The following is a 57,671-nucleotide window of genomic DNA, read 5'->3' as shown; positions in this document are numbered from 1 at the left end:
AAGATACGTACGGTCAAAATTTTACTTATAAAGATTTTGCCAACGAATTTAAAGCTGAGTTATTCAATCCAGATGAGTGGTCAGAATTATTCAAAAAGGCAGGAGCAAAATATGTAATGTTGGTAACAAAACACCACGATGGATATGCCTTATGGCCAAGTAAATACAATAGAAATTGGAATAGTGTAGACACAGGACCAAAAAGAGATATTGTAGGTGAATTAACGGAATCGGTTAGAAACGCAGGTCTTAAAATGGGATTGTATTATTCGTTGTCGGAGTGGAATCACCCTTTGCACAAATGGTATACAGATCCTCACGATCAAATTGGGCCTTATGTAGAGCAATATATGATTCCTCAATTTAAGGAATTGGTGAGTACCTACAGACCATCGCTTATTTTTGCCGATGGTGAATGGTTTAATACTGCCAAGCAATGGCATTCAGCCGAGTTAATAGATTGGTATTATAATTTAGTAGGAGAAGATGCTCTTGTAAACAACAGATGGGGGCATGGAATTGACACTGGATTTTTAACTCCTGAATACAGCGCTGGAATTAAAGTTACCGACAGACCTTGGGCAGAAGTTAGAGGAATTGGGCGATCTTTCGGACTGAATAGAAATGAAGATTTAGAAGCTTATGGCACTCCTCAAGAATTAATTCATCGATTTGTTCAAACAGTTGCCAATGGTGGTGGAATGATTTTAAATGTTGGACCTGGTGCAGATGGACAGATTCCCCTTATTCAACAAGAACGCTTGGTGCAACTAGGAGATTGGCTGAAATTAAACGATGAAGCCATTTATGGAAGTACCACTTATAAAGTAAAGGAAGAAGAAAAGATAGTTTCTATTCAAAGAGTTGATGCCGAAATCAATTTCAATTGGGTTCGCAATTCTCCAATGAAAGGGATTAAAGAAGACAACTTTGATATAGAATGGAACGGGTATATAACAGTTCCGAACTCAGATACCTATACTTTTGAAACAAAGGCAGATGATGAAGTTGTTGTTTTTATAGACAACAAAACAATAATTAATCAAAATTATACAGCAACAGGAACGCAATCTGAAGTGATGGGTGCTAAAACAACTGCATCGACTAACGGAACCATAAAACTAGATAAAGGCAAAGTATATCCAATTACAATTAAATACAGAGAAAAGAAACAAAACGCTTCCGTTGCCTTGTTTTGGAAAACTAAGAAAACAGAACAACAAATTGTACCAGGAGCGTATTTATTCCAAGATAAGGATACAACCAAAAATGGTCTAATTGGAGATTATTCTTCCCTTCAAACCTATTTGTGTTATACGCAAAACAATGGAAATATTTATGCCATAAGTTTTGAATGGCCCGAAGATGAACTTGTTCTTTCTATTGAAGACCTGGGTGCAAATGCTACCATTAAAATGGTTGGTCTAGATCGAAAGTTAGATTGGGAGTTCAAAGATGGAAAAGTGGTTGTAAATACTGCCAATATAAAATATAATGAAATACCATCTCATGATGCATGGGCTTTTGAAATATCAAAAAAATAAATTCATGATTAAAAAATATCAATTCATAACAATTACTATACTCCTATTTATAGGGTTAAACAATTTTGCTCAAAAAAAATACGAGGCGACATGGGAATCATTAGACTCCCGCCCAATTCCAAATTGGTTTGAAGGTGCAAAATTCGGAATCTTCATTCATTGGGGACCTTATTCCGTACCTGCATATACACCAAAAGGAACGTATTCTGAATGGTATCAATATTGGTTACAGAGCAAATCTCTTTTTGGAAATGGAAAATTTAAGGGTGATGAAGTTGTAAATTATCATGAAGCGACATACGGCGAAGACTTCTCTTATTACGATTTCGGAGAAAATTTCAAAGCGGATTTATTCGACCCTGTAGAGTGGGCTACTTTATTCGAAAAAGCAGGAGCAAAATATATTGTTTTAACATCTAAACATCATGACGGATATACCCTTTGGCCTAATAAACAAGCAAATGATAGAGGTTTTGCTTGGAACAGTATGGAAGTTGGTTCCAAACGAGATTTGGTCGGTGAACTATCAACAGCAGTTAAAAACACAAATGTAAAAATGGGCTTGTATTATTCATTGTATGAATGGTATCACCCATGGTGGAAAAATGATAGAGAACGTTTTGTTGATGAGCATTTTTTACCTCAAATAAAAGATTTGGTTACAAAATACAATCCTGATGTTTTATGGGCTGATGGAGAATGGGACATGGAAGATAGTAAGTGGAAATCGAAAGATTTTTTAGCATGGTTGTTCAACGAATCTCAAGTAAAAAATTCGATTGTTATAAACGATCGTTGGGGTAAAGGCATTCGAAAAAAACATGGTGGATATTTTACTACCGAATATGAGGCTGAGGCTCCAGAATTTACACGTCCATGGGAGGAATGTAGAGGAATGGGCTTTTCTTTTGGGTACAACCAAAATGAAGACGCCCAAGATTACAATTCGCCAAAAGCATTGGTATTAATGTTAACAAATGTAGTAAGTGCAGGTGGAAATTTATTGTTAGATATTGGCCCAGATAGTAGAGGAAATATCCCTCCAATTATGCAAGAAAGACTACTTCAAATTGGAGAATGGCTAGAAACAAATGGTGAAGCAATTTATGGTACAAAGTCTTGGAAATCGTCATTTCAATGGTCTAAAGGTGAACAAAACTACAAACCAAAACAACATTATTTAGGTGGAGATTTTATTCTTAAACAGACCGTCGATCCAGAGCCAGGATATGCTGTAAAGGAATTGTTTTTTACACAAAATGAAGATGCCTATTTTGCTATTGCTCCGAAATGGCCAGAAGAGGAAATGGTTATCAACGATTTTGAATTAGCAGATAATGCCACTGTTACTTTATTGGCGACCGGAGAAGTTTTAAAGTCAAAACAAATGGGTAAAAACGTACATATTTCTATGCCTGTTTACAACCCTAACAATATGAAATCTACGGACGCATATGCCTATGCTTTTAAAATAACAAAGGAATAACTGAATGAAAAAACTGTGTTATATCTTTATTTTGATGTATATCTTCGTTTCTGAAGTACATAGCCAGTCGCATAAAATTTATGCAAGCTCAAAAGGAAACTTGGATTATTCAGAAACTAAAAATGAACCTATAAACAATATTCATCGTGCCCTAGATCAAGTTCAAGTACTCAGAAAAGAAAATCCTGCAATTCCAATTGAAGAGAATAGTGTTCTTTCGAATTCTCCAATACTAATTGGAGACGCTATTATATCGGGTGAAGGACAAGAAATAAATTCAATTCCAGATTTAATGAATGTATATGAAGGTCATAATTGGAAAGGAAAAATCAATCTTGTTATTTTCAGAAATCAACAAGAGAAAACATTAATATTAAAGACAAGATGAGCATAAAAAAAATATTTGTTTTTGGTTTTATTTCGCTTTTAGTTCTTTCATGTAAAAAAGAAAGTACATCGGAAAAACTTCCAAACATCATTTATATTCTTACAGATGATTTAGGTTATGGAGATATTTCGGCATTTAATCCGAATGGTAAAATTGAAACACCACATATTGACAACTTAGCGAAAGCTGGGATGAAATTTACCGATGCTCACACCTCATCAGCCGTCTGCACGCCAACACGCTATGGAATTTTAACTGGAAGATATAATTGGAGATCCCAATTAAAAAATGGCGTATTAACAGGAACTTCAAAAGCCTTAATTCCAAATAGCAGAACAACTATTGCTAGTTTATTAAAAAATAAAAACTACAATACGGCTTATATTGGCAAATGGCATTTAGGTTGGGATTGGGCTAAAAAGGATCAAGATTCTACCTTAGGAACAGGTTGGAACGCTACTGATTATAAAAACATTGATTTTAGCAAACCTATAACTAACGGCCCAAAAGATCTAGGATTTGATTATTCATTTGGGCATAGCGGATCTCTAGATATGGCGCCTTATGTCTATGTAGAAAACGGCTTACCAACTTCTGTTCCTACTAAAATTACAGTTGACAAAGGGAAATATACTTGGTGGAGAGAAGGCCCTACTGGTGATGATTTTATTCATGATGATGTAACTCCTAATTTTTTCAGAAAATCGATTTCATATATCAAAGACAAAGCGAAAGATGATAACCCTTTTTTCTTGTATTTACCATTACCCTCGCCACATACGCCAATTCTTCCAACCGTAAAATGGCAAGGAAAAAGCAACTTAAATCCTTATGCAGATTTTGTGGTGATGATAGATCACTATATTGGGCAATTAACAAGCACATTAGAGGAATTAGGTATTCAAGAGAATACGCTAATCGTTTTTACAAGTGATAACGGTTGTTCACCACAAGCTGATTTTATGATATTAAAAGAAAAAGGACACAATCCAAGTGCTATTTATAGAGGTCACAAAGCGGATATTTACGAAGGAGGACATCGTGTTCCATTTATTGTAAAATGGCCTTTAAAAGTAAAGCCCAATACCGTTTCAGAAAACACAATTTGCACTACAGATTTCTTTGCAACAGTTGCTGATATTGCGAACATAAACTTAGAAGATTCAGAAGGAGAAGACAGTTATTCTATGCTCAAATCTATGAGTATACCTTCAAATAATACCGAAGAAAGAACTAGTACAATACATCATTCTATCAACGGTAGTTTTGCCATAAGAAAAGGAGATTATAAATTAATTCTCTGCCCGGATTCTGGTGGCTGGAGTTTTCCTAGACCTAATAACAAAAAGGCTTTAGAGGGGCTTCCAAAAGTGCAACTTTATAATTTAAAAAATGATCCAGGAGAACAATATAACATTGCAAATGATAATGAGAAAATGGTCTCAGATTTAACCGCTGATTTAAATGAGATTATAGAGAACGGAAGATCAACAAAAGGAACAAAACAATTAAATGATACTGGAAACCATTGGAAAGAACTTTGGTGGAAAGAAAAAACTTTAAATTAATAAAAGATGAAATTAATACGATTTGGTGCCGAAGGACAAGAAAAACCTGGAGTACAATTAAATGATGGAACGAGAATTGACGTAAGCGCATTTGGGCAAGATTATACGGAGGCATTTTTTGGAGGTGATGGTGTTGAAAGGCTTTCAAACTGGTTAAAAGAAAACCAAGCAAGTTGTCCAACTGTAAGTGATACGATTAGATTAGGCGCTCCTTTATGTAGGCCTTCTAAGATTGTTTGTGTAGGATTAAACTATGCCAAGCATGCAGAAGAAAGCGGCATGGCAATTCCAACAGAACCTGTATTATTCTTTAAAGCCACAAGCGCAATTGTAGGCCCAAATGACGATGTAATAATTCCAAAAAACAGCACAAAAACAGATTGGGAAGTGGAATTAGCGGTAGTAATTGGTAAAAAAGCAAGTTATGTTTCAGAAGAAAACGCACTAGATCACGTTGCAGGATATGTTTTGCACAATGATTATAGCGAGCGCGAATTTCAGTTAGAAAAAGAAGGTCAATGGGTAAAGGGCAAAAGTTGTGACACCTTTGCTCCTATAGGCCCTTTTATTGTGACTACTGATGAAATTAAAAACCCGAATAACTTAGACTTGTGGTTAAGTTTAAACGGCGAAAAAATTCAGAACAGTAATACTTCAGATTTCGTTTTCAACATCCAAGAAGTGGTGAGTTATATTTCTCAATATATGACCTTATTACCAGGTGATATCATTTCTACTGGGACGCCATTTGGGGTTGGATTAGGGTTCAACCCTCCTAAATACTTAAAGCCTGGAGACGTTGTTGAGTTGGGAATTGAAGGTTTGGGAACTTCTAAGCAAACAGCATTAGCTTATAAAGGATAATTACAATGATAGGTCTATCAATACAAAAATTTGTAAATGAATTAATCAAATCAATAACCAACAAGTTATTGATAGGCCTTTCTATTTTAATTTTTTATTCTACCACTCTCATTGCCTCAAATAAAACTGAAATTCTTATAAATCCAACAATAAAAATAGCTTGCGTTGGAAATAGTATTACCTATGGAATGGGCGTTTTTAACAGAGAACAAAATGCCTATCCTAAGCAATTACAAAATATGCTTGGTTCTGACTATAAAGTACAAAACTTTGGAGTAAGTGGAGTTACGTTACTTAAAAATGGTGGGCAACCCTATTGGGAGACACAAGCTTATAAAGACGCGCTCAAATTTAAACCAGATATCGTGTACATAAAACTTGGCACGAACGATAGCAAAAAAGTGAACAGTCTTTTTTATAACGAGTTCAAATCTGATTATAAGGAACTAATTCAATCTTTTAAGGATGTTAACTCCAAAGCACGAATTATCCTATTACTTCCTATCCCCGCTTTTACTGATACACCCAACGATATTTGGAATAAAACAATTACAAATAAAATCATTCCGTTAACAAAAGAGGTTGCTTTTGAAACGAATACTGAGTTAATTGATTTATATCAATTATTTATAAATCATCCAGAATTGGTTCCAGACAAGATTCATCCATCTTCCTTAGGTGCTTCAACAATTGCAAGGCGCGTTTACGAAGATGTGGTATTGAATTCGGATACGAACTTTAATCTATTCAATAATTTACCAACTAAAAAAACAACCAATTTTAATTTTCATGGTTTTGAACAAACCGATTTTAAACTAAATAGAATCGAATGTAAAATTGTTGCACCTAAAAGAGTCAATAAAAATCATAATTGGGTTATTCGTGCTCGTTTTTGGGGCCACGAACCTCAAACCGATATTGCCTTATTAGAAAGAGGTTTTCATATTGTTTATTATGATGTTTCCAATTTATATGGAGGACCCAAAGCCATTGAAAGATGGAATTTTTTATATGATAAACTGACAAATGCAGGTCTTTCAAAAAAAGTCGTTTTAGAAGGTATGAGCAGAGGTGGTCTCATCGTATATAAATGGGCAGTTGCCAATCCTGAAAAAGTGGCTTGTATTTATGCAGACGCTCCTGTTTTAAGTGGAAAAAGTTGGCCAGGAGGTTTTGGAAAAAGTGAAGGTTATCCGCAAGGATGGGAAAAATTTAAACAGGTTTATGGAATTAAATCTGATTTAGAAGTTGAGAATTTTATTGCTGATCCTATTAATCAAATAAAAGAAATTTCGGCCACTAATATTCCTATGCTTCATGTATGTGGAGACAGTGACAAAGTTGTTCCCGTGGAAGAAAACACCCAACTTTTTGAAACTGAATTAAAAAAATTAAATGCCAATATTGAAGTGATTTATAAAAAGGGAATTGGGCATCACCCTCATAGTTTAGAAAACCCAAAACCAATTGTAGATTTTATTTTAAGAAACACCGAAACCAAAATCAACTTTGCAAATATGGCTATTCCGGGCTCGGAATATAGGTCCGCCGCAGGTTGGAAAAAAGGTTATGGTTGGTGGGGACAAAACAATGATATTGATTCCTTAAGTCATGAATTAAAAACCTGCGATTTATTACTTCTCGGAAATTCAATTACCCAAGGTTTTGGAGGTTCTAGAACAAAAACGACGTATGCACCTGGTAAAAAAGCTACAGATAAATATTTCAAAAATTTATATTGGTTAAACGCAGGAATCTCCGGAGATAGAACTGAACATACAGCATATAGATTAAAATATGGCACTTCAGATACATTGAACCCAAAATTTATTTCTTTGGCAATTGGAGTGAACAACTTTCCCTTTAACAATGCTGAAGAAATTGCTGAGGGTATATTATTGAATATTAAAACAATTCAAGAAAAGTTTCCTCAAAGTAAAATTCTTTTAAATGGCCCCTTACCTACAGGAATAAATCACAACTCTGAGAGAAGAAAAAAATATGACCGCATTCATGAAATTATTTCGACTTATGGCAACCTAAACAATGTTTATTATTACAATTTAACTCCTCTTTTTGTTGATGAGAATAATGATTTAGATTTGAAATTATATGGAACAGACGGAATCCATCTGCACTCTGCCGGATATGAAGTTTGGTCACAATTTTTAAGAGAGGAAATTGAAAAATTAAAAAACCTATGAAAATAAATCCTGTAAATCGAACATTTAGAGCAGGTTTTAAAACCTGTATTCTATTATTCATATTTGCGTTTAATTTCAAATCGTATGCCGAGATTTATCTACCCTCTATTATCTCAGACAACATGGTATTGCAACAAAATTCTGAGGCTACAATTTGGGGATGGACTACAGTTGTTAGCGAAAATATTACAGTTATCGGATCTTGGAATAATGAAGAAGTAATGGTGGAAGCACACCAAGGAAAATGGTCTTTAAATTTACCTACAGAAGTTGCTGGCGGTCCATACACCTTGACTATTAAAGGACACGAAACAATTACCATATATAATGTTCTTCTAGGTGAAGTGTGGTTGTGTTCTGGGCAATCTAATATGCAATGGACGCCAAACATGGGTTTACAAAATGCAGAAGAAGAAATAAAAAATGCCAATCACGAACAAATTAGATTCTTTACAATTCCAACTGTTAAAGCTGAAAGTGCGCAAGACAACTCTTATGGAAATTGGGACACTTGTACACCCGAAACCATGCAGAATTTTAGTTCAGTAGCCTATTTTTTCGGAAGAGAACTAAAAACCGAATTAAACGTTCCTGTTGGATTAATTAATTCAAGCTGGGGAGGTACGAATGTAGAAACCTGGATTCCAAAAGAAATTCTTAAAACACAGAAAAAAGAAATTTCTGAAGCCTACAATAACATCGGAGAATTTGCGTGGTGGCCGAGAAACCCAGGGTTAACTTATAATAGTATGATTCATCCAATTACTAACTATGATATTGCAGGCGCCATCTGGTATCAAGGAGAATCTAACCGAGACAATGCCTTTTCTTATTTCGAAACCTTTCCATTAATGATTGAAACATGGAGAGCGAAATGGAATAAAGACTTTCCATTTTATTTCGTTCAAATTGCACCCTTTAATTACAATTCTCATAACAACTTAGCAACAGCAGTTGTACAAGAAGCACAACTATTCACCATGCAAACGGTTCCTAAAACAGGTATGGTGGTTACTAATGATATTGGAAATCTTAAAAACATTCACCCGTTAAAAAAACAAGAGGTTGGACAACGCTTGGCTTTATGGGCATTGGCAAAAACATATGGGGTTAAAGATGTAACGGTTAGCGGGCCTGTTTATAAATCGATGCAAATCGAGAAAAACAAAATTAGACTCTCATTTGATTTTGCTGAAAACGGATTGATTCAAAAAGGTGCTGAATTGACTGAATTTTTAATTGCCGGAGCAGATCAAAAATTTCACAAGGCAACAGCAACGATAAAAGGAAATAAAATTGAAGTTTTTTCCAAAAAAGTAAAAAAACCTGTCGCAGTCAGATTTGCATATTCCGCCATTGCCCTACCGAATTTATTTAACAAAGAAGGTTTACCAGCCTCAGGATTTAGAACAGATATTTGGCCCATAAATTTTAAAACAGAATAAAATGAAAATTTCTAACGTACTTATAATATTAAGTTTATTCATTGTTTCAATTAAGGATTCGAATGCACAAAGAAATAAGTCATTGACAAAACATGTAATCTTAATCGGTTCAGACGGTTTTGGGGGATATGCTTTTGATAAAGCGAAGGTTCCAAACCTTAGAAAATTGATGAAAAATGGTGCTTATTCTTTAGAAGCAAGATCTGTTTTACCTTCATCAAGTGCTGTTAACTGGGCATCTATGATTATGGGTTCTGGACCTGAGTTGCACGGTTATACTGAATGGGGAAGCAAAACACCTGAAGTTCCATCTAGAGTTATTGGAAAAGGTGGTATTTATCCTTCAATTATTAGTTTGATAGATGCGCAAATGCCAAATGCAAAAAAAGGTGTTGCGTATTCTTGGGGTGGTATTCAATATTTGTTTGAACGTGATATGGTTGATTTAGATTTCAACGGTAAATCAGACGAAGAAACCATGAACAAGGCCTTAGAATTCATTACTAAAGAAAAACCAGTTTTTACATTTATTCATTTTGACCAACCAGATGGTGCTGGTCATAATATTGGACATGATACACCTGAATATTACAAAGAAGTTGAAAAAATTGATGATTTGGTTGGTACCATTGTAAAAGCTCTAAAAAAGGAAGGTATATTAGATGACACCATCATAATATTCTCTTCAGATCATGGTGGAATTGATAAAGGTCATGGAGGAAAAACTTTATTAGAAGTAGAAATTCCATGGATAATTTATGGAAAAAACATTCCTGCCCAAGGCAAATTAACTACAAGTATTGTTACCTATGACACTGCTTCGACCATAGCCTATATTTTAGGTTTAGAACAACCTAATTTTTGGAGAGGAGTACCAGTTTTAGATGCATTAAATAAATAATTATGACACCACGATTCCTAATTAATAGTATTTGTTGTTTAACTTTTTTCTACCTAGCCAATCTGGGGCAATTAAATGCACAATCTTTTATTGAATTAGGTAGGTTAGATGTTTCTCAAACTCAACAAGCGTATAGTGCTCCTTCCATTAATAAATCGGTTACAGGAGAGCCTATAATACTCAGTGGAAAAGTATTTAAAGAAGGTGTTGCCATGTATGGAAATGCGCATCTCAAAATTAAACTTCATGGTGCTCACACTTTTAGTGCATTAGTTGGAGTTGGTAAAACCAAAATAGACTACGCATCTGAAAACACAAAAACAATCCCTTTGACTGATGGTAAACGATTGTTTTATCATGTAACAAAAACTCAAAAACAATTTCTAGGATTAGAAGGTGCAGACGGAAAAATTGACCAAGGCAGTGTCATTTTTAAAGTTCTACATAAAGGAAAAGAGGTTTTCAATAGTGGAATAATGCGGACTAAAGATACACCCAAAGAAATAAACCTTAAAGTAAAAGGAGGTGTTTTAGAATTGATCACAGAAAACGCAAATGATGGTTCAAGTGGTGATAATGCTTTATGGGCACATGCTCAATTAGAATATTTTGAAGTAGCTCCAACTGCACTACCTCAAGAATTTTTAGGGGAGGCTCCTGAACAACCTGAAATCGTAAAAAACAACTTACTTTCAAAAGTAGATCGATTATCCCAGATTAATTTGCCAATTGCCCTACCCAATTATGACTGGTTAATAGATAATAGCAAAGCCATTGCTCAAGTTTTAAAAACCAAATCTGGAAAAGATATTATCCTTAGCAACGGGCTTATTTCTAGAACATTTAGAGTTGCTCCAAATTTGGCTACTATAGATTACACTAATTTAATGACGGGTCAGAGTTTATTGAGAGCTGCTTCTAATGAAGGCCTTTTAACAATTGATGGTAAAGTTTATACTATTGGCGGCTTAAGCAATCAACCTGAATATGGTTATACACTTATGAAGTGGATTGATGGTTTAAGTGCTACTCCAAATTCATTTTTATTACAAGATTTTGAAATAAAAGAAATTGAAGATCGGTTAGAATGGAAAAGAGTACGTTGGGCTTTAAATAAAGAAATGCCAAAGGGAAAAGAACTCATTTTCACTTTAGCTCACCAAGATATAATTGTAAAGGTTCATTTTGCTCTGTACAATGGAATCCCAACTTTAAGTAAGTGGATTGAAGTAATCAACAATTCAAACTTATTGGTGCAATTGAATAATTTTAAATTGGAACAATTGGCCATGGTTGAAGGTGAAAGTTTGGTTGACATTCCAGACCATTGGGTAAAACCGAATATACATGTTGAAACCGATTATGCTTTTGGAGCCATGCAACCAAAAACATCTAATAAAACAACGTTTTGGGAAAAAGACCCGAGATACACCTCACAAACTAATTACCCGTTAGCATTACCGTGTGTATTAGAAGTTCGTCCGCCATTAGGTCCAGATACTGGTATACCCGTAGGAGGTTCTCTAACCACATTTAGAGTTTGGGAAACTCCAATGGATAGCAGAGATGAAGAACGTGTAGGTCTTTTTAAGCGTAAATTGTACAGAACTATATCACCTTGGACTACAGAAAACCCAATTTTCTTACACCTTACCTCTACTGATGAAAAAGTAATTAAAAATGCGGTGGATCAATGTGCTGTAACTGGATATGAAATGATTATTCTAAGTTTTGGTAGTGGCTTAAATATGGAAAAGGAAAAAGAAAGTTATTATAACAAGTATAAAGAATTACGCGAATATGCGAACTCAAAAGGAATTGAATTAGGAGGTTACTCGCTATTATCAAGTCGTTGGATTAGTGACGAAGTTGATGTTATTAACCCTGAAACAGGAAAACGAGGTGGAATGATTTTCGGTTCATCACCCTGTTTAAGCAGTGAATGGGGCTATGATTATTTTAGAAAAATTAAAACCTTTTTTGATAAAACCGGTATGCAAGTTTTTGAAAATGATGGATCGTACCCAGGAAATGTATGCGCATCTATAACGCACGCACATCATAACGGATTAGGGGATTCGCAATGGAAACAATATGCTCAAATTCAAGATTTATATATGTGGATGCGCTCCGAGGGTATCTATATGAATGTACCTGATTTTTATATTAATTCAGGAACTAACAAAACAGGAATTGGCTATAGAGAAGTAAATTGGTCTTTACCAAGAGAGCGCCAATTAGTGTTGGGTCGTCAGAATATTTACGATGGCCTTTGGGACAGGATTCCTAGTATGAACTGGACCTTTGTACCGCTTACACAATACCACGGAGGAGGTGCAGCAGCAACTATGGAACCTTTAAAAGATCATTTAAGAGATTATGAAAACCATATGATGCAGAATTACGGTTCTGGGGTTCAGGCCTGCTATAGAGGTCCGCGCTTATACGATAGTGAAGAAACCAAACAAACGGTTATAAAAGTTATAGATTGGTATAAAAAATACCGCGATATCTTAAACAGTGACATTATTCATTTAAGAAGACCTTCGGGTAAAGATTGGGATGGGATTTTACACGCAAACCCAAATCTCGACACAAAAGGATTGGCCATGTTTTACAATCCAACAGATACAGATATGATTCGAGAAATAAAACTTCCGCTATACTACACAGGATTGGAAACTGAAGCAACGATAAGCATTATAGAACAGTCTACAAATACATATAAACTAAACCGAGATTACAGTATTAACTTGAATATTAGCATTCCTGCCAAGTCTTATACTTGGATTACAATTAAATAACTATTATTAAAAATGAAAACTACTTCTAACTCAATTTTATTTATCGCGCTTGCATTATTGATGGCGTGTACACCGGGACCTCCAAGTCCAGTTCACCCAATTCCTACTGAAGATCAACTTAGGTGGCAAGAAATGGAATTCTACGGATTCTTGCATTTTAATATGAATACTTTCACAAATATTGAATGGGGCTATGGAGATAAAAAACCTGAGATATTTAATCCTACTGAACTAGATGCGCGTCAATGGGCAAGAGTTGCAAAAGAAGCAGGAATGACAGGATTAATCATCACTGCCAAACATCATGATGGATTTTGTTTATGGCCATCTGAATACACAGAACATTCTGTAAAAAATTCACCTTGGCGAGATGGAAAAGGTGATGTTATTCGAGAATTGGCAGATGCATGTAAAGAATATGGGTTAAAACTTGGTGTATACCTTTCTCCTTGGGATCGTAATCACGCAGATTATGGAAAGCCTGAATACATCACCTATTTTAGGAATCAACTTACAGAGTTACTGACTGATTACGGCGACATTTTTGAAGTTTGGTTTGATGGCGCTAATGGTGGTGACGGTTATTATGGAGGTGCCAACGAATCTAGAAAAGTAGACAAACTATCCTATTATGGTTGGGAAGAAACCTATAAATTAGTGAAAGAATTACAACCAAACGCTATAATCTTTAGTGATGCTGGGCCTGGAACTAGATGGGTAGGAAATGAGCATGGTCATGCATATGAAACCACTTGGTCTCCTCTACTTAAAGATTCAGTTTACGGGGGTATGCCAGAGTATTCTAAAAAATATTCGATGGGGCAAGAAAATGGAACCCATTGGGTGCCGGCCGAAGCTGATGTATCGATTAGACCAGGATGGTATTATCATCCTTATGAAGATGATAAAGTACATTCTCTTAAAAAACTGTTGGATATCTATTATTATTCCATTGGAAGAAATAGTACTTTTCTATTGAATTTCCCAGTTGACACACGTGGATTAATTCATGAAAATGATGTAGCTCAATTACAAAAACTAACAAATCAACTGAACTTAGATTTTGCCAACAATTTGGCTTTAAATGCTAAAATAGAAACTTCTAATACTAGAAGCGATGCAGCATTTTCTTCTGGAGCTGCTGTTGACGGAGAAGAACATACCTATTGGGCAACTGAAGAGGGAGTTATTGAAAGTTCATTGACTATAGAATTTGAACAACCAACTACATTTAATCGCTTTGTAGTACAAGAATACATTGCTTTAGGACAACGTGTAAAAAAATTCAAATTAGAAGCTGAAGTTAATGGAAAATGGGAAACAATTGACAACCAAACGACTATTGGATATAAGCGAATCTTACGCTTTGATGATGTAACGGCAACTAAATTAAAATTGACTATTGAAGACGCAAAAGCAAGTCCTACTATTTCTAATATAGAAGTATATAATGCGCCATTGGTTGTTGATGCTCCTAAAATAATGAGAGATAAAAATGGAATCGTTAGTTTAAATATTCCTGAAGAAGGGGTTGACATTTATTATACCATAAATGGTGAAACACCAACAACGGAATCATCAAAATATTCGATGCCCTTTGAAGTGCATAAACCTACAACTATAAAAACTTTTGCATTGGATAGTAAAACCAATAGAAAAAGTGAAATTAATTCAAAATCATTTGACATTAGTAAAAGCAAATGGTCAATTGTTAGTGGAGATAAAAAACTCGACGCAAGCATAGACGACAATCCAAATTCTAATGCTCAAATAAACAACGAATTGATTATTGACTTAGGAGAGACACATCGAATAAAGGGCTTTACGTATCTTCCTTCACAAAGTAAATGGTCTAAAAACGAAATAACTCATTATAGTTTTTATGGTAGTCGTAATGGTAAAAATTGGAATTTGCTTAAGAAAGGAGAATTCTCTAATATCATTGCCAATCCGATTGAGCAAAAAATTACATTTGATAAAAAATCAAGAGTGAAATTTGTAAAACTAAGAGCAAATAAGGTCAAAAACAAAGACCATAAAGCCCTTGTTGCAGAAATAGGCATCATCACTAAATAAAAAAATATGGATTTAAATTTAAAAAATAAAGTGATTATTGTTACTGGCGGTTCAAAAGGTATTGGCCTTGGAATTACAGAGGCATTACTAAAAGAAGGTGCAATTCCCGCAGTTATAAGCAGAAATAAAGAAAGTGTAACTTCTCTAATTCAAAAAGTAGAAGAAAATGGTGGTAAAATATTTTCAGCCATTGCCGAATTAACTGACCCGGAACAATGTAAAAATGCGGTAGCATCCGTTCTTAGTGAATTTGGTCGAATAGATGGAGTGGTTAACAATGCAGGTGTAAACGATGGGGTTAGTTTAACCGATGGTAATTATGAAGATTTAATCGCTTCTTTACACAAAAATTTAGTCCATTATTATTTAATCGTTCATCATGCCTTACCCGCTTTAAAAGCAAGCAAAGGTGCCGTTGTAAATATAGGATCTAAAACAGCAGATACAGGCCAAGGTGGCACATCTGGATACGCCGCATCTAATGGTGGCCGAAATGCCTTAACAAGAGAATGGGCTGTAGAATTATTACCGTTTAGTATCCGAGTTAATGCCGTAATAGTTGCCGAATGCTATACCCCATTATATGACAAATGGATTAAAACATTCGATAATCCTAAAGAGAAACTAAACAGTATAACTAAAAATATTCCTTTAGAAAACAGGATGACTACCGCCAATGAAATTGCAAATATGGTATTGATACTGCTGTCAGATAAGTCCAGTCACACTACCGGGCAATTGATATATGTTGATGGAGGCTATACACATCTAGACCGTTCATTATAACATTCGTCGAAAAAATACGTAAATCCTTCATTCGAAAACTAACTTGAAAAACCAAACTATTACTAACAAATTAAGAACATAAGAATGGAAAACAATAAAAAAACACCCATAGTTTCTAAAGAGGTTTTAGTCCCTTTTATTTTAGTAACCTCTCTTTTTGCACTTTGGGGCTTTGCCAACGCAGTAACTGACCCGATGGTTCAGGCATTTAAGAAAGTATTAGAATTATCAAATTCTGAAGCCGCATGGGTTCAAATGGCTTTTTACGGCGGTTACTTTTGTATGGCTTTGCCTGCAGCCATGTTTATGCGTAAATATTCATATAAAGTTGGAATTTTAATCGGTCTAGGTTTATATGCAGTTGGTGCACTGTTATTTTATCCAGCCGCAGTTACGGAACAGTTTTGGTTCTTTTGTTTAGGGCTTTATATCTTAACTTTTGGCTTGGCTTTTCTAGAAACAGCAGCAAATCCATATGCTTTGGCAATGGGTGCAAAAGAAACCGCAACTCAGCGTTTAAATTTAGCCCAAGCATTTAATCCCGTAGGATTAATTGCCGGACTATTTGTAGCCCAGCAATTTGTACTTAAAAATTTACAATCAGATGATATTACCGATTTCAGTGCATTGGATGAAGCGTCTAAAGTTTTAATCAGAACTTCTGACTTATTGGTAATCAGAAACCCATATGTTATTCTTGGATTGGTTTTAATAGGTATTTTTATTCTATTTGTAGTAAGTAAAATGCCGCAATCTAAAGATGAAGGAGGCATGCCAAGTATTGGGCTTACTTTTTCTGTTTTAGCGAAAAACAAAAAGTATGTTTTAGGGGTTTTATCACAAATCCTTTATGTAGGCGCACAAATTATGTGTTGGACTTATATTTATCAGTATGCTGAGGGAATTGGTATGGATAGTGTTACAGCTGGTTATTATCAAATGGCAGCATTTATATTATTTACAGTTGGACGTGCTGTTGGAACTTATATGCTTCGTTTTTTAAGCCCTGGAAAATTACTTGCAAACTTTGCAATATTAGCAATGATTTGCGTTGCTGGAACTATCTGGATTGAAGGAATGGTTGGCTTGTATTGCTTGGTTGCAATTTCATTCTTTATGTCTCTAATGTTCCCAACAATTTATGGAATTGCATTAAATGATTTAACTGAAGAACAATCAAAAGTAGGGTCTGCAGGATTAATTATGGCTATTGTAGGTGGCGCTTTAATGCCTAAACTACAAGGAATGATAATAGATGCTGGGGGAAGTGGTGTTGCTGACACGACGATAATGGGTGTGTCCGAAGTGAATTTCTCATTTATTTTACCGCTACTTTGTTTTGTATACATAGCCTGGTATGGAATGAACGTTTTTAAGAATTATGAAAATTCCTAATACTATGGAGAGACATTGTTTGGCATTGGATTTATTAAACGACAAGGAACTTATCAATTCCTACAAGAAATACCACCAAAATGTTTGGCCTGAAATTGAATTGAGCATTATTGATGCTGGCATAAAAAGGTTGGAGATTTATTTGATTGAAAACAGACTTTTTATGATTTTAGAGGCCGGTGAGGATTTTTCATTTGAAGAAAAAGACGAAATGGATGCCTCAAATTCCAAAGTTCAAGAATGGGAAAAATTAATGTGGAAGTATCAAAAAGCATTACCAACTGCCAATCCCGGAGAAAAGTGGTTGCTCATGGAAAAAATTTACGAATTGAATGTAAACTCAAAAAATTAATTAAACATCCATTTTAATGGCACTCTATTTTAATAAAAAATATCCATCGGTTGAAGATTTACGTAAAAAAGCAAAAAAAAGCATTCCAAAATTTGCTTTCGAATATCTTGATGGCGGTTGTAATGAAGATGTGAATCTAATTAAAAACACCTCTGAAATTAGAGATGTAGAATTACTTCCGTATTACTTAAGCAAACATACAGGTTCTTCCATGAAAACGGAATTATTTGGACATACATATGATGCACCATTCGGGATTGCCCCAGTTGGATTACAAGGATTAATGTGGCCAAATTCCCCCGAGATCCTTGCCAAAGCGGCCTTTGAACACAATATTCCGTTTGTATTAAGTACGGTAAGTACAAGTAGTATTGAACGTATTAGTGAAATTACAGAAGGTAAGGCTTGGTTCCAATTGTATCATCCTGCAGAAAACAGACTTAGAGATGACATTATAAATAGAGCTAAAGAAGCCGAATGTCCTGTATTGGTTATTCTATGCGATGTCCCAACGTTTGGGTTTAGACCTAGAGATATTAGAAACGGTTTAGCCATGCCACCGAGCATGTCCGTTAAGAATATATTACAAGTATTAGGCAAACCTAACTGGGCATTAAACACGCTTAAACACGGACAACCGAATTTTGAAGTATTAAAACCATACATGCCTAAAAATCTAGATATAAAACAATTAGGTAAATTTATGGACGAGACATTTTCTGGTCGATTAAATGAAGAAAAAATCAAGCCTATTAGAGATGTGTGGCCAGGAAAATTGGTTTTAAAAGGTGTCGCGAATGAGGCCGATGCCGAAAGCGCTATTAGACTCGGTTTGGACGGAATTATTGTTTCTAATCATGGTGGTAGACAATTAGATGCTGGAGAATCTACTATTAAACCATTGGCCCGAATTTCGGAAAAATACGGAGATCAAATTACCGTAATGATGGATAGTGGAATAAGATCCGGACCCGATGTAGCAAGAACTTTGGCCAGTGGTGCAAAATTCACCTTTATGGGGCGCTCTTTTATGTATGGAGTTTCAGCACTAGGAAAACAAGGAGGAGATCACACCATTTCATTACTTAAAACAGAATTACAACAAGTAATGGAACAAATATGTTGTGAACGTGTTGAAGATTTTCCGAAACATTTAATTTCGAAATAAATATTACAAGGGGTACCTGATAGTTTATATTGGTGCCGTTGCTTTGTACAAAATAGCGTCACCTTCGGCTTCAATACTATAGTTAGATTCGGCTAATACAACAATTGCTTCTCCTTTTTTAATTTCTATGCTTTTATCCGAATCCTGAACCTTAGCCTTACCATTAACAACAATGTAAATTATTGCTGTTTTTGATTTATTAGTGTACTTGCTTTTCTTTTTTGAAAAGACTAGTTGACTTAACTCAAAATCAGGTGCTGGACTTTTATAAATGCATTCAATACCGTCAGCCTGCAATTCGCCTTGCATTATGTTAGGAATTGTTTCTTGAAACTCAACATGTTTTAAAAGTTCTGGAACATCAACATGCTTAGGAGTTAAACCACCTCGCAATACGTTATCAGAATTTGCCATCAATTCCATGTTTTGCCCTTCTAAATAGGCATGTGGAATTCCGGCATCCTGAAAAACAGCTTCTCCTATATTTGCTTGCACAATATTGAATAAGTAGATTGAATAAATTCCCTTATCTATAATTCCCTCATCACAAAAAGTCTCATAAGCTTTTGCTGCCCAATAATCTGGGGAATTTTTGTCTAATTCGCCTTGTTTATAAAGAGGTAAAACTCGTTTGATCAAAGGCTGCAAAACTGCATCCGTAACTTCTTGCGACTCCTCCATCAGTTTTTTATATAAACCTCGATAACCTTCATTTTTAAAATCAGCAATCAAATGAGATAATTCTGGAGTTGAATTCAGGCAAATAATTAGTTTCTTTTCGGTTAAAAATCCATGCAACAACCAAAATTCACTTAAGGCTACCATTATTTCTGGCTTATGATTGTCATCTTTATAATTCCTATTCGAAGCTCTTAATGGTATTCCTAGTTTATTTTCTTTTTTAAATCCTTTTTCCGCTTCTTTTTTTGAAGGATGTACTTGTATAGATAGCATATCATGTACATCTAGCACCTTGAATAGAAAAGGCAAACAGCCGAATTTCTCAGAAATATTTAATCCTAAATTGGCCTTAATATCTTTAGAAATAAGTGCGTTTAATTTTATTTCATTTCCTCCCTTAAAAACCGTAGATGTTGCATTATTATGAGCTCCCAACCAATACTCGGCGCATTTAATCACATTTGGTTTTGCACCTAATAACTTTGGAATAAACTCGGTTCCACCCCAAGCGTAATTTTGAATAACTCCTTTTAATTTATAAACTCCGGACATTTAGGTAATATTTTATTGTAAAAATAGTTCAATAACAATTATACCTATCGATAATTTAGATGAATGTTACGTTAATAGTTCTTTTCGGAATTCTTTTGCCAAAGAAGAGCATTTTAATAAAGTTCCTTTCACGTCATCTATCGTTGTTCTAGGGTTTATCAAACACATTCTTAATACCACTTGTTTTTGCAAAATAGTAGTTACCAAAACTGCTTCACCACTTCCAGTAATTTCTTGCGAAACCTTTTGGTTGATTTCATCTAATTGTTGTTCTGTGAAATTTTGATCAATTGGATTGTATCTAAAATTGATTACTGCAAGCGTTGCCGGAGAAACAATTTCCCAATTTTTACTTTTTCTAATCAAGTCTTCCGTTCTATCTGCCAAATCGATACTATAAGAGACCGCTTCTCTAAATGACTCCAGTCCAAACGTTTTTATTGACATATAAAATTTCAACGCTCTAAACCTTCTCGTTAACTGCACTCCATGATCATAGAAGTTAATCTCAGATTCATTTCCTTCAATATCTCTTAGATATTCTGGTTTTTCGCTAAACGTATTACTTAACCACTTATGATTTCTTACCAATAAACATCCCATTTCATAAGGTTGAAAAAACCATTTATGAGGGTCTATGGTAACTGAATCTGCTTTTTCTATTCCACGTAATTCTTTTCTTCCTTTTTCAGACAAGATTGCTCCACCTCCATAAGCTGCATCCACATGCATCCACATTTTTTCGGCTTTACATATTTTTGATATCTCTCTTAGATCATCAACAGTTCCGGTGTTCGTAGTTCCAGCATTGGCAATCATACACAAAGGTTGTAATCCTGCCAACTTATCTTTCGCAATTGCATTTTTCAACTTATTGAAAGACATTTTAAACTCTAAATCGGTCGGTATAATTCTTACTTGATTCTTTTTAAAACCAATTGTTCGTATGGCTTTGATATTAGAAGAATGTGTTTGATCAGACATATAAATAACTGCCTTAGAAAAATCATCACCACATTTTTGCCTCCGTGCCGTTACCAATGCGGTAAGGTTGGCCATGGAACCACCACTTGTAAATATTCCCCCACCTTTTTTCACAGGAAACTTAAACAGTTTTAACAACCAATTTACAGTAACAATTTCCAATTCGGCTGCAGCCGCAGAGGCAATCCAACCACCAGAAAAAACATTATATCCAGTAGCCAAACTATCGGCCATGGCACTTATATAATTACTAGGTCCAGGTACAAATGAATAAAACTTCGGGTGCGATGCTATATTAATTTCAGACAGCACATTTTCTTTTACAAAATCTAAAACTTCATGTACATCCATCCCTTTTTCTGGGGCTTCTTCTAAAAACAAGGCATCCATCTCTTTTCTACTGGCGGTAGAAAAAGGTGGTTTCTCATTCATGGTATCGAAATGCTCAACTATGGTATCAACAACGCTGTACCCATATTTTTTCATTTCCTCCTTAGAAAGATCTAAATTTTTATTCGATTTCATCTTATTCCATTTTGTTCTGCAAAAATAAGGCTATTGAAAAGTTTAAAAAAGCGTGATATATCTTATTCACAAAAGAATAATAGGTGGGTCAATTATTGATTAAAACCCTAAGTTTTTATGAATTTTTATACCTATATCGATAAATATTTGTCATTTATCCATAAAACTTATGAAGGTTACAATAAATTTCTACTTTTAAATCATCCTTAATTTAAATGAAGTACAATTTTGCATTGCATTAATAATACAGGTCACCGCAAATTTTGTAGTAGTACTTAATAGCATAAGAAGTTAACTTTGTGAAATCCAACAATTTTTGAATGAAGAAAACACTAATTTTTACTATTTCAGCCTCAATAGTTCTATTCGGACTATTAATTTTCCCTATAAATATTGGAGAAAAAAATAGTGTTGTCTTATTTTTTGGAAACTTCCATCCATTGATTCTTCATTTACCCATTGGATCTTTAATTGGGTTATTTTGTTTGGAATTAATCAACTTTTTTAAGCCAGAATTAAAGTTAGAAAATGCAAATAAACTTTTACTTTGGTTTAGTGCTCTAAGTATACTACCTGCAGTAATATTTGGTTTTTTTCTTGCATCGAGTGGCGGATATAATGATGAAGTCCTCTCCTATCATAAATGGCTTGGTTGGGCCACAGCATTCATTTCAATTTGGTTGCTTACCTTAAGATTATGGGCGTATTCTCAGACTAAAAAACAAGTTAAACTCTATCAATTGGTTTTATTTGTGAATGTATTATTGTTATCCGTAGCAGGTCATTATGGTGGATCATTAACACATGGTTCTAATTACTTGACAAAAGAAATGCCTGACAGTTTAAAAAACCTTTTAGGTGTAGAAAAGTCGGAATCTGAAACAATGCTTTCAGACATTGAAGAACTGAAAGAATCTAGTGAAAGTACGGATGCTGTAATTATGAATAGAGCAATAATGTTTGCCGATAGTATTCATCCTATAATGGACAATAATTGTTTTGAGTGCCATAACGCCAATAAGCAAAAAGGTGATTTACGATTGGACAATATCAATTGGAAAATGGCAAATGCTGCAACAGTTAAAAAGTGGAAATCTGTCTATACTGAAATTAATGAAGGAAATATGCCTCCAGAAGAGGAAGAACCATTATCAAACCATGCCAAAGAAAGTATTTTAAATTGGATTTCAAGTTCTTTAGACAGTGTTAAACCCGAAGTTATTGAGCAAGTAGCCATTATAGAAAAAGAAGAAGCGGCTGTTGAAAAAGAAATGGAAAGACTCGCTGTTTTGACAAAAGAAAAAATGGCCACTAAAAACAATTCAGAAACTTCTTTAAAATACGCAAATGAGATTCAACCTATTCTGAACAAATATTGTTACCAATGTCATGGATCTAAAAAACAAAAAGGAGATATTCGTTTAGACGTTTTAAATGCCGACATGATTCATGGAGGCGATGCAGAAAAATGGCATTCCGCACTTGATGAAATTAACGCAGGAAACATGCCTCCAAAGAAAAAAGAACAATTAACAGAGGAAGAAAGAAAGCTGGTTGTAGATTGGATTACTAACAATTTAGACAAAGCAGCGGATGCCAAAAGCACGACCAACAAAAGTGTTACAAGGCGTTTAACAAAATCGCAATACACCAACAGTTTAAATCAACTTTTAGAACTACCTATTAACTTTGGATATGTGTTGCCCGATGATGGAAAATCAAAAATGGGTTTTTCTAATAACGGAGAAGTACTTCAAATTTCATCTTTACACATAGATTATTATCAAAAAATAGCAAGAGTAGCCTTAGATAAAGCAATAGTACTTGGTCCAAAACCAGTTTCTAAAAAATATAAAATTACATTCGGAAAAGGAATTGGTGAAGGAAAGGTCGCTGCTGAATACGGAGGATATCAATCCGCTGCATTAAAACATGAAGATTTTAAAGTAGACCTATTTGATGGTAACGGAACTAATTTTGATGTAACTGATACTATAAAAGAACGTATAGGAATTGACATGAGAGGTTCTGCCAGCGATAGATATGCAGTTGAAAATGATGGATTAATTTTATATTCTGCATTGCCACATAAAGATGTACCGCCACGTTCTTGGCAAGGTCCATCTCCAAACGCTAAGATGCTAATTAAAAACAATTACCCAAGAGATGGAAACTTTGTTCTTAGAGTAAATGCATCTAAAGGATATGGAATTTCGATGCGTGAAGGACTCATTGATTTAAGAGAACATAAAGCGGCTGAAATTACTCCAAATACAGTTCACCTTTTGGCAACCGACAGTAAAAACACTAAAAACCTTGAACTAAAAGAAAGCATGTTAGTTCCGGAACGTATCGACTCTGCGGCTTCATCAATTTTAGAAATTAAAATTCCATCTGATAGTTTTTATCAAATAGATTTAGTCCATCCTTATGTTTCTCAAGACAATATGCCTTCGTACATGTTAAAAATTGGGAAGTTTAATAAAATTGAAGAAAGACTACAACTACCAACAGAACTTGAAAAACAATCTGAAATCGTAACTCCAGTTACCTTAGCCTATTTAAGAAAAGGTAAATATAAAATTGAAACAGGTGGCGCGTTTTTCGTAGGTTACAAAGAAGTACGATTTACACCTTTACCTGAAACCAGCGAGATTCCGATTGCTTTAAAGAAGGAAGTCCAGAAAAATCAAGAACAATACAAAGATTTAGTTCCATCTTTAAAAGCCTTTATAGCAACAAGAACTGATGATGGAATGGATTACAATACATTTGATGTAAGTAAAGAAGTGACTTCTGAAGTTGGAGACTTTAATACCTATGAATTTACAGGACAGTTAGAAAATTTACCGGTACCAATTTTTGATCCTATAGAAACAGAGCCTTTTTCAAACACGATGATTGTTGGCCTATGGAACAATCATTTGGTAAAAAATAAAGGCGAGAACGGACCAGCCTTATTGGTAGAATCTATGGAGTTAGAAACACCGTATCACCCAATTTGGCCACCAAAAAGTCATAGTACAATTTTTGTAGATTCCCCAAATAAAAACAATCGAGAAGTCTATACAGCCGAAGTAATTAAAGAATTTATGGAGCGCGCTTTTAGACGACCGTTAATTACTGGCGAATTAGATCGCTACTTTAATTTTTGGATGGATATTAAAGATGATTTCCCAGTTTATGAAGATGGTGTAAAAGAAGTATTGGTAGCAATACTGTGTTCTCCAAACTTTTTATACTTGTTAGAGTCAGAAAAATCTACACCAAAAATATTCAATGATGATTATTATTTGGCTTCTAAAATGGCTTATTTCTTATGGAATTCACCACCGGATGAAACATTAAATGAATTGGCTTCAGTTGGAATGTTAGAAAAGGACTTATCGAATCAAATAGACCGAATGATTGAGAGTCCTAAAACGATGAAAATGATCGAGTCATTCGCTTACGAATGGTTAAGAGTAGATCGTCTAAGTAGCATAAATATAGATGTTAATATGTATCCAGACTTTACACGTTTTGTAAAAGAAGATATGGCCGACGAAACCTATAATTTTATCCATTACATTCTTAAAGAAAATAAAAGTATTCTAAACTTTATCGATTCTGATTTTGCAATGCTAAATCAAAATTTAGCGGAATTTTATGGAGTTGACGGTGTTTTTGGAAATGAATTTAGACCTGTTGCAATTCCTAGAGAAGAAAACAGAGGAGGTTTATTATCACAAGGTGCATTTTTAACGGGGCATTCTAATGGAAAACAAGCCCACCCAATTAAAAGAGCGGTTTGGTTAAAAGAAAAAATACTTGGTGATCCACCGCCTCCACCTCCGCCAAATGTGCCAGAATTAGACCCGGAAACTCCTGGCTTTGAGAACTTAACATTAAAAGAACAATTGGAATTACACAGAAATAAAGTATCTTGTATCGATTGTCATTTAAAAATTGATCCTTATGGAGTGGCATTTGAGAACTATGATGCCGTTGGTAGATTTAGAGAAATGTTTAAAGAAACACCTATAGATTCTAAGTCTGTATTACCTGACGGTACTGAAGTTGAGGGGATAAAAGGCATAAAAGAATATCTACTAACACAGAAAAAAGATGAGTTTACCAAGTCTGTTGTTGAACATTTATTCGCATATGCATTGGGTAGAGATGTAAGTTTCTCTGATGAAAAGGAGTTAAATGATATTGTAGAAAAGGTAAAACAAAGTGATTATAAATTTAAATCGGTTTTAGAAGAAATTATAAAAAGTGATTCTTTTTTGAATCATTTTAACAATGCAAAAACCATAAGCAAAATAGATTAGTTATGGCTAGAAAATCATGGCACTTAGATCGCAGAACGTTTATTAAAGGAGTTGGAGCTGCTGTCATGCTTCCGTATATGGAAAGTATGGGAATGAGCACGCTGACTAGTTTTGCAGAATCAAACACACCAAAAAGACTCTGTTTCTTGTATTTTCCTAATGGCGTAGCAATGTCTCCTGGAGCAGATTCTAAACATCGACAATGGAATTGGTTTCCTCATGAAACTGGAACAGATTATGAGTTAACAAATTCTTTAGCACCCCTAGAAAGGCATAGAAATAACATGTCCATACTTGGTGGTTTAAGTCACCCTAATAGTAGAAATGTACTTGGCCATATGGCTGGTGATACGTGGCTTACTGGTGGTGATTTAAGAGGTGATAAATATTTAAACACCATTTCTGTAGATCAAGTTGCAGCGCAAAAACTATCTAGACATACAAGAATTCCATCTTTAACATTATCTACTGATGGTGGGGTGGGTTATAAATCAAGAGCGTCAACATTATCTTTTGATTCTACAGGAAAAGCAATCCCTTCGGAGCATAGACAAAGAGAAATTTTTGAACGTTATTTTTCTCCAAATGGAGGAGGAACTTCTTCTGAAAGACGCAAGAGTTTACAACAGGACCAAAAGATTGTAGATTTAGTTTTAGAAGATAGCAAGCGCTTGAAACGTAATTTAGGATATAATGATAATATAAAATTGGACGAATACATGTCGTCTTTAAATTCTATTGAAGAGCAGGTTAAAAGAAATGAAAAGTGGCTAGATGTTCCGATGAAAGAATTTGATGCATCTTACATCAATTTAAATGTTGATGCCAAAGTAAATCCAGAAGCTTATTTACGTTCTACTATGGATTTAATGATTCTTGGCTTACAAACTGACATAACGCGCGTTATGACTTTTATGATGGGTAGAGAAGACGGTATGGGATTGTTTGATGCCTTTCCTAAACTAACATTAGATTTTACAAGTCATCATGGAATGACACATGATAGAGCTACTGGTTATCAAGAGCGATTAGGTAAATATGACGCATGGCTGTCTAAACAATTTGCCTATTTCTTAGATCGAATGGAGAATACTCACGATGAACATGGGTCATTATTAGACAATACGTTGGTTATGTACGGAAGTGCGTGCTGTTCTACCCATAATGCTAATAATTACCCAACAATCTTGGCAGGTGGGTCTAAACTAGGAATGAATCATGGTTCTTATGAAATCTACGATCCTAAAAAGGTGCATATGGCCGATTTATTTGTAAGCATGTTACACAAAATTGGAGTAGAAACTGAGGTTTTTGCCGATAGTACAGGTAACCTACCAACTTTATAAAACAATCCAAAACCCAGCGAACCAAATTTTATGACCAACCTCAAAAGCACCCCCATAGTAAGCAAGAAATTGTTATTCCCATTTATTATAATAACTTCCTTATTTGCTTTATGGGGCATTGCAAATGACTTAACCAATCCGATGGTTTCGGCATTTAAAAAAGTGATGCCAGAATTGTCAAATTTACAAGCCTCTTTGGTGCAATCGGCTTTCTATTTTGGCTATTTTTTCATGGCTTTACCTGCCGCATTATTTATAAGAAAATTCAGCTATAAATCGGGAATTATTCTAGGATTAACTCTGTATGCTATAGGTGCGTTTATGTTTTATCCTGCAGCTGCCTTTGAAAATTTTAATTTCTTTCTAATCTCACTATGGGTTATAACTTGTGGACTTTCATTTTTAGAAACTACGGCAAATCCTTTAATACTTTCTTTAGGAGATAAAAGAACAGCAACCCAACGTTTAAATCTTGCACAAGCCTTTAACCCAGTTGGTTCTTTAACAGGAATGATCATTGCACAAGTTTTTGTTATCGGAGCGATTCAATCTGATAATTATACAACTGAAGCATATGCTGCATTATCATCAGATGAACTAGCGGTAATTCGAGAAAATGACTTAGGTGTCATCAGCGTACCATACATCAGTTTAGGAGTGCTGGTTTTAGCAATTATGGCAATCATCATTTTTACTAAAATTCCGAAGACGATACACGACGATAAAATAAGCCTGTCAGCATCGTTTTCTAAACTATTTAAGAACAAAAATTATTTAGGCGGAGTTGTTGCTCAAGCAGCATGCGTTGGTTCACAGATTATGTGTTGGACTTTTATTTTTCAATATGTAGACAATCTAAATGAGACACATGATTTGAATATAACCGCCACTAATTTTAATATAGCTGCCATGATATTATTCCTTTCCGGAAGATGGATTGGAACAGGAATTATGCGTCGCGTAAATCCATCAAAAGTACTTGCTGTATTTGGTTTTTCTGGAGCAATATGCGCATTGGGAGCAGTGTTATTACCCGGAATTCCAGGCTTAATTTCACTAGTTGCAATTTCTATATTTATGTCTATTATGTTTCCGACTATTTATGGAATCGCTTTAAAGGATATGGGAGATGAAGCAAAAATAGGATCTGCTGGTTTGGTGATGGCCATTGTTGGTGGTGCGTTTATGCCTCCAATTCAAGCAGCGATTTTAGACATGGGAGGGGACGGTTTTAACGACATCACGTTTTTAGGCTATATTCCTGAAGTGAACTTTTCATTTATACTTCCAATGCTTTGCCTTTCTGTTGTTGGCTTCTACGGATATAAAACCATTCAACGATTGAAATCTGAATAATATGAATCTTCAACATAAGGTTCTTTTAAGTCTCTTTTGGTTTTTACCTTTTTTAGTTAACGGTCAATCAACTTCTAAAGCAGAGAGTTTAAGAAAAGTATTACAACCTTATTTTGTTCCTGTTTCTCACGACTATGAAGAACTAAACACTAATAAAAGTAAGATTGACTTAGGGAGGCGTTTATTTTATGACGAACGCCTATCAAACAAAAAATCAGTTTCATGCAATAGTTGCCACGACTTAAAAAAATACGGAACCAACGGCTCATATTTTATTGGGTCGAAAGGAAAAGGGAATTCATCTAGAGATGTTCCTTCCTTGTACAATTTAGGTTCATTAGATATGTTCAACGCTGATGGCGCACTTACTTCATTAAATGACAAATTAAAACAAGCATTTACAGACTCTAATGAAATGAATGTTCAGAATATAAATCAAATTCTGAAGCAATTAGAAAATGATGCAAAGTATCAATCACTATTCAAGGCTGCATATCCAAATCATTCAAAATCCATTTCTTTTGAACAGGTTATTGAAGCACTCGAAGCGTTCATCATAGGACTCAAAACACCTGCACCAATTGATTCCTTTTTAAAAGGTGATGATACTGCTTTAACTAGTGAACAAGTAGAAGGCGGACATGTATTTAATTCCAAAAGTTGTTATTCTTGTCATACCGGATCAAACTTTGGTGGACAAATGATTCAGAAATTAGGTATTGCTGAAAAATGGCCAAATCAAAAAGACTTAGGTTATTATCACGTAAAAAAATTATCAGCGTATAAGATGTTTTTTAGAGTAGCACCCCTAAGAAACGTGGAAAAAACTGCGCCTTATTTTCATGATGGCTCATCAGATGATTTAGGTAGCGCAATAAAACTTATGGGGCGTCATGAACGCGGAATGGAAATTAGCGAAGCGGACATTTCTAAAATTATTCAATTTCTAAATTCCTTAACAGGTGAAATTCCTACAGGTTACATAATTAATCCTTTTAACTAATCAGAACTTCATTCTCCATTTAGATTTTCTATATTTATAAAAAATCAATTCATGGAAAAAACCGTTAGTGAAGCTATAGCCTATAGACGTTCTTGTAGAGTATATAAAAACACACCCATTGAAACTGAAAAAGTAAAGCAATGTATTGAGCAGGCGGTCTTGGCTCCTACAAGTTCTAATCTGCAATTGTGGGAGTTTTATCATGTAACAGATTCGAAGAAAATCCAAGAAATGAGTTCCGCTTGTTTCAACCAAAATACGGCTAAAACGGCAAAACAATTAGTAGTCGTTGTTGCAAGAAAGGATTTATGGAAGCAACGAGCATCAGCAAATATTAAGTATATAAATGAGGCTTTTAGTAAACCAGATTTGGAAGCGCATCTTTTAAAGAGAAAAGCAATTGCTACAAATTATTACAAAAAGCTAATCCCGACTGTTTATGCTGATGTTTTGGGAATTCTTGGATATATAAAATATCTTCTATTTCAAATTATCGGTTTATTCAAACCCGTATATAGGCAAGTTAGACAAAGTGATATGCGAATTGTGGCACATAAAAGCGCTGGATTAGCTGCGCAAAATTTTATGATAAGCATGGCTGCAATTGGATATGATACCTGCCCTATGGAAGGAAGTGATACCGTTAGAGTTAAGAAGATTCTGAATATACCTTCTAGTGCTGAAATTAACATGGTAATCAGTTGTGGTATTAGAGACGATAAAGGCATTTATGGCTCAAGATTCAGAATCCCTTTTGAAGAAGTATATCATGCCGTATAAATTTAAATTATGAATACTAGACTCTTCGTTTTCCTCTTTTCTGTTGTAATCTTTTCGATGCAAGCACAGCATCAATCCGAATCAAATCTTAAAGAATTGAATCTTGTATGGTCAAAATTTTATATGGCATTTGATTCTTTGGACTACTCAAAAATGGCAGAAATTCATTCTAAAAAATTAATTCGAATATCAGGCGAGCAAAAAATAACGGATTATGAAAATTATATCAGTAATTATAAAAAACGGTTCAAAAAAGCCAGAGAGGAACAAGTCACCAATAAAATTGCACTTCGATTTTTTGAACGCATCCAAAATGATTCAGTAGCCAGTGAAAGAGGAATTTATAAACTAGTTAGAACTGATAAAAATCAAAATTCGAAGGCCTATTATGGGCAATTCCATGTGCTCTTTATTAAAGAGCATAAAGAATGGAAAATATTAATGGATTATGATAGTAATGAAAAAAACACGATTGGAGAAGCCTCTTTTCAAAACGCAAAAAGCATAGAAGATTTTAAATCATTTATAAAATAGGCTATGAATAAATAAAAAAACCTCTTAAGTCGTCAAGAGGTTTTTATCGTTGGTTATTTGATATAGATTGAACTAGCGAACTGATTTTATTATTTGTAATGCATTTCTACAATCTTGTTCTAATTTCTTATAGTCTTGATTGGCAATAATCTCTTTACTAATAAGTTTAGACCCCATTCCTACACAGGTAACTCCTGCATCAAACCAGCCTTTTAAGTTTTCTTCTGTTGGTTTAACCCCACCAGTTGGCATAATACTAGTCCATGGTTGTGGTCCTTTAACACCTTTTACAAACTGTGGACCATAAATATCTCCTGGGAACAGTTTTACAATTTCGCATCCTAACTCTTCCGCTCTTGTAATTTCCGTTAAAGTTCCACAGCCTGGAGACCATAATACTTTTCTACGATTACAAACCATTGCAATATCTTCTCTCAACACAGGTGTTACAATAAAATTAGCACCTAAAGACATGTATAAACTAGCCGCTGCTGCATCTGTTACTGATCCAACCCCCATAATCATACCTGGTAAATTTTCTATTGCATACTTAGTAAGTTCACCAAAAACCTCGTGCGCAAAATCTCCTCTTGCAGTGAATTCTAACAAGCGTGCACCTCCATCGTAACATGCTTTTAATACTTTTTTACTTAACTCTAAATCATTATTAAAAAACAAAGGAATCATACCAGTTTCCTTCATTGCATTTGCAACTTCTATTCTTGTAAATTGTGCCATTATCTAATTATTTGTTGAAAGACAATGGCTTTAAAAATAAAGCCACCAACCAACAACGTTACTTAATTAATTTTCTTTTTATCGTTCTACTCTTCCTGAAGCATCTCCACCCATCAACTTTTCAACTTCTGGAACTGTAACTAAGTTTGCATCACCTTTAATTGTGTGCTTTAAACATGAAGCCGCTACTGCAAAATCCAACGCATTTTGGTCATCTTCTGGATATTTTAACAATCCATAAATCAATCCACCCATAAACGAATCTCCTCCTCCTACTCTATCAACAATATCTGTGATTTGATATTGACGTGTTTGGAACAAAGTAGTTCCATCATATAATACTCCGGCCCAAGTATTGTGAGATGCCGAAATTGAACCTCTTAAAGTTGTAATAACTTTTTTGGCTCTTGGGAACTTTTTCATCATTTGTTCACAAACAGATAAAAAGGCTTCTGCTTTTACGTTATGCCCTTCAGTTTGTACACTGATTCCTTTTGGCTTGATACCGAAATGCATCTCTGCATCTTCTTCATTTCCTAATACGATATCGCAATAAGAAGTTAATTCTGTCATCACGGCTTCTCTATGAGCAGCATCACAATATTTCCAAAGTTTTGCTCTATAATTTAAATCTGTAGAAATAATAACACCCATTTCGCTCGCAACCTTAACAGCCTCTGAACAAACATCTGCTGCGCCTTGAGAAATTGCTGGTGTAATTCCAGTCCAATGAAACCATTCTACACCATCAAAAACTTCTTTCCAATCAATCATCCCTGATTCAATTTCTGCAATGGCAGAATGTGCTCTATCGTAAACCACTTTAGATCCACGAGAAACTGCGCCAGTTTCTAAAAAGTAAATTCCTAAACGATCTCCACCATATACAATTTTATCTACTCCAACACCTCTTTTTCTCATTTCCATCATGGCACAAGCTCCAATATCATTCTTCGGCAGTCTTGTTACAAAATCTACATCTACTCCATAATTTGCCAATGAAACGGCAACATTAGATTCTCCTCCGCCATATATTGCATCGAAATTATTAGCTTGAGAAAATCTTAAAAATCCTTGTGGAGCCAATCTTAACATGATCTCTCCAAACGTTACTACTTTACCCATTTTTTATGTTTTGTAATTCTAAAATAAATTAATTGGTTAAATGTTTAAGCAGTTCTTTAACAGATGGTGCAAAATAATACCCTCCAGTTTTTGGAATAGAGAAGTCCATTATTCTATCTGAAATACCATCATCAGATAAGCCCAACATGCTTTCTAATTGCACATCAAATCGCTGTAAGTTTTTGGCAAATCCTAAAAAGAACAAGCCTTTCTCTTCTGCATTCGCAAACGGAAAACTTCTTCTATAAATTTTCATTGCTTCGCCATCTACTTTTAAATCTACACTGCTTACATGCGAGTCTTTAGGCATTGCATCACCTTCTAATTCAATGCTATCTACTTTCGTTCTCCCTATAATTTTCTCTTGTTCTTCAACCTTATGGCTATGAAATGAAGCCAAATCATGCACCCATTTTTGAGTAATCACAAAACTTCCATTTCCATTATTCTCTCCAATAGGAACGAGAACTTCTTCCATACGTTTATCTCCTTTTGGATTGGCTGAGCCATCTACAAATCCGGTTAAATCGCGCGAATCATGATATCTAAAACCTTCCTGTTCTAAATCAAGAGTTAAAAATTCATTTAAGATTTCTTTAGCGCTTTCTTGAAAATCGAACATAACACTTTTAGAAAAACTATGTGCCCAAATAAAAATATCTGATTGTGAAGTTGGCATAGACAAATTATTAATTCCATTCAAGGTCTTAAAGTCTTGCAGTCCTTCTGGAGCATTTGCCCCTAAAACTGCAAACCCTTTTTTACTAAAAGACATTAGTATTAAAATTTGATCCGAGTTTTTTTCATAGACTTTTAGTAATGCCTTTTTAAGGCCAATAACATTTACATCATTTTTTACTTTATACTCCAAAAAAATAGCACTTGTGCTACCTTCCATAAAAATTGCGTTTTGCTGCATCATTTAAAAATTTAATCTATTCCTCTTGTCTTTATTAACCTATTACTACTCAAATTTAAACAATTACTATGAACTGCACGACAATTTTGAACAACCGACTTTATTTCTCGCCCACTCCGGTCTTTTCGTAAACCATTTTTCCATTTGACCTTGCTCGTCATATGGTTTTTGAAGAAGAAGATATAGTTCATCTATCAAAGCATAATCTCCGTTATCAGCCTTATCAATTGCCATTTGCGCCATGTAATTTCTCAATACATATTTAGGATTTACCTTATTCATTTCTTCCATACGTTCTTCATCACTTAAACCTTCCAATTGTAATCTATCTATATAAGATTTCATCCAGTTTTTCCATTTTTCTTGAACCGCTTCTTCTAATTCTTCTGGTTTATAGAACGCATCAATCACATAATTAAGGCTACTCAAATCATCTTCATCAAACTTCAAATCCTTAGGTATTTTTGCCAGATTTCTAAAAAATATGGTCATATCAGTTTCAGCCAAACTCAACGTACTCTCTAAGGATTCAATTAGTTCTTTATCTGAATCTCCCTCTTTTAATAACCCTAGTTTCGAGCGCATCATTTGCAAGTATTCGTGTTCAAAATTAGTTTGATAATTATTTAGGATTTTTTCCAAACCTTCTGCTTCTTCAATTAAAGGATAGAGTGCATTTGCCAATTTATACAAATTCCACAATGCAATTTGAGGTTGATTTCCATATCGGTATCTCCTAGATTGATTATCCGTTGTATTTGGGGTCCAGTCAGGATCATATCCTTCAAGCCACCCGTAAGGCCCGTAATCTATCGTTAGCCCAAGTATTGACATATTGTCTGTATTCATAACACCGTGAACAAAACCAACACGTTGCCAATGAACAATCATATCTAAGGTATTTTCAGCCACTTTTTCGAAAAAGTTTAAATATCCCTTTTTAGTACCCGATTCAAATTGAGGGTAAAATTCATTTATAGTATAATCCGTTAACTTTCTAAGTGTTTCAACATCACCTTTACTTGCAAATATTTCAAAACTTCCGAACCTTATAAAACTTGGAGCAACTCTACAAACAATGGCTCCTTTTTCATGTGCAGCATTGCCATTGTACATTATATCTCGTAAAACCTGATTTCCAGATAAAGACAAAGACAAAGATCTTGTAGTAGGCACCCCTAAATAGTCCATTGCTTCGCTACACAAATGCTCGCGTATAGACGATCTTAAAACCGCCAAACCATCTGCAGACCTTGAATAAGGTGTGCGTCCAGATCCCTTTAGTTGAATCGACCATTGTTTATTGTCATGCTCAATCTCCGCCAGATTAATGGCTCTACCATCTCCCAATTGCCCAGCCCAATTCCCAAATTGATGCCCCGCATAACACATGGCATATGGTCTTGTGTTTTTTAATAGTTTCTTGCCTGAAAACACATTTAAAAATTCTTCTGAGTTTATCTCTTCATTCGAAATCCCCAACTCTTTTGCTAATTCGGTTGCAACATGAACTAACTCAGGTTTCAAGGGCTCTGTAGGGTTAACATATGAAAAACATGCATTACTCACCTGCCTTGGGAAGTTTTCCAAGTTCGTGTCTGCTGGCAATTTTTTGCTAAAAGTATTGTTGATTTTTAAGTTCATTTTTTCATTGTTACATACCTGTACAAAGGTAGAACTAAATATAGGCATAGTTCTTAGTGATAAACTAATTTTAAGAATATATGTGAAACACATAGTAACTTAAAAGCTACCGAAAGTAAAACGAACCTAATATCAATTGAATGCTGTTAGAACGTTAAGTTAAGTCATTGACACAACAAAATACATAACCAAATCACAAAATTTCAAAAAATTAATTATATTTGAAATTCAAAAATTTGTCCTCACATTCTATAATTTTTTGGATATAAATTTTAGAGATAAGATCATAAAAAGGTGCGTTTATAACTAATCATAAAGGTATAAGCAGCACATTTTGTATGGATATAACTAGTTGCCATTAATTACAAATGAACCATGAAACAAAAAATAACCCTACTCTTTTTATTATTTACAATTTTATTATTTAGTCAAGATGTTGAAAAGATGCAAGATAGCACTGGTATCGGAGAATCTACCTTCTACGTCCTTAAATCTGACATGACTACTAAACATGGAGAATATTCCGTAAAAGCATATTCAGGAAATACAATCTTAATTAGTGGAATGTATTCAAATGGGAAAAAAGTAGGGCAATGGACTGAGAGGTATTATCGAAAAGTAAGAAACCTAAAAAGTATGGGGAATTATGTAAATGACCTCCAAGTCGGAAAGTGGGTTTATTATAACAGCGAAGGAGAAATTATTCAAGAGTACGATTTCGATAAAAATGAATTAATCACATCAACTGAATGCGTTAGTAAAACTAAGTATGAAGTATATCTAAATGGAGAATTAACTAGATCTACACTTGATTGCCCGGCTTCATATATAGGCGGAAAACAAATATTAATCGACGAATTACTAAAAAAAATAACAGAGTCATTTGACTTCGATTCAAATGAAAAAGAAAGAACAAATATTAAATTCGATAATTTAGTCTCGTTTTTCATTGACAAAAACGGAAATTTAGAAAATATACAATTTCTAGATAAAATTGAAATCCCTAAATTAGAAGAGTTTATCGAAAAACAACTTGTTGAAAGAAAAGGTAAATGGATTGTAGGGGAATTGAATGGTGAAAAAGTAAAATCTAATTTGGACTTAAGACTTTCAGTTAATATTATGTTCTAAAACAGCTAATGACGACGCCATATAAAATTTATTCTTAGATTCAATGAAAAATTGTAAAATCAAAACAACCTATAAACATTTGTACTAGTTTTAAAACCCTCTTAAATTAGTTATATTAGCATTCAAAATCACTCTTTAAAATGAAGAATAGAATTCCATATTTAATTATATCTGTACTTTTAATAATTATAGGGTTTTTATTTGCTAAATTACATGCTTAACCACGCAACTAACCATACACGAAAACGGTGGTCATTCTGCAGGTTAGGAAAACCTTTTGACATTGGCATTTTAATAAAAAAAGAAAATTATATAAACAGCGTTTAAAGAATTAACATATAATCAATTATGGGACATTTTTTTGCGGCACTTGTTATTCTAATCATTGGTCTTATTCTTTTTGTTTGGGTTAGGTTAAGTATTAAAGTTGCAAAAATGAGCGAAAAATGGAATGTCGGATATTATTTCACCTTAATAGTATCATTAATATTTAGCCCCTTAATTGGATGGTTATCGGTAATCTTTAGCGATAAAAAAGATGAACTATTACTTTCAGAGCAAGGATCAAATGAAACGGAAAATATCCGGAAAAACGATAAAGGAATGGACTGGGTGACAATTGGAGTAATTCTTGTAATTATCCTTATTGTATGGTGGGTTTTATCTATGATCTTTAGTTTTCGTACATAACGTAAAACGTTATATTTCGCAAAAGCCAGAAGCACTTGAATTCAACTTTTATAACCAAATGACTACCACCAACAAATGCTAAAAACCCATAGGTTACTGAGCTACTTGCATGTGAAGTTTCCAACGAATAATTTTATTGGTATTTAGATAATCTTGCCTACGGATTTTAGCTTGGCGTTGGTAATAATTTTGAAAACAGTGTAACTTATTTTGATTTCTATTCGTCTTACTTCAAAACTTAGAAATCAATCATGAACAAAACAATCTTTTTATTTTCATTAATTACGATATTTCAATTTGGAGTATTCAATTTAAGTGCTCAACAGAAAACAGAGTCAACATCTCTTTTTTCTAAAATAGACCTATATTTAGCTACAGGTTCAAAAAATGGTTTTTCAGGAGCAGTCTCTGTTGTAAAAAATGGAGAAATTATTATTAATAAAGGTTATGGAAAAGCCAATAAGGATACTCAAACTCTTAACAACCCGAACACTATATTTGACATTGGTTCTAACACCAAACAATTCACAAGTACAGCTATTCTTAAACTAGTTGAACTAAATAAACTAAATGTTACGGATTCATTAAGTAAATATTTTACTGAACTCCCAATTGACAAGCGAAACATTACAATACATCAATTATTAACGCATACTGCTGGCTTTTCAGAATCTATTGGACGAGACTTTTCAGATATTTCACAGAAGGACTTTTTTGAAAAACTTTTTGAAAGCAAATTATTATCTGAGCCTGGAGAAAAGTATTCTTATTCTAATGCTGGATATAGTATATTAGGGCGAATCATAGAATTAGCTTCTGCCCAATCTTACGAAGCTTTCTTGAAGGAGCATCTTTTTTTACCAGCAGGAATGTTACAAACAGGGTATCTTTTGCCTAAATGGGATACAAAACAGATGTCTCATGGTTACAACAGGAATATTATAGAAATGGAGCCAACAATTACACGTTATCAAGCAGATGGAGATGTTAATTGGAACTTAAAAGCAAATGGAGGAATTAACTCAACTCAAAATGATATGTTACTTTGGTACAAAGCTTTAAAAACAAATATAATATTGACCCCAAAATCATTTAAAAAATTAACAACCCCCTATCAAAATACCTCGTCTTCTGAAAGCACTTCTAGTTATGGCTATGGTTGGGGAGTTAAAAAATTAGAAAACAGTAGCAAGAGAATAACACATAATGGTTCTAATGGTACGTATTGGCACACGTTAATTTGGTATCCTAAAGAGGATATATTTATAGTATATGCCACAAATGCAAATAGTTCAAAAGTAGAGGGCATTGCTTATGTTGTTGCAAAAATAATTTTGGACGAAAGCTATGCTCCAGAACCAATTAAAAACAATGCATACTCCTTTGCAATGGATTATATAAATCAACATTCAACAGATAAATCGAATGCGCTTCTTGCTTTACTTCAAGAAAACTACGCTGACGATTTTAGGAATGGTGGGCTTTTAAATACACTTGGAAATCTCTTATTAAGGTTTAATGAAAATTTGGACTGGGCATTAGAATTTTTTAAAATGAATATTCAATTATACCCTGAAGATGGTAATCTTTGGGACTCTTTAGGTGATGGTTATAAGGTAAATAATCTAAAAGAGGACGCCATAAAAAGCTATCAAAAAGCAATTGAATTAGGTTATGAAGATTCACAAGAAAAGCTATCCGAATTAGTTAAGAACTAAAATGAAAATTATTGCCAACAGCGTGTATAACTAATTCCTCAGTCTGTGTATTCTGGGAAAATCCTACGGATTTTCGGATGGTTCGTTTTCTTTTGCTAACTTAGTTCTAATTAACGCAACTAATCATACACGAACACGTTAGCCTTCATTACGACCAACAATTAACCAATGATAAAATTCTTTAGAAAAATTCGACAAAGATTACTGTCAGAAAACAAGTTCAGCAAATATTTACTTTATGCTATTGGTGAAGTTGTTCTGGTTGTAATAGGAATTCTTATTGCATTAAGTCTGAATAATAACAACGAAAACAAAAAACTTAAAGTTCAAGAAATTAAAATACTAAAGGAAATTAAATCAGAATTCGCTGAGGCATTAGAAGATATAACGGAAGACCTTGTAGATTATGAAAAGTATCTTAAAAGCACAGAGATTGTTTATAATTCAATGATACACAAACAAAACTACAATGATTCATTGAAGCGGCATTATGTTTATTTACTTGCCAAACAGGAGTTCTTGGCAAAGCAGAGTGCATTTGAGTCATTACAATCTATTGGTCTTGACATCATTTCTAATGATTCTGTTCGCGATAATATCACAACAGCTTATTTATATATAAAACGAGAAACAAATAAACCAAATCTCGTTACTGAATCTATTAATGAACTTGAAACTCTATTAAAACCCCACATAATGGTGGATCGTGAACGACTGATTTTAGACAAAAAGGATTCTTTCTTGTCCAATGGAGAAATCCCATATAAATTTATAAACTATCAAAACTTCTTGAATGATGATATATTCTTATATGCTCTAATGAATTCAATAAAAACTAGACATATCCATAATTATGCCTATAATAGATATAAAACTGGTCTTAAATACTATATAAATATAATTGAGAAGGAAATAGAATCACTTGAAAAGAAATAACGAAAGGCTAACAACGTTTGGATAAATCTCCATTGGCATTATAAATTTTGGGAGAAGAAAAATTTGGGTTCAGGGACAAATCGTATGCACTTTCGTATTCATTTTGAAAATCAAAGATAAGTAATTCGGATAATGTAGGCATAAAAAAACGGTTTAGATCAATCTAAACCGTTTAGTTACTTGCTTTTGAGCATTTGTAGCGGGAACTGGACTCGAACCAGTGACCTTCGGGTTATGAGTTCTATTTTCTCATTTTTTAAAACCATTTTACTGGGCTCCCCGGCTATAAATTTTCAAAACCGTGTTCAGAAACGTGTTCCGTTTTAGATTGATATATTGTAAATATATTTACCGCAAAATAACAAAAAAAACTTAATTTCTTAAGCAATTAAAACTTTTACATTGGAGACACAAATAAATTATTCTAGCTTTGTTACAAACCCTCTTAAAATAGTTATATTAGCATTTAAAATCACACTTTAAAATGAAGAATAGAATTCCATATTTAATTATATCTGTACTTTTAATAATTATAGGGTTTTTAACCTTTAACATGTTTAACGCAATTAGTTTCAGTAAGTTAAACACCGAAAACCTTTCGTATGTTCAAACTAGTTTATCTAATAATACTGGGCAATTGATTTGGTACACACTGGGATTAGGGGCTTTACCTTTTCTTTTATTAATTACTAAAAAAATAGCAAAAATTGAAAGTTATTTACGAACTATTATTGTTAGTTTGATAATCTTTTTTGGTGGTTTTTTGTTTTGGCAAATAAAAATTTTAACCACAAATTCAGCGATTAAAACGGTGAAAAAATTTAGCGTTCAAGGCGTGCAAAACTCCTTTGATGTCTCAAAAGTTAATTTTAGTTTGTATTTAACCATAGGGTTTTTATTGGGAACCATAATATCTATAATAGTATTTAAATTTTTGGTTAAAAAATCTTCAAATACTCAAGAGTAATCCGAACATAAATTCTTGAATGAAAAAGTCCAATTTTCAGAACTACTTTTAATGGTGGTAATTTAATTATTTGCTAGAAATACTGAACAAAATACATTTAAGTCCTTAACTGATTGATTTGCTAATAGGATTATGAATTCATATCCTCTCCAGTTTCACAGTTTAATCTTTAATTTTGACCGAACCTGATTCCTTTTTTGTTCTACCGTCTTTTAAATGAACTGTATTTGTCGGAAATGCAAATTCTATATTAGCCTCGTTTAACTGGTTAATTATTTGAAAATTTATAGACTCCGAATGACTCATAAACTCCCAATGTTCTGGAGGAAAATGCCAATAATTCACATAAATATTAAACGAGTCATCATTAATTTTATTAAAATATACTTTAGGAGTATAATCTGGCCTATTTATTGCCACATTTGGATGGAATTCATCTGCTTCTAAACCCGGTGGAATGGATAAAACATCCTTAATAATTTCAACGCATTTTTCCACAATATCACGTGAAGATTCATATTTAATCTTAATGTCGAATTCTCTTCTTAAATAAGGTCTTTTCTGAATATTTTCAATTTCAATAGATGCCATTTTTTCATTAGGGACAGAAACAACCGGGCCTGTTAAAAGTCTAATTTGAGTAGATCTAATTCCAATGGCTTCAATTGTTCCATTATAATCCTTAATTTTCACCCTATCTCCAACTTGATAAGGCTTGTCTGCAAAAATAGTAAAACTTGCTATTAGGTTTTCCAGAGTTGATCTCGCGGCTAGGGCGATTGCTAGACCACCGATACCAACCCCCGTAATTATAGAGACCGAAGCAATACCAAGTTCAGAAAGGCCAAAAATAATTATTGAAGATGCAACTAAAATAGCAATAATCATAAATATTGCTCTAGTATAGGTCGATTCTATACCAATCCTACCTACATGTTTTGAACTAACAACGTAACCAGAAACAGCAATAATTAAATTAAATGACAACAATGCAAAAACAAACCAAAATACTGCATCCAAAATAACCTTTAAAGTAATGAGTATATGACCTGTAAGATTAATTCGTTCTATAACATCTCCGAGAATTATGGTAATTACAAATATGACTATTAAAAACAAGGTGCGCTTTAAACTAATATTCTCATTATTTTTTAGAAATAAATATTTATACAAAAGATAAACGAGAAAAAAGGATAGTAAAATATCAAATATAAGAACCAACCATTGCCAAATAGTTTGCGAAAGAACTTCTTTTTTTGACCAATCCGGCAAATATATACTCCACCTTGGAGGCATCAATTTACCCGGAGTACTTGCGTAAAATGAATAAAAACCTTCGCTGACACTATTACTTGATTTATATGGCAGATGCTTTGTTCTATCATAAAACTCCTTAACTCTAGACACTGTCTCAGTCGAAAACAAGTATTTCCCTTCCTGATCTCCTTCTTCAATTTGAGTTATTGTTATTTCGGTATTCGGAATTGTATAAGAGCTTACTTTTGTATTGCTATTCAGAATAGAATCCAATGAATAAGCCCCAGGAACTTCTTCTAATTCAGGTAAATCTATCCTATCAAGAACTTCTTTAAGCATAATTGCAGTAGTATACCCTAAATTTTTCCTCAATGATCGAGGATATGCAGATAAATCTAAAGAATAGGATGCAATATCAAAATATCGTCCGGCTAAATATGCTTTAGGTTTTACCTCATCATTAATATATAAACCTGAAATTTTAACATTTTCTTCATGAGCTTCCATTAATAAATTAAAGGACTTATTCATGTTCTCAATAAAATTAAAAAGAGTCTCTCTTGGACTTGAAACATTAGGCGTTTGAAGAACTGGTATTGATAAATCAATTTCCTCTCGCATTTGTTCTTCCGAAACAAAACTCAAGGAATCTATTTTTTCATTTTGAGAAAAAATTATTGAACTCCAAACCATAAAAAAAAGGTTTACAAATAACTTCTTTTGAAAACCAAATGCCCATTCTTTAATCTGAATCATGCTTAATCGAATATTAACGCTAAATAAATCACAAATAGCGCGAGATGCACTATTCCTTGTATAAAATTACTTCTTTTACCAGAAAAGGTAATTATACTTACTGCTAAGGTAAGTAATAATAGAAAACTATCCTCTGGTCCAAGACCCAAGATTACCTTCTTATCAGTGAACATTCCTATCAATAAAATTGCAGGGACTGTTAAACTTATAGTTGCCAACCCGGATCCAAGACTAATATTTATCGCTCGCTGAAGATCATTTTTTAATGAAGATTTTGCGGCCGCCATAGCCTCAGGCGCAAGCACTAGTATTGCAACTAATAGACCTCCAAGAGCAACAGGAAAGCCAATTTCTCCAATCCCAAAATCAATAATTTTACTTAAACTTTTAGATAGCAAAATAATTACTAACATATATGCTGCTAAAAATAGCATATGATATTTAAGAGATTTTGGTTCATGCTCTTCATGATGAAGCGCCTCTGAATAACTTAATTGAAAATATTCTTTATGCCTAGACGTTTGTGCAAAAAGAAAAGCGACGTACAGAATAACTGTTACCGAAATCTCGATCCAGGTTAAATTAAAAGAAAAAGTTCCAGTTTCTGAAGATTGTGTGAAATTTGGTAATAACAAACTTAAAGCGGCCAATGGAATTAAAATAATAAGATAGGTTTGCGCTCCTTGAGTATTGAATCTTTGTTCGAAATGTTTTAAGCCTCCAATAACAAGAACTAAACCTGTAAGACCATTTAAAACAATCATAATTACAGAAAACATCATATCTCTACCTAAGGTTGGATTGTCTTCTCCGGTTAACATTATGGAAGAAATCAAAAGTACTTCAATAAGAATTACCGAAAGTGTGAGTATCAAAGTTCCAAAAGGTTCTCCTAGTTTTATTGCCAACATATCTGCATGTAAAACAACTTTAAACGAAGCCCATAACATAACGCCAAAAATTCCAATAAAACAAATTGCTGTCACAATCATATTATCTCCTAAATCGGCCAACCAGTTTTTTCCTGGTCCAAAAAACAGCAAAACAGCTGCAAATCCTATAAATAGCGGGTATTCATTTTTTAATAGTGCTTTCATGTTATAATTTTTTATAAATATATTAAATTTAGAAACTAAAGGATACGCCTAAAGTTACAGTGTTTAATGGGTGTAAATTTAAATCTGTCTCTTGAACTTCATATTTACGATATCCAGCGTAAACGACTACTCGAATAGGGTCAATTCTCTGATTTGCGAAAAAACCATAGGAACTTGCTTTCTCTCCTTCAATGACGGCATCTTCATTTTGAGTGTAGTCTATAGAAAAAGCCGTATTACCTAATTCTGTAAAGCTTCGAGTAACACCTGCTTTCACTACATATCCATATGGATCTCTTTTATCTGTGGTTTCTCCATAAGAGCCAAGAGCACTTATATTAACTCCTGATTTTTCATGTCTCAATCCAAATCCTAATACTGTTCTTGAGTATATGTCTTTAAAAGGTTTTTGTTCATAGGTAACGACACCTCTAAATGTAAATTTTCCCGCTTTTGGAAAATAGCGAAGCGAAGCATCCCACCTGTCATCTGCCGCAAGCGATCCGGCCAATGTAAATCCTCCTCCAAAAGAATTTGAATCAAATCGGATACGATCGGCTACGAAAAGTCGTTGGGTATCAAAAAAATAATTAAACACCTGCCTGTCAGATAGTTCATTTGCATCCCTGTCCGAAAACTTCATTCCAGGAGCTAGGTTTCCTATTGCAATTAACGATCCTGTAGATGTTCCAGACAAATCTGCCTGATTAAATACAGATGACGACGTAAACCCCCTTCCTAGTTCAATACTTCCAATTTTTGAATGTCTAAACCCTACTTCACTTATTATTGCTCTAAAGACAACCCCAGGATTTTTATTATCCTGACTCACTTCTATTGGCCTGTTACTTTGCAAACCAATTAAAAATTTACCGAATACACTAATATTGTCATTTAAGTTATTTTCAATATTCATTTTTAACTGTGTAGGAGGCTGTTCAGAATCCATAAAGAAAATGTCATTATTTATACCATCTGCAACATACATAACTGTTCTATGAATCACACCTCCAAAGGTAATTTTGCCTGAATTCCAATTGTATGACATAACGCCATCTTCTTTTCTGATATCTTTTGAAACACTTTTCTTCTCTTCTATCGAATCCTTTTTGACTTGTGTCTCGCTTGATTGGGCTAATATGGGTTCATTTAAACATAGAAATAATGAAAAGAAAAATAGTTTTAAGGTTAGTTTCATATCATTTCTAGTTATTTAATAAAAGTCCTCTGATCAAACAGAAGACTTTTATGATTATTCTATCCTTAATTCACCACAAGAATAACTAGAAATGTCTTTAGGGTCTCCTGTTCCATCATATATCGCCACCTGAGGATATGGGCATAGTTTATTTGTTCCTGTTGGTTGCATTGTTTCATCCAAGTAATAAACAGCTATTTGATCTGGAGTATTAGATCCACTTACCCAATTATCAATTTCATCTACCCAATTTACCCAAAATGGTCCATCGCCGCCAAAACAATGACCAACACCCGGCATCATAAAGAGTTTCACATCCTTTTCGGCCGTTGGATCATTTTTTATCACATCTTCATAATAGGCAATAGTACCTAAAGGTGTAATTGCCATATCTCCCCATCCTGTGTACATTAATAATTTCCCTCCATTTGATCTAAATTCTGATAAATCTGGATCTGTAGCATTCATTGTTTTAGCAATTACTCTTGCATCATACTCAAGTTGGTTTAAATCATAGTCAACATAATCCCAGTTCTCATCGTGATAAACAAAATATTTTAACATATCCACACCAAACCCAAACTGCGCATTTGGTACAACGGGTGCTTCGATTTCTGATGTAACTCCAGCCTGAAATTCATCAGCATCTTCCAAATGATTTACACCTCCTGTCATCCACTTAAACCAACCGTCTAAATTTGTTTCTAAACCAATAGGAAATCCAGGGAAAATTTGACCATTTTCTCCTTTTGGGCCTTCATAAATTGCTTTTAACGCCGTAACTTTTTCCTGAGATAAACATTTTCCGTTCTCTTCGCCTTCACAAAGCAATGACTCTATGTCGAAAGGGCAGGCTCTTGGGTCCAAAAGCACTCCGTCTTCTACTCCATCCAATTTATCGCACATAGCCATATAAGTGTCAAATACTAATTGCAAATCATCTCTAGAAATTAACGGATCTCCTATTTCATTAGGATTAGGATACATATATCTCTGATTATGTACCATACCCGCACCAATTCCGTTAACCCAGTCATAAGCAGGTGCACCTGAAACAATACCATCAAAATCATCGGGATATCGTTGTGCTTCCATTAATGCCTGACCTCCACCTCTTGAGCAGCCAAAGAAATAACTATAATCAATTTCTTGTTCATAATAGGCCTCAATAATAGCTTTAGCCGTAACGGTCGTTCTATGTACCCCAAGATGACCAAAATTCACAATGGCTTCTGGATTGTTTAATGCCCAACTACCTGACAGTGGGTGTCCTTCATGCCCTGTATCTGTCCCTACGGTTGCATAACCTTTTTGTAGAACACCATAGGCTAATGCAGTATTGATTACAGACCCTACATATCCTCCTCCACCACCCATGACGAATTTTCCATTCCAGTCATGAGGTAATAACAATTCAAATTTAATATCCGTTCCTATGATTCCGGCAATCTTACAATGTGGTGCCATGCCAGTTTCTTGTGTAACTGAAACGATAGTTACTTCGGGCAGGTCAACGATTGTAGCCGTTTCACAGGTTACAGTCTTAGTAGGTTTCGTTTTACAGGCTCCTAAGGAAAGAAAGACCATAAGCAAGATTGCTAATATTTTTGTTTTTTTGATTAGTGTTTTCATTTTAATATTGTTAAGATTTATTTTTGTAAAACTTTATTACTATTTAAGAATAATTCTATTTCTTCTTTAAGTTGTTCTAATGTGTATTTATATTCTTCGGAAATACTCTTTTTTTGATCCATCTCTGTAAAATGAATATTGCGTTTACATATGTAATAATCGGCTGCCAATTCCATAAATAACTCTGTATTCTCAGAAATTAAACCAATGACTTCCTTATGCTCTGGAAAATCATTTTTTAATGCTTCGATTGATTTCTCCGTTACTATATTACTCATTTTCTTTAATTTTTAATCTTCAATCCTCTAGCATCACGAAACTAAGCTTATTTAGAAAATACAATAGTCGTGCCTATTCTAAATTCAGATGTAGGAGCAAGATCAGGTCTCACTGCATAAGAGTAGTATTGAGCAGTAAGAGCCATTGGTGTTTTACCTATAAATAAAACTTTAGTAAATCCTGCACCTAATGGGATCGTCCATTTCTGTCCATCATCAAAGCCCCAATTAGCACTTATGGAAGGCATCGTACTGGCCACCCACCCATTTCCTAGATTATATGCGATCAAAGGCTGTAAAACCATTTGATTAACATCACGTCTGTTTTCGTTTCCAGCAAAGGACCACGTCTGTCTCATGACCCAATCAAAGGTCCATTTTCCTGTTTGAAACACTAATACTCCAGATAAACCAGCGCTCCATTTTCCTGTTCCCAAACGATTATCAGACGCAGTAGGGAGATTTACTGATGGTCCTATTCCCCAAGCTACTTTATTTGCCTTTTTGGGAGTATAAAAAAAAGAATAATTCAAATCAGTAGTTCCCCAAGTTCCATCTATTTCTCCATCATCAGGAGCACCCTGTGGTAAACCAGCCAATCCACCTGTAATACCTGGGGTATATCCTACTCCAAAAACAGCACGATGAACAATGTTAAATTTTTCAAATGAAGAAGAGTGTAAGGGTTGAAACGATAATCCATACCCAAGTTCATCATTTTGACTTGCTCCAAATAAAAAGTTGTTCTGAATTGGTAATGCAGAAATATTAGACAAAGGGTTTTGCATTTTTTGTGCAATAGCTTCCTGATCAGACTGTACAACAGCTTCCTGATCTGACTGTGCGTTGGTTTGATATGCTACTAACAGCATGGTTATAAACGTAAGTGCATGGGTAAAGGTTAAATTTGTTTTTATAGCTTTCATATCTGCCTATGTTTTGTTTTTGAATTTAGTGTAATTTAATATTAGTGAAAATCGTATGTTACGGCTGCCAAAACCCAACTAATTTCAAAATTTTAGTTTCATATTCGATGGATCGATCTGATCAAATTGCGTTAACAATTCAATTGCTTTTTCTTTCCCTCCTTTGATTTCAACCTGGTTACTGTCAATCAATTCTTGCAAACTAATTTCTCCAATATAATAAGCAGCAAACAAGTCGCGTGGTAATTGAAGGGTCATTTCCTGTTCTTGATAGTAGTTGTCTGGGTTTGTAATGTATTCTGCTACCCCTCTTCTGATGTGTAAACCAAACTTTGCAGAGTCATCAAGGTCTTTGAATTCAAATACGATCACCTTATCAGTGTTTTTACTTAATTCAGGGTTGATTCGAACACGCATCAAATTGACATAGGTTCCTGGTGCTGTGGTCAAAACTTGTTCCTTCAAAGGTAATATCATATATGGGATCTCAACTTTATTCTCCAGTGCACGAGCCTGAGACAAATACCATGATCTTGGTATAGATCCGATCGTTAACTGCCCCATTTTTCGCAAAGCATCAGCTTTCAGTTGACGCACCTCTTGATCGTTAGGATATACTTTGTAGAGATAATCGGTAAGCTGTGTAACCCAGGCATATTCTTTTGAAGTCATTGATTTTCTAACCTCCTCCATCATCTTATCCTTACCACCAAAACCTTCTACCATTTTCTGAGCTTCCAGGTCTGGATGAACTTTATTCAAATTGGTCGTATTTCCATCAAACCAACCTAAAGCATAATTGTAGATATTAGGAGGGTAATAACTCAGTTCACCGTAGGTTCTCTGATTGTTAGGCCAATTAGCCAAATGTTCGGGTAATACAATGCTGTGTCGCATTTCATCCGGAGTCTCACCATTCAAAATTCCTCTCAGGGTTTGGTCGTACAAATAGGCCAATCCGTCGTGGTAATTTGTGAGAGCTTCGGAAATTTTATCTTTGCCACTGATGGAATGCGTATGCGTACTAATCAAGTGCTCTGGTTCCAAATCCCTGATTAACCTCAAACCTTCCATCCAAGGTAGCGGATCTCTATAAAGCGACCCTCTCAAAGTATATAAGTTACCATAAATTGGCCAATACAAATTATTTACTACCAATCCCTTATCAGGAAAATAGACCGCTAAACAATCATCGGTATCACTGTGGTAGTCAGTGAAGAACTGCATTTTTACGCCATCTACGACCATTTCCTGACCATTAGTTACTGGATGTGTAATGGCTACAAATTCTTTATCGGAAGATCCAATAGGCGTTGTTGCCAATGGAGCATCCGGACCTTCGCTTGGGTTGTACACATCAAACTGTTCATATGCGCGAGCCGTTAAAACCGGAGCCAACTCCGGGATGGATGAACCCAGCCCACCGCTTTCCAAAATGTTGTTGTTGAGGTTAGGGTGGCCTATGACCATATAGTCTTCGGCTCCTTCCAGCATGGGCCTTGTTCCCCAAACGTAGTGTGAATGACTATAAAGTACAGTTTTTATAGGTTTATCACTTACTTGTCGAATAGCCTCTAAAAACTTCTGCCCATCTGCATTTTCATTACCTGAATCATATACAATCAAACTCGTTTCTCCTTCTATTACTGCACAATTAACATGAGCAAATCCTTCAACACTCCAAACTCCATCTGCAATTTTGACAACCTCAGGTTCGTGATTCCACGTTTGCTTGGATAATTCAGGTGCATCCTTGTTTATAATTCCTCCATTAGGCAATTCAGTCATTTCAACTTGCCCCCCCATGTATGCGCTTTTGTCTTGTGAGTTTACTTCAGTACCCATAAAAAATGTTAAGGATATCAGTAATGTTAGTTTTAAAGTTTTCATTTTTCTATTGTTTAATTCCAATTTTTTAAAGAGTTGTATTAATTACAGTGCAAATATAAATCTAACCACCATGCTATATAAGTTATTTACCGTATGTTACGGTTACAAAACATGCATCCTATAAAGAGTTTTAGACGCTATTACTCTTCATTCCTCAATATATTTCTATCTGTCTAGTCATAAACAGTAACGCCATAGAGACGCCACTGCTTAATAGTATTTTGTGTTTTCTCTACTAATTCTTTTTATCTTGATACGAATTAATCCTCTAACGGTGGAATCTTATAATTTTTTGTCGGTTGAAATTTATCGAACATTTCTAAAAGTTCTATTACTTCAGTTTGATTTCCAAACAATGAAACTTTGTTTGTATTAATCGCTCCCTTTAAATCAATTGAACTTAAATAAAGTGCCGTCCAAGTTTTTGAATCAAGTTTAATAACATAATCAGCCTCTTTATAATGATCAGCCGGAACTGGAACATACTCCGCAATACCACGTCTTATATGAAGCGCAACTGATGTGTTTCCTTTATCGGTAAAGACAAACTCAATCACTTTATCAGAATTCTCACTTTTCTTAGGGTCAATTCTAACTCTGAAATAATTAATAAAGGTCTCTGGCGACTCATTAATCACTTCTACCGATGGTGGCACTAATTTTGGATAACTAGCTTTACCTTCGAGAGTTAAAGCCTCAGTAAGCAAAAATGCTCGTGAAATCGATCCTGTGGTCCTATAAGCCATTTGTCTTAATAATTCTGCTTTTATGTCTCGAATCTCTTTATTTGTTGGCTCTAACAAATAGACATATTGAATCAACTGTGCACCCCAAGCATACTCTTTATTATCCAAGGTATTCTTAGCTTCATTTATAATTTTTTGTTTACCACCCATAAGTTCTACCATTCTTTCAGCCTCGTCTTTTGGACTAATCGCAAATAGTTTGGTTACGTCCCAGTCAAATGAACCAATTACGTATTGATAAATGGCTTCTGGAAAATGAACAATTTCACCATAAGTTTGGGCATTTTCAGGAATTTCTTCCATATGTTTTGGAATGTAAATGGAGTGTCTTAACTCATCTGGTGTCAAACCACCTAGAATACCTCTAAGTGTCTGGTCATAAACTAGTGTCAATTGATCCATATAACCTGTAAGTCTTTTCATTACTTCTTTCTTTCCTGTAATAGTACGCGTATGTGTATTTGCTAAAATTTCAGGCTGTAAATCACGAATAACTTTTAAACCGTCTCTCCAAATAAGTGGATCACGGTACACACCACCTCTAAGGGTATAAACATTGGGTGTGCCAGGCCATAAAAAATTATTCATGACCAAATCTTTTTCTGGAACATAAACAGTTAAATTGAAATCGTCTGAAGTAAATTCAGTGAAAAACTGCAACTTAACACCTAAAACCTCAATGGTTTCACCGTTTTGTACTGTTTTAGTAGCAGGCAGAAAAGCATGAGGCTTCCCTAATTCTAGTTTTCCACTAATAGCCGCATCTTTCCCTTCAGTTGGCACAAAATTATTGAACTGAGTTAGAAGTCTTGAAGTCATTATTGGACCAACTTCTGGGATGGCCGATGGCGAACCACCTCCTTGTAGACTGGACTCTACGGTCTCATTAAGTTTTGGATGCCCAATAACTAAAACATCATCGGGGTTATCTACTAAGGCCCCAGCGCCTAAAACATAATGTGAGTGACTGTAAACAATTACTTTTATTGGCTTATCACTTATGGTTTCAATAGCTTTCCTTATGTGTTCTCCCTCATCTTTTGTGTCTCCGGTATCATATACAATAAGTCCATCATCGCCTTCAATTACAATGGTATTAGCTAAAGAATATCCACCAACACACCACAATCCTTCGGCTAATTTTTCCACAACCGGCTCGGTATACGTAATTTTTGGCAATACAGTTAATGCCTTAGAATTTACAATTGCCCCGTTTGGTGCTTCTACCAATTCTACATTACCACCCATATAAGGTGATTTTTCTTGGGTGTAAGCTTTGTTGCAAACTAGGGTTATAACTACTACTAATCCTACTATTAGGGCATTTAACTTTAGTGTTTTCATTTTTTTTTGGTTTATTAGGATTTGTCTGTTTTTATTTTAAAAAATCGGGTGCTTCAAAACTTGGGTTCGGATACTCATAGAAGCCTTTCCCTGTACTCGCTCCGAGATGCCCTTTATCTATAAACTCAGATTTGAGGATACGAGCGTTTTCCAACTTCACTGGGTCATTCAATTTTTCACCCCAATATGCTTCAATGTTATACATCGTATTGACACCTACAATATCCATAAATCCGAAAGGCCCCATTTTTGCACCTGTGGAAATCATCCAAGTCTTGTCAATAGATTCTGCATCCGATATTTTGTTTTTCCAAAGATCGAAAGCAGCACCTAAAAATGGTACAAGTAGAGAGTTTAGAACGTAACCGTTTTGCTCTTTGTATATAGGAATAGGAACCATCCCTATTGCTTTTGCAAACTCTACCACTTGATCAAAAATCTTCATGTCGGTGCCAGGATGCCCCATAACCTCTCCTACGTTTGCATCCCAGATACCGTTTGCAAAATGAAGTGCAAGAAATTTTTCGGGTCTTCCAGTAAATTCAGCATAGTCGCTTGGGAGTGTAGTTGATGAGTTTGTAGTGAATATTGTTTTTTCCGGAGCCACTTTTGCAAGTTCTGAATAGAATTCTGATTTGATCTTTGGATCTTCCGGTACAGATTCACTCAAAATATCCGCATCTTTAGCAGCTTCTGCTATATCCGTAGTATAATTTAAGCGTGAAAGGGCTGCATTTACTTGTTCTTTTGAAGCATTTCGAGTATTCATGAATAAGTCTGCAAATTGCTGGTGAAATGCTTTACTGTTTTCTAAACCTTTTTCAAAAGCATCATATACAACTACTTCAAACCCACTAAATGCGGTTTGCCATGCTACTTGTGAACCTAATGTTCCTCCTCCTGCTATCATAACTTTCTTTATTTTCATAATTTCTAGGTTTTTTAAGTTTTAAATTTCTCGATTCAAACGTGAATTTTATCGAATTGGAAATTTCATTATATTTGTTTTTATGTATTAACAGTGCAAATGTAGGTTGTGAATTCGACCTCTGTAAGTTATTTACCGTATGTTACGGTAAAACTTACCTTTAAATAATTGTTTATCATGATTTTATGAGTGTAAAAGAAATTGACACTATTTCATATTTAGAAGAGTTAAAACGTGTTTGTGAGAGTAAAGAGTTTCAAACAAAACCAAGAATGAAAAAATTTATTACGTACCTAACAACGGAACTTGTTGAAGGTAGAGGTAATAATATAAAAGGTTATTCTATTGGTGTGGATGTTTTCGAACAACCAAACAATTTTGATCCTGATTTGAATGCGTTAGTAAGAATTAATGCCGGAAGATTAAGAAGATTGCTGAGACTCTATTATTTAGAAGAAGGAGTGAATAACCCTATAAAAATTGAGATTCCAAAAGGTAAGTACATACCTAACTTTATCGAGCAAACCAATACTAAGGAGCCAAAGTTGAAAGACATTGGTAAGCATAACGCTTTAAATATTCATGAAAAACCTACTTTAGCGGTTTTACCATTTAGAAATATATCTAAAAAACAAGATTTAGATTTTCTCTGTTTTGGTCTTTCTCAAGAACTAGCTTCTATTTCTGCTAGGTTTAATGATTTAAGAATTATTGGTTCAGTAAATAGGCCTCAACAGGATATATTGGATCAATCTGCTATTGACAACTATAAGGAACTAGGATTCAATTACCTGATTGACGGTGATGTAGCTGCATTTGGAAATACTATTAATGTTGCTATTCGTTTAATTGATGTTAATGAGAATCATAGAATTTGGGGAGATAACTTTAAGATAAACATGGAAAAAGATGATGTTTTTGATGTTCAAAGTAATATCTCTGCAGAAGTAGCGAAAAAAATAGGTTCTGAGTATGGATTGATTAACAAAAAAAACACCTTACTTCTACTTGAGGGTGAAAATGTTGATTTGAGTGACTACATGCTCATGTTAAAGTATTATTATTATCAAACTCTATTATCTGAAGAGTTATGGGTAGAACTTCTAAATTCTGTTGAGAAAGCTCTTACTAATAGACCAAATTCAGCCATATTATGGGCAATGAAAGCTAATTTATATGGAGATATTTATGCATTTGACATGCCTGGAGAAGAAGAGGCATATAAAAATTTAGGAGAATTTGCCGAAAAAGCATGCTCTCTAAATCCAGATAATATATTCGTGCGTGTAGCGGTTGCCTTTAAATGTTTTATGTATGGAGAAAAAGAAAGATTCTATAACATTTGCGACGAAACCATTTCTAGGATATCTAATAGCTCATTTCGGCTGAGTGCATTTGCCATGTTTTTATGTTTATTTGGTGAATGGGTTAAAGGTAAAGAGTTATTAGATCTGGTTTTTGAAAATAATATTGAAGTGCCAAAATGGTTATATGGAGTTACCTGTCTTTATTATTATCGAGAGGAAGAATATGAATTAGCGCTAAAAGAAGCTAACAACTACCATATTCCCGGATTTTATTGGGGGCCTTTGCTAAGAGCAGCAACCTATGGGCAACTTAACAATACAGAGGCCGCCAAGTCCAACTTTGAAGAATTATTAGAACTGCGACCTGACTTTAAAGAAAAAGGGGCTAAACTGATTGCTAAATATATTAAAGAAGACTCCTTAATTTCACATGTAATAGAAGGGCTAAATAAAGTTGGATTATAAGTTTGTATATAGCCCTTTGTTGGATCGGCCTATCGCGTTAATATCAAATTATATTAGATTGAATGATTCTTTAATACCATCAATAATATTTGCGATGGCGACAGAAGATAAAATTAATCCCATTATTCTACTTATTATACTCGCTCCACCATTTCCAATTAATTTATGAACTTTTGTAGCCAGTAATAATAAAACTAATACAATTGAGAGCACGCCAAGAAGTACAATACTAGATTGAAATTGTTCCCAAACACTATATATTGAGTTTTTTGTCAATAAAACTACTGCAAGCATTGCTCCAGGACTAGCAATTGATGGTATTGCTAATGGAAAAATAGCAGTTTCGGTAGTATTTTTAATAGATTTTATCTCAGATTCAGGTTTACTCTCACCAAAAATCATAGTAAGTGCAAAAAGAAATAGTACAATTCCTCCTGCAATTTGAAAAGCAGAAAGGGGTATATCTATAGCGTCAAGAATTAACTCTCCTATTAAAATAAAAAACAATAATATGATCGCAGAAATAAAAACCGCTTTGAATGCTATTTTTCTCTTATCTTTTTCATTATAATTATTCGTTACTGAAATAAAAACCGGAACTGATCCGATTGGATCTATAACCGCAAAAAAGAAAATAAAAGTCGCAATAAGTTCATTCATTTTTAATCACTAAATTAGTTATTACTTTAATTTTTTTCCTTGCGTCGTGAATGATAATCCCTGCCCCATGGAGGTTGAAATCATTATAGCTTCAAAAAAAGGCTCGTTCGATGAATGGTTCATTTTCCAATCAAATAAAAAATTAGCTCCTGTTCCACCATCTCTATCTAATTCATCTATTACAATTTCAACTGTCTCCATCGGGCCAATATATATTGGTTTATTAATATATGATCTTATTAAATCGCCTTTTGTATTAAAATAATCAACTTTCTCAATAAATACAGAATCAGTTCTGTTTGTATTTCTCATACTGACCGTTGCTACAAGGTCATGCGTTCTATGTTCTGTCCTATTATAAATTTGTGAATAAATTGACAGATACGTTGTTCCTGAAATGAGAGAACCATCTAATTCTCTTGAAAGCACACGTTCTTTCCAATTTTCAGCATCCACCGAGATAACCTCCTTTTTATTTTCACAGGAGATTAATACCATTACAGCTATTAGCAGTTTGATTACTTTTTTCATTTTATATTTTTATTAATCTCATATAAAAATGGTAATAACAAATACCATTAATGATAATATTTAAGAATTTAAAGATAGATGTAATCTTTTATAATTACAGAGGATAATTTAATTTCTTTATTAAGAAAATGATTTTACTTAATAAAAATTGACCAACCTTTCATTTTAAAATTTATTATATCTTTAATTCATAATTGAATATAATAAATATTTTCCCCTACATTTCATATATTAATTCAATAAAAATCAAAAAATAAAATATGAAAGAAAAAGTAGAAATTAAGGAAACTTCCATAAAGCGAATTGGAGGTTATTTGCATAGAGTTGTTCCTATAGCCGATAAAACTGGTGAAATAATAAGTTATGCTCTTAAACCAATTATGCTCGAGTTTAAACCAAGAGATGTATTACAAGTTATTATTGGCTCGGCTTTATTAGCAATTCCGGTTTCGTTAACGGAAGAAGCTTGGGAATTAGGTGAAACATTACGATCTTCTAATGTTGTTATAATCTCCATTTTATCCCTTTCAATGATCTCTCTTTTTGTTTATTTTAATTTCTATAAGGTAACTTTAAAAGGGTATGTAGTTGATTTTATAAAAAGAGTTTTTGGAACATACATAATTTCAATAATAGTAGTTGCATTAATCTTAACAATAATTGAAAAGTGCCCTTGGGGAATAGATAATGCTTTGGCCTTTAAAAGAATAATAATTGTAGCATTCCCTGCTTCAATGAGCGGAACCCTTAGTGATACGCTCAAATAAACCTAATTTACTTTTGTAAAAATTCGAATTGATTTCCCTATAAATATTGTACGATTGAAATCAAAGAAGTATTCAAGTACAAATGTTGATTTTCATTATAACTTATCAATAACCAATGATAAAATTCTTTAGAAAAATTAGACGAAATTTACTTTCCGAAGGAAAAACAAGAAAGTATCTTAAATATGCTATTGGGGAAATAATACTCGTTGTTATTGGTATTTTGATTGCACTTCAGATTAATAATTGGAATGAAAACAGAAAAAGTTCAAAAATTCGGAATAATTACTATGAACAGGTGTTACAAGATTTAGCAAAGGACACTATTTATATTAACAGAAGCATTATAAATATCGACTCGCGTATTTCAAAGTATCAAAATTATTTAGAAAAGTTACCTAAAGCAGAAAATATTAATGATGTCGTACCTCTTATTAGGGCACTAGATTTGACATTTAGATATACTAATTTTAATACAAATACCATAGAATCTTTAATATCTACAGGAGACATTAAGTTAATGCCAGATGAAATTAGGAATGCCCTACTAGATTTGAGAACTACTCAAAACGAAATTATTAAAATTACATCTGGGAATTATAATGTTTATTTAGAGGATAGCCAAAATGCGATTGGTCTTGGACTTGCAAATTTTACTTTAAATGTTAATCCTAAATTATTAAATCAATTAATTAGAGAGCAAGATATTATTTCAGCTATTAATATCACAAATGGAACTTTTACACTAAAAAATTTTACAGAAAAGAACTTATTAAAGGATATGCAAAATTTATTAGAATCCACAAAAGAATTATCAGAATTAATCAGGGAAGAGTTAAAAAAATAACGAAAGCACAACACCGTGTATAATTCATTGCTAGTAAAGGCTTACTTACGAAAATCCTCGCGGATTTTCTATTCGGTTTGTATTTGCTAATTTAGTTGCTGAAACACGCAACGAAA

45 protein-coding genes (1 of these 45 running past the window's edge) are annotated in these 57,671 nt (G+C 34.0%); 28 read left to right on the top strand and 17 right to left on the bottom strand.

Translation table 11 applies throughout. The annotated features are described in order from the left end of the window. The 14 genes from RM519_RS07405 to RM519_RS07340 form a co-directional block, all read left to right on the top strand. On the top strand, positions 1–1,544 hold the 3' portion of the coding sequence (locus tag RM519_RS07405) for an alpha-L-fucosidase (RefSeq protein ID WP_311593047.1). Its footprint begins 256 nt before the window's first position; only the last 1,544 of its 1,800 coding nucleotides appear in the window; its start codon lies off the left edge, out of view; its stop codon occupies positions 1,542–1,544. 4 nt (positions 1,545–1,548) lie between these two features. Next, entirely contained in the window at positions 1,549–3,030 is a 1,482-nt protein-coding gene (locus tag RM519_RS07400; RefSeq protein WP_311593046.1) for an alpha-L-fucosidase, read from the top strand. A gap of 4 nt (positions 3,031–3,034) precedes the next feature. Beyond that, entirely contained in the window at positions 3,035–3,418 is a 384-nt protein-coding gene (locus RM519_RS07395; RefSeq protein ID WP_311593045.1) for a hypothetical protein, read from the top strand. Beyond that, entirely contained in the window at positions 3,415–4,986 is a 1,572-nt protein-coding gene (locus tag RM519_RS07390) for a sulfatase family protein (protein ID WP_311593044.1), read from the top strand. The genes RM519_RS07395 and RM519_RS07390 overlap by 4 nt, the downstream gene beginning before the upstream one ends. A 6-nt stretch (positions 4,987–4,992) precedes the next feature. Next, positions 4,993–5,850: a fumarylacetoacetate hydrolase family protein gene (locus tag RM519_RS07385; protein WP_311593043.1), complete on the top strand. Its 858-nt coding sequence runs from the start codon at positions 4,993–4,995 to the stop codon at positions 5,848–5,850. 5 nt (positions 5,851–5,855) lie between these two features. Then, positions 5,856–8,054, top strand: a complete 2,199-nt coding sequence (locus RM519_RS07380; protein ID WP_311593042.1) for a GDSL-type esterase/lipase family protein — start codon at positions 5,856–5,858, stop codon at positions 8,052–8,054. Continuing rightward, complete coding sequence (locus RM519_RS07375; protein WP_311593041.1) at positions 8,051–9,499, top strand: sialate O-acetylesterase; 1,449 nt, start codon at positions 8,051–8,053, stop codon at positions 9,497–9,499. Before RM519_RS07380 ends, RM519_RS07375 begins: the two co-directional genes overlap by 4 nt. 1 nt (position 9,500) lies before the next feature. Beyond that, on the top strand, positions 9,501–10,400 hold the full coding sequence (locus tag RM519_RS07370; RefSeq protein ID WP_311593040.1) for an alkaline phosphatase family protein: 900 nt from the start codon (positions 9,501–9,503) through the stop codon (positions 10,398–10,400). A gap of 2 nt (positions 10,401–10,402) precedes the next feature. Beyond that, entirely contained in the window at positions 10,403–13,204 is a 2,802-nt protein-coding gene (locus tag RM519_RS07365) for an NPCBM/NEW2 domain-containing protein (RefSeq protein ID WP_311593039.1), read from the top strand. 12 nt (positions 13,205–13,216) lie between these two features. Then, entirely contained in the window at positions 13,217–15,280 is a 2,064-nt protein-coding gene (locus RM519_RS07360) for an alpha-L-fucosidase (RefSeq protein WP_311593038.1), read from the top strand. Between the two features lie 6 nt (positions 15,281–15,286). Continuing rightward, the gene (locus RM519_RS07355; protein ID WP_311593037.1) at positions 15,287–16,066 is read left to right on the top strand and encodes an SDR family oxidoreductase; all 780 of its coding nucleotides are present in this window, start codon (positions 15,287–15,289) and stop codon (positions 16,064–16,066) included. Positions 16,067–16,150: 84 nt separating this feature from the next. Beyond that, positions 16,151–17,461, top strand: coding sequence for an L-fucose:H+ symporter permease (gene fucP / locus RM519_RS07350; RefSeq protein ID WP_311593036.1), 1,311 nt, complete (start codon positions 16,151–16,153; stop codon positions 17,459–17,461). A gap of 4 nt (positions 17,462–17,465) precedes the next feature. Then, positions 17,466–17,813 (top strand): L-rhamnose mutarotase, encoded by a 348-nt coding sequence (locus tag RM519_RS07345; protein ID WP_311593035.1) that lies wholly within the window; start codon positions 17,466–17,468, stop codon positions 17,811–17,813. Positions 17,814–17,829: 16 nt separating this feature from the next. Beyond that, positions 17,830–18,981: an alpha-hydroxy acid oxidase gene (locus RM519_RS07340; protein ID WP_311593034.1), complete on the top strand. Its 1,152-nt coding sequence runs from the start codon at positions 17,830–17,832 to the stop codon at positions 18,979–18,981. 24 nt (positions 18,982–19,005) lie between these two features. Here the strand turns inward: RM519_RS07340 and manA are convergent, their stop codons facing one another. Continuing rightward, positions 19,006–20,214, bottom strand: coding sequence for a mannose-6-phosphate isomerase, class I (gene manA, locus RM519_RS07335; protein ID WP_311593033.1), 1,209 nt, complete (start codon positions 20,212–20,214; stop codon positions 19,006–19,008). A gap of 66 nt (positions 20,215–20,280) precedes the next feature. Then, entirely contained in the window at positions 20,281–21,723 is a 1,443-nt protein-coding gene (locus RM519_RS07330) for a pyridoxal phosphate-dependent decarboxylase family protein (protein ID WP_311593032.1), read from the bottom strand. Positions 21,724–22,043: 320 nt separating this feature from the next. On the opposite strand from RM519_RS07330, the gene RM519_RS07325 reads away from it, so the two are divergent. From RM519_RS07325 to RM519_RS07300, 6 genes are read left to right on the top strand one after another with little or no spacing between them, the layout of a single operon-like run. Beyond that, on the top strand, positions 22,044–26,039 hold the full coding sequence (locus tag RM519_RS07325; protein ID WP_311593031.1) for a DUF1592 domain-containing protein: 3,996 nt from the start codon (positions 22,044–22,046) through the stop codon (positions 26,037–26,039). 2 nt (positions 26,040–26,041) lie between these two features. Continuing rightward, on the top strand, positions 26,042–27,385 hold the full coding sequence (locus RM519_RS07320) for a DUF1552 domain-containing protein (RefSeq protein WP_311593030.1): 1,344 nt from the start codon (positions 26,042–26,044) through the stop codon (positions 27,383–27,385). Between the two features lie 30 nt (positions 27,386–27,415). Next, positions 27,416–28,741, top strand: coding sequence for an L-fucose:H+ symporter permease (gene fucP / locus RM519_RS07315; RefSeq protein WP_311593029.1), 1,326 nt, complete (start codon positions 27,416–27,418; stop codon positions 28,739–28,741). Between the two features lies 1 nt (position 28,742). Beyond that, complete coding sequence (locus RM519_RS07310) at positions 28,743–29,744, top strand: cytochrome-c peroxidase (RefSeq protein ID WP_311593028.1); 1,002 nt, start codon at positions 28,743–28,745, stop codon at positions 29,742–29,744. Between the two features lie 51 nt (positions 29,745–29,795). Continuing rightward, complete coding sequence (locus RM519_RS07305; protein WP_311593027.1) at positions 29,796–30,524, top strand: nitroreductase family protein; 729 nt, start codon at positions 29,796–29,798, stop codon at positions 30,522–30,524. Positions 30,525–30,533: 9 nt separating this feature from the next. Next, a complete protein-coding gene (locus RM519_RS07300; protein WP_311593026.1) occupies positions 30,534–31,058 on the top strand; it encodes a hypothetical protein in 525 nt (174 codons plus the stop codon). 72 nt (positions 31,059–31,130) lie between these two features. Here the strand turns inward: RM519_RS07300 and RM519_RS07295 are convergent, their stop codons facing one another. From RM519_RS07295 to RM519_RS07280, 4 genes are all read right to left on the bottom strand, one after another. After that, the gene (locus tag RM519_RS07295; protein ID WP_311593025.1) at positions 31,131–31,796 is read right to left on the bottom strand and encodes a bifunctional 4-hydroxy-2-oxoglutarate aldolase/2-dehydro-3-deoxy-phosphogluconate aldolase; all 666 of its coding nucleotides are present in this window, start codon (positions 31,794–31,796) and stop codon (positions 31,131–31,133) included. Between the two features lie 78 nt (positions 31,797–31,874). After that, a complete protein-coding gene (locus RM519_RS07290) occupies positions 31,875–32,921 on the bottom strand; it encodes a PfkB family carbohydrate kinase (RefSeq protein WP_311593024.1) in 1,047 nt (348 codons plus the stop codon). A 28-nt stretch (positions 32,922–32,949) separates the two neighbouring features. After that, the gene (locus tag RM519_RS07285) at positions 32,950–33,819 is read right to left on the bottom strand and encodes a Dyp-type peroxidase (protein WP_311593023.1); all 870 of its coding nucleotides are present in this window, start codon (positions 33,817–33,819) and stop codon (positions 32,950–32,952) included. A gap of 87 nt (positions 33,820–33,906) precedes the next feature. Next, positions 33,907–35,484 carry a protein adenylyltransferase SelO gene (locus tag RM519_RS07280; protein ID WP_311593022.1) on the bottom strand — a complete coding sequence of 526 codons (1,578 nt, stop codon included), beginning with the start codon at positions 35,482–35,484 and terminating at the stop codon, positions 33,907–33,909. 375 nt (positions 35,485–35,859) lie between these two features. Between RM519_RS07280 and RM519_RS07275 the strand changes: the two genes are divergently transcribed. From RM519_RS07275 to RM519_RS07255, 5 genes are all read left to right on the top strand, one after another. Next, entirely contained in the window at positions 35,860–36,615 is a 756-nt protein-coding gene (locus tag RM519_RS07275; protein WP_311593021.1) for a toxin-antitoxin system YwqK family antitoxin, read from the top strand. A 348-nt stretch (positions 36,616–36,963) separates the two neighbouring features. After that, positions 36,964–37,305: a hypothetical protein gene (locus RM519_RS07270; protein WP_311593020.1), complete on the top strand. Its 342-nt coding sequence runs from the start codon at positions 36,964–36,966 to the stop codon at positions 37,303–37,305. Between the two features lie 251 nt (positions 37,306–37,556). Beyond that, positions 37,557–39,023, top strand: a complete 1,467-nt coding sequence (locus tag RM519_RS07265) for a serine hydrolase (protein ID WP_311593019.1) — start codon at positions 37,557–37,559, stop codon at positions 39,021–39,023. 168 nt (positions 39,024–39,191) lie between these two features. Then, the gene (locus tag RM519_RS07260; protein ID WP_311593018.1) at positions 39,192–39,959 is read left to right on the top strand and encodes a hypothetical protein; all 768 of its coding nucleotides are present in this window, start codon (positions 39,192–39,194) and stop codon (positions 39,957–39,959) included. Positions 39,960–40,443: 484 nt separating this feature from the next. Then, positions 40,444–40,926 carry a hypothetical protein gene (locus RM519_RS07255; protein ID WP_311593017.1) on the top strand — a complete coding sequence of 161 codons (483 nt, stop codon included), beginning with the start codon at positions 40,444–40,446 and terminating at the stop codon, positions 40,924–40,926. A 162-nt stretch (positions 40,927–41,088) separates the two neighbouring features. On the opposite strand, the gene RM519_RS07250 is transcribed toward RM519_RS07255, so the two are convergent. From RM519_RS07250 to RM519_RS07210, 9 genes are all read right to left on the bottom strand, one after another. Further along, on the bottom strand, positions 41,089–42,939 hold the full coding sequence (locus RM519_RS07250; RefSeq protein ID WP_311593016.1) for a mechanosensitive ion channel family protein: 1,851 nt from the start codon (positions 42,937–42,939) through the stop codon (positions 41,089–41,091). A gap of 2 nt (positions 42,940–42,941) precedes the next feature. After that, on the bottom strand, positions 42,942–44,036 hold the full coding sequence (locus tag RM519_RS07245) for a calcium:cation antiporter (RefSeq protein ID WP_311593015.1): 1,095 nt from the start codon (positions 44,034–44,036) through the stop codon (positions 42,942–42,944). A gap of 28 nt (positions 44,037–44,064) precedes the next feature. Further along, a complete protein-coding gene (locus RM519_RS07240) occupies positions 44,065–45,234 on the bottom strand; it encodes a porin (RefSeq protein ID WP_311593014.1) in 1,170 nt (389 codons plus the stop codon). Between the two features lie 54 nt (positions 45,235–45,288). After that, positions 45,289–46,866, bottom strand: coding sequence for a tannase/feruloyl esterase family alpha/beta hydrolase (locus tag RM519_RS07235; protein WP_311593013.1), 1,578 nt, complete (start codon positions 46,864–46,866; stop codon positions 45,289–45,291). 17 nt (positions 46,867–46,883) lie between these two features. After that, on the bottom strand, positions 46,884–47,144 hold the full coding sequence (locus tag RM519_RS07230; protein WP_311593012.1) for a hypothetical protein: 261 nt from the start codon (positions 47,142–47,144) through the stop codon (positions 46,884–46,886). Positions 47,145–47,191: 47 nt separating this feature from the next. Continuing rightward, positions 47,192–48,070: a hypothetical protein gene (locus RM519_RS07225; RefSeq protein WP_311593011.1), complete on the bottom strand. Its 879-nt coding sequence runs from the start codon at positions 48,068–48,070 to the stop codon at positions 47,192–47,194. Between the two features lie 84 nt (positions 48,071–48,154). After that, positions 48,155–49,960 (bottom strand): alkyl sulfatase dimerization domain-containing protein, encoded by a 1,806-nt coding sequence (locus tag RM519_RS07220; protein ID WP_311593010.1) that lies wholly within the window; start codon positions 49,958–49,960, stop codon positions 48,155–48,157. 260 nt (positions 49,961–50,220) lie between these two features. After that, positions 50,221–52,050: an alkyl sulfatase dimerization domain-containing protein gene (locus tag RM519_RS07215; protein ID WP_311593009.1), complete on the bottom strand. Its 1,830-nt coding sequence runs from the start codon at positions 52,048–52,050 to the stop codon at positions 50,221–50,223. Positions 52,051–52,081: 31 nt separating this feature from the next. Then, positions 52,082–52,978, bottom strand: coding sequence for a 3-hydroxyacyl-CoA dehydrogenase (locus RM519_RS07210; protein ID WP_311593008.1), 897 nt, complete (start codon positions 52,976–52,978; stop codon positions 52,082–52,084). A gap of 185 nt (positions 52,979–53,163) precedes the next feature. On the opposite strand from RM519_RS07210, the gene RM519_RS07205 reads away from it, so the two are divergent. Then, positions 53,164–54,750, top strand: a complete 1,587-nt coding sequence (locus RM519_RS07205; protein ID WP_311593007.1) for a hypothetical protein — start codon at positions 53,164–53,166, stop codon at positions 54,748–54,750. A gap of 48 nt (positions 54,751–54,798) precedes the next feature. Here RM519_RS07205 and RM519_RS07200 read toward each other — a convergent pair whose 3' ends face one another. Both RM519_RS07200 and RM519_RS07195 read right to left on the bottom strand, forming a co-directional pair. After that, positions 54,799–55,410, bottom strand: a complete 612-nt coding sequence (locus RM519_RS07200) for a MarC family protein (RefSeq protein ID WP_311593006.1) — start codon at positions 55,408–55,410, stop codon at positions 54,799–54,801. Positions 55,411–55,431: 21 nt separating this feature from the next. Continuing rightward, the gene (locus RM519_RS07195) at positions 55,432–55,941 is read right to left on the bottom strand and encodes a DUF3124 domain-containing protein (RefSeq protein WP_311593005.1); all 510 of its coding nucleotides are present in this window, start codon (positions 55,939–55,941) and stop codon (positions 55,432–55,434) included. Positions 55,942–56,201: 260 nt separating this feature from the next. On the opposite strand from RM519_RS07195, the gene RM519_RS07190 reads away from it, so the two are divergent. Continuing rightward, positions 56,202–56,708, top strand: a complete 507-nt coding sequence (locus tag RM519_RS07190; RefSeq protein ID WP_311593004.1) for a DUF2391 family protein — start codon at positions 56,202–56,204, stop codon at positions 56,706–56,708. Between the two features lie 115 nt (positions 56,709–56,823). Further along, complete coding sequence (locus tag RM519_RS07185; protein WP_311593003.1) at positions 56,824–57,555, top strand: DUF6090 family protein; 732 nt, start codon at positions 56,824–56,826, stop codon at positions 57,553–57,555. Positions 57,556–57,671: the final 116 nt, after the last annotated feature.

Origin of the sequence: Urechidicola vernalis (assembly GCF_031846385.1) — a bacterium.
Classification (GTDB): Bacteria; Bacteroidota; Bacteroidia; order Flavobacteriales; family Flavobacteriaceae; genus Urechidicola; species Urechidicola vernalis.
Note: the sequence above shows the minus strand (reverse complement) of the source record. Positions and strands in the feature narration are given on the sequence as shown.

Coding starts and splice junctions, on each gene's coding strand:
- RM519_RS07305 (WP_311593027.1), top strand. CDS start 29,796: ATGGAAAAAACCGTTAGTGAAGCTATAGCCTATAGACGTTCTTGTAGA.
- RM519_RS07245 (WP_311593015.1), bottom strand. CDS start 44,036: ATGAAAGCACTATTAAAAAATGAATACCCGCTATTTATAGGATTTGCA.
- RM519_RS07260 (WP_311593018.1), top strand. CDS start 39,192: ATGATAAAATTCTTTAGAAAAATTCGACAAAGATTACTGTCAGAAAAC.
- RM519_RS07330 (WP_311593032.1), bottom strand. CDS start 21,723: ATGAAATCGAATAAAAATTTAGATCTTTCTAAGGAGGAAATGAAAAAA.
- RM519_RS07290 (WP_311593024.1), bottom strand. CDS start 32,921: ATGGGTAAAGTAGTAACGTTTGGAGAGATCATGTTAAGATTGGCTCCA.
- RM519_RS07345 (WP_311593035.1), top strand. CDS start 17,466: ATGGAGAGACATTGTTTGGCATTGGATTTATTAAACGACAAGGAACTT.
- RM519_RS07240 (WP_311593014.1), bottom strand. CDS start 45,234: ATGAAACTAACCTTAAAACTATTTTTCTTTTCATTATTTCTATGTTTA.
- RM519_RS07195 (WP_311593005.1), bottom strand. CDS start 55,941: ATGAAAAAAGTAATCAAACTGCTAATAGCTGTAATGGTATTAATCTCC.
- RM519_RS07370 (WP_311593040.1), top strand. CDS start 9,501: ATGAAAATTTCTAACGTACTTATAATATTAAGTTTATTCATTGTTTCA.
- RM519_RS07300 (WP_311593026.1), top strand. CDS start 30,534: ATGAATACTAGACTCTTCGTTTTCCTCTTTTCTGTTGTAATCTTTTCG.
- fucP (WP_311593036.1), top strand. CDS start 16,151: ATGGAAAACAATAAAAAAACACCCATAGTTTCTAAAGAGGTTTTAGTC.
- RM519_RS07200 (WP_311593006.1), bottom strand. CDS start 55,410: ATGAATGAACTTATTGCGACTTTTATTTTCTTTTTTGCGGTTATAGAT.
- RM519_RS07340 (WP_311593034.1), top strand. CDS start 17,830: ATGGCACTCTATTTTAATAAAAAATATCCATCGGTTGAAGATTTACGT.
- RM519_RS07400 (WP_311593046.1), top strand. CDS start 1,549: ATGATTAAAAAATATCAATTCATAACAATTACTATACTCCTATTTATA.
- RM519_RS07380 (WP_311593042.1), top strand. CDS start 5,856: ATGATAGGTCTATCAATACAAAAATTTGTAAATGAATTAATCAAATCA.
- RM519_RS07385 (WP_311593043.1), top strand. CDS start 4,993: ATGAAATTAATACGATTTGGTGCCGAAGGACAAGAAAAACCTGGAGTA.
- RM519_RS07205 (WP_311593007.1), top strand. CDS start 53,164: ATGAGTGTAAAAGAAATTGACACTATTTCATATTTAGAAGAGTTAAAA.
- RM519_RS07395 (WP_311593045.1), top strand. CDS start 3,035: ATGAAAAAACTGTGTTATATCTTTATTTTGATGTATATCTTCGTTTCT.
- RM519_RS07365 (WP_311593039.1), top strand. CDS start 10,403: ATGACACCACGATTCCTAATTAATAGTATTTGTTGTTTAACTTTTTTC.
- manA (WP_311593033.1), bottom strand. CDS start 20,214: ATGTCCGGAGTTTATAAATTAAAAGGAGTTATTCAAAATTACGCTTGG.
- RM519_RS07230 (WP_311593012.1), bottom strand. CDS start 47,144: ATGAGTAATATAGTAACGGAGAAATCAATCGAAGCATTAAAAAATGAT.
- RM519_RS07265 (WP_311593019.1), top strand. CDS start 37,557: ATGAACAAAACAATCTTTTTATTTTCATTAATTACGATATTTCAATTT.
- RM519_RS07280 (WP_311593022.1), bottom strand. CDS start 35,484: ATGAACTTAAAAATCAACAATACTTTTAGCAAAAAATTGCCAGCAGAC.
- RM519_RS07225 (WP_311593011.1), bottom strand. CDS start 48,070: ATGAAAGCTATAAAAACAAATTTAACCTTTACCCATGCACTTACGTTT.
- fucP (WP_311593029.1), top strand. CDS start 27,416: ATGACCAACCTCAAAAGCACCCCCATAGTAAGCAAGAAATTGTTATTC.
- RM519_RS07190 (WP_311593004.1), top strand. CDS start 56,202: ATGAAAGAAAAAGTAGAAATTAAGGAAACTTCCATAAAGCGAATTGGA.
- RM519_RS07390 (WP_311593044.1), top strand. CDS start 3,415: ATGAGCATAAAAAAAATATTTGTTTTTGGTTTTATTTCGCTTTTAGTT.
- RM519_RS07325 (WP_311593031.1), top strand. CDS start 22,044: ATGAAGAAAACACTAATTTTTACTATTTCAGCCTCAATAGTTCTATTC.
- RM519_RS07310 (WP_311593028.1), top strand. CDS start 28,743: ATGAATCTTCAACATAAGGTTCTTTTAAGTCTCTTTTGGTTTTTACCT.
- RM519_RS07285 (WP_311593023.1), bottom strand. CDS start 33,819: ATGGAAGGTAGCACAAGTGCTATTTTTTTGGAGTATAAAGTAAAAAAT.
- RM519_RS07220 (WP_311593010.1), bottom strand. CDS start 49,960: ATGAAAACTTTAAAACTAACATTACTGATATCCTTAACATTTTTTATG.
- RM519_RS07355 (WP_311593037.1), top strand. CDS start 15,287: ATGGATTTAAATTTAAAAAATAAAGTGATTATTGTTACTGGCGGTTCA.
- RM519_RS07270 (WP_311593020.1), top strand. CDS start 36,964: ATGGGACATTTTTTTGCGGCACTTGTTATTCTAATCATTGGTCTTATT.
- RM519_RS07320 (WP_311593030.1), top strand. CDS start 26,042: ATGGCTAGAAAATCATGGCACTTAGATCGCAGAACGTTTATTAAAGGA.
- RM519_RS07375 (WP_311593041.1), top strand. CDS start 8,051: ATGAAAATAAATCCTGTAAATCGAACATTTAGAGCAGGTTTTAAAACC.
- RM519_RS07255 (WP_311593017.1), top strand. CDS start 40,444: ATGAAGAATAGAATTCCATATTTAATTATATCTGTACTTTTAATAATT.
- RM519_RS07275 (WP_311593021.1), top strand. CDS start 35,860: ATGAAACAAAAAATAACCCTACTCTTTTTATTATTTACAATTTTATTA.
- RM519_RS07295 (WP_311593025.1), bottom strand. CDS start 31,796: ATGGCACAATTTACAAGAATAGAAGTTGCAAATGCAATGAAGGAAACT.
- RM519_RS07250 (WP_311593016.1), bottom strand. CDS start 42,939: ATGATTCAGATTAAAGAATGGGCATTTGGTTTTCAAAAGAAGTTATTT.
- RM519_RS07185 (WP_311593003.1), top strand. CDS start 56,824: ATGATAAAATTCTTTAGAAAAATTAGACGAAATTTACTTTCCGAAGGA.
- RM519_RS07215 (WP_311593009.1), bottom strand. CDS start 52,050: ATGAAAACACTAAAGTTAAATGCCCTAATAGTAGGATTAGTAGTAGTT.
- RM519_RS07360 (WP_311593038.1), top strand. CDS start 13,217: ATGAAAACTACTTCTAACTCAATTTTATTTATCGCGCTTGCATTATTG.
- RM519_RS07235 (WP_311593013.1), bottom strand. CDS start 46,866: ATGAAAACACTAATCAAAAAAACAAAAATATTAGCAATCTTGCTTATG.
- RM519_RS07210 (WP_311593008.1), bottom strand. CDS start 52,978: ATGAAAATAAAGAAAGTTATGATAGCAGGAGGAGGAACATTAGGTTCA.